This is a genomic window from Fictibacillus sp. NRS-1165, from assembly GCF_050468105.1.
GTDB classification, from domain to species: domain Bacteria; phylum Bacillota; class Bacilli; order Bacillales; family Fictibacillaceae; genus Fictibacillus_C; species Fictibacillus_C terrinigri.
In genome coordinates this window covers 1-57671 of sequence record NZ_JBDPNU010000030.1, presented here as the reverse complement: position 1 = coordinate 57671, position 57671 = coordinate 1, and the positions used below count along the sequence as shown (strand labels likewise).

Here is a 57671-nt window from a genome sequence, read left to right as displayed (position 1 = left end):
TAATCCTGCAGCGAAGGACGACAACACGGCTGCCTCCGCTTGTACGCCTTCTTCTTACTACTCGGCATTTGACTCTTTTTCTGTTTCTGCTTGACATTCGATTCATCCCCTATAATTGATAATAGAGAAAAGAGTGTCTCTCTTCTCTCTATTATGTTATGGAGATCTCTAGTGTTTGCTTGGACATGCCAAAATTAATAGCCCTTCATATAGAATGGCTGGCCTCTCCATACAAACAACCCTTCATAATCATGTATCGCAACTGCCACATCCGTTCTTCGAAGATGATAGAGGTCCAGATCTCCTCTTTCTGTATGAAGCTTCAATCCTTTAATATGCTGGAAAACACAAAAAAGAAGGCGCTGGGGCCTTCTTTTTTGTGTTTCTTATTCGCAATCCTTACCAGTGGTGGGCTTTAGCGTTGCTTCTCAGGATAATGTTGTTCTGAGACATTTCAGTATGTCCATTAACTTGAGATTTTGAACGTTTCGGCCTCGTCCAATTGTGGTGAAACTTACCTGAGTGGGGATCTAAATGATCTTTGTAACTCATTGCTTTTCACCTCATCCGTTAAGAGTGAACCCTAAGAAACAAGGGTGATATTCATTGAATATCCCGATTATTATGCGTGGAACATGGGGAATTTATGTTATTTTTGTCTGCTTTTTTTCATCGAACTGATCCACTGCATCCGCCCTTGTTTCAGGTACATACGCAAGGATAATCATGCCGATAATAAAGAGCAGGATCAGGCTGAACACCCCGCTGCTTGAATTTCCGCTGACCTGAGCGGTCACAGCGACCAATAAGGGACCGAGGATAGAAGCAAACTTGCCAAAAATATTGTAGAAACCGAAAAACTCATTGGCGTTCTTTTTAGGAACAAGCTTCGCAAAATAAGCGCGGCTTAACGCCTGGATACCGCCTTGAGAAGTACCGACGAGCATGGCGAGAATCCAAAAATCGAGCGTTGTTTTTAAAAAATAAGCATAGATGCAGACGATGATATAAACGGCAATTCCCGCGTAAAGCATTTTTTTACCCGTGAACTTTTCCGCAAGTCTGCCATACAGAATGGCAAAAGGTGCAGCCACGACTTGTGTGACAAACAAAATGATGAGCAGGCTCGTTGAACTGATCCCCAGATCTGTTCCATAAGCTGTTGACATGGAAATAATGGTGCCGACCCCATCAATGTAAAAGAAATAAGCGAGCAGAAACAGAAAAAGAGGGCGATACTGTTTGATTTCTTTTAATGTCTTTCCCAGTCGTATAAAGCTGTTCTTAACAGGTGAAGGCTCCTGTTCCACATAATAGATCTGGTGAACGTTTTTAAACATGGGAATCGTAAACACCGCCCACCAGAATGCGGTGATGAGAAAGGCAATCTTACTGGCGGCAGTAGTGGAGAAGGGAAGCCTTTCTTTTTGTGCAAGGATAATAATGGCGATGCTGATCAGGAAAGGAATGGTACTTCCGATATACCCTAACCCAAAGCCGCGGGCTGAAACACGATTCATTCGATCTTCCGTGGTGATGTCGATAAGAAACGCATCGTAGAACACGAGAGCTCCATTAAAGCCGAGAGCTGCCACCGTATATATGATTAAAAGAATGAGCCATTGATCACTTGGAGCTATAACAAGAAGCGCAGTTGAAATGACACCCAGCCCGAAGAAGAACGTAAAAAAATTTTTTTTCATCCCCTGGTAATCTGCGATCGTTCCCAGAATCGGTCCGAGAATGGCCAGGATAAAGGTAGCAATGGCAATCGTGTAGCCCAGGTAAGCAGTAGAATCAGAAGCACTGATTCCTGCCTTCATAGCAGCGGCTTTATAAAAAAGCGGAAACACAGCCGTTGTGATGATAATGGAATATGCTGAGTTAGCCCAATCATAGAATATCCAGCTGCTTTCTTCCTTTGAGAAATGCTTCATCCTCTTATCCCCTTTTATTCCTGTATTTCTTCTTTTCGCCTCTTAATTCTCCTTAGACCGCTAATAATCCTTCAACCACTGTTCCGTCTGTATTTCCTAAATGCAGTCCAAGAAGACGGGCAAATGTCGGCCCTTCGTCAATAAGGCGCATGGACGGAATGGCTTGCTGGATGATTCCTTTGCCTGCAGCAGCAAAGAATGTACAGTAGTTTTCTTTCTCTGGAGAGTAGCCGTGGGAACCCCAGGTGTAGCGCTTTGCCTTCACATCTTCAGCTGTAATTTGATGAAGAAAACCGCCGTACAGCGATTCTTTAAAATAAAAGCCTCTCCGGGCTTCCAGCATAAAATCGCAGCGGGCATCCGCACCTCGGGCTCCGGCTTCATCTCCCGTAAGCACCTGTTCGATCCCGTTGCGCCCGTCGTGTAACAATTCCTGAAGCCATTCTTGAATGAAGTGTTTGGTTTCCCTATCATTTTTGTCTCTAATGTATATATATGCCGAACCGTCACAGCTATGGCAGTAGGCTTTCCAATGGGTTACCTTTCCTCTTCGGTCAACGGTGATCAGTCCTTGTTCTTTGAAGTAGTTATTCGGCTGGATGGCAACGGAGTGATCAAGGGCACTATGGTCACCGAGTGCCACAATCGTCGATTGACTGTAAATACCGATCTCCTTGAGTGCTTTTACCATTCGGCCGAGCCGAGCGTCGTGCCGGCGGAGACCTGCCATCGCTTGTTCGGAAGAAAAGCCGTGATAATGCCGCTGTGTATCCAGGTCAGTGAAATGGACGAGCAATAGATGGGGCTTTTTTGCTTGTATAGTGTGAACGGCGGATTCCAGGACAAAATCATCAAGCTCAGGCTGGTTAAGTCCGTTTCTGATCGAGCCGAAACGCCGGTGTATCTCAAGCTGATAGGCGATACTTCCGTTGAATAAAGAAACAGGAATCTGATGATGCCAAGGGCGGTTGGCGAAAATCTCCGGCATGTTGTAATCTATCTCAGCCTTGGCCGTAACAGGCCATAATAAGGCTCCTGTCCTCATTCCCGCTTTTTTCGCTTCATCATATAGAGTTGTCCCTTTGATGTGGTGCCTATGCCAATGCCAGTCAGGGGACAGGCGGCCAGGCTGAAGATAGGTATTGTTCACTACGCCATGTCTGTGCGGATAGTTTCCGGTCACGATCGTGGCGTGGCATGGATAGGTAACTGACGGATAGATCGATTCTACGTTCTTGCAGTAGGCACCGTTTAGCAGGAGTTCAGAAAAGTGGGGAAGCTCTTTCAGCATCGGGAAGTCCAATGCAGAAAGACAGTCGAATGAGATGACGATTAAATGGTCCGTAAGTCGGTTCATATTTAAGCCTCCAGCGTAAACATTAAGATTTATAGGTAAATCATAACAGATATTTTTAGAATGGTTGTTGATCTTTTTCTAAATTTTTACATGTCCTTAATATTAGGAATAAATTACCATGCTACGGTTAAACCACAGCCTAATAGAGGCATCAGGTGTTAAAAAGGTTAAACTGCTTAAACCGGACGACTGTTTCTTGATGTATTTAAAATTTATCAAAAGAAAAAGAGGGAGAACGGGAGAAGATGAAATTCTTAAACAATGCATACGTGGTTAAAAACGGTTTAGCCTTTTGGTTTGGAGTGTTGCTCCTTTTTCAAGCTTTGCCCGTATCAGCAGAGGATCCTTTGGAAAAAAAAGACCGCGCTGAACATCTTGGGTTGAAATTGTATACTGGTGAATTGCACACCCACACCTCATTAAGTGATGGAATCAAATATCCAAAGGATGCTTATCAGTTCGTAAAAGAACATACCAATCTGGATTTTTATGGAGTTACCGAGCATGATGTGACGTTTGATGTAAGTTCAAACAACGATTATTTACAAAGCTATAAAGATTCATATTCTGCCGAATATAAACAGCTTCATGAGGAATCGAATAAAGCAAACGGCAAGGATCTTGTTGCTCTCCCGGGTGTAGAAGTGACCTGGTATGATGGGGCGGGGCACATGAACCTGTTTAACACCGAATGGTTTCCTCGCACGTACGGCAAGGGAGCTCCAGAGGATTTTGGGATGGGGAACATAAAATATGATCTGCCTACTTTCTACGCCCGGCTTGCAGAGGACCCAAAAGCCATCGCCCAGTTTAACCATCCAGGAACCGACAGTGGCAGCTTTTTTCATTTTGCACACTATAACAAAGATGTCGATAAACAAATCAATTTAATGGAGTACAAGTATTCTGCAAGCTTTCCAACCTATATTGCTGCATTAAATAAGGGGTGGCATATTTCGCCGACTTATGGCGGGGATGAACATACAGGCAATTGGGGTGCCAGTACTCCAAATCTTACAGGCATGTGGGCCAAGGAACCAACGCGGAAGGCGATGTATGAGGCGATGACGAACCGCCGAACCTACAGTTCATTTGATGAAAATTTTGAACTTACATACTCTGCCAACGGGAAAATGATGGGTTCCATCCTTTCGAAAGATACAAAATCGGTCAACATACATATGAATCTTAAAGATCCGGATGAACAGGACACGATTGAAAAAGCAGTGATCTATAAAAAAAATGGAGCGATTGTAAAAGAATATGCTGTTGGCGCCACGGTCTTTAATTTGGATGAATCTTTCCCGGCACATGATGGTGACTATTTCTTTGTGCGGGTGTTTCAAAAAGATAATGATGAGATCATCAGTGCACCGATATGGGTCGGGGAAACAACGGGAGGAACTGATTCATCTCCCCGGATCAAAATGAAGGGGACCCTCCCCGCAAACGCAAAACTAGGCGATGAAATCTCTGTTCCCCATGCAGAAGCACTTGATGACAGTGGTGAAAAGCCAAAAGTAAACGTCGAAGTCTTTGATTCTAAAGGCAAAGTGAAAGTTGAAAACAATACCTTTACAATCGGGGAGTACGGCCAATATTTTGTCAAATACAAAACCACAGATTCAAAAGGCAATACCCGTGTATTGCTAAAGCGAATCACCATCAGTGAAAAGTCTCTTGATGGCGGCAAGCTTCTCAATGAGTTTCAGCCGACAGTCAGCATAGGAGCAAAAGAAAGTGAAGCTGGCGTTACCCTTGTAGCTGATGAAGCACTCCATTCTGCGTTTGTGCAATACAGTCCTGCCAACCTGCCGGCCAAAAAAGCAAGAATTAAAAAAACCAAAGTATCCTATTTTGAATCGGCTTATGGAGACGACATGGATACTGCCAACTACCGCACGTTAGCATCTCATGAAGGCGATCTGGCCGGTCTGAAGCCCGGCACCACGTATAAATATCGCTTCGGTATGACACCACATGGCCCATGGAGCAAGGAATTTTCCTTTGAAACTGCTACTGCGTCAGGGAAAAAAACAATGTATGTGATGGGAGATCTTCAAGTTCCGGATGGTAATCCAAAGAGCTTTCAGCTGTTCAACGACATGCTCGGCGTGCTGACGGAAAAAAGCCCTGGAGGAAGAATGATGATGCAGGTTGGAGATCTCGTCGATTACGGGGGATACCAGTCAAAATGGGATGAGGCTACACGCTATATTTATAAGGATCTTCATTTAATGTCGGCCAATATGGTAGGAAATCATGAAGTGAAGGGCGACCCGGACGGAAGTACGTTTTCCCATTTTTTTAATCTGCCTGAAAACGGAGAAGGCAACTACAAAGAAACCAACTACTCTTTTGATTATGGCGACGCACATATCGCCGTGATCAATTCCATGAATTTTACGGATGAACAGTTAACCTGGCTTGCCAAGGATATGCGTGCTACAGAAAAGAAGTGGAAGATCTTAATGGGTCATTTTCCTTATTATGGCGCCTCTCACAGTGATGATCCTGGGGTAAGCACTGCGCGGGCAAAAATCTCAAAGCTGACCGAGCAGTTGGGAATCAGTCTTTATATTGGAGGACATGATCACGTTTATAAGCGCACGACGGTCCGAACGGGGAAAATGGACAACCGGCAGGAATCGATGGATTTAGGTACCACCTTTGTAACGATGGGATCCTCAGGCCCAAAATTTTATGGCAATGAATCCTACTGGTGGGACCATATCGTCTATGATGACAACGTACAAACAGGCGTGGTTTTAGAAGCCGATCAGCAGAAATTGAAGGTGAAGGCATACAACAATGCAGGGACGGTTATTGATGAGTTTGCCATTGGACAGCCAAAAAACTATTTTGCCTTAACGAGCGTTGATATTAAAGATACTATACTCAAAGGTGCAGGTCTTCTCAATTATCCGGGAGCTCCCGATCAAGTGACGATCGGTGCGGCAAAATATGATGCTTCGGGCACCAAACTTCTTGACCTTCAAACAAAAACGGTAAAGTTGGAGCACCTGGGCAGGGAGCAAATGATCACGTTCAAGCATGGGCTGAAGTTTACGGATCAAAATACGGTGAAGGTTTATGTATGGGATAACTTGAAGGACCGCAACCCTCTCGTTCCGGAGGTGGTGGCCAGAAAAGCAATGGATGGAGCAGGAACGGCACAGAATCCGTATAAAATTGACAGTATCAAAGATTTTGAAAACATCAAGTATTACCCTGATAAACATTTTGCTCTGACAAAAGATATCGAAGGCGGAGGGCAGGTGGTTGAAGCCATCGGTTCCGGCGACGCGCCTTTTACCGGAGTATTTGACGGACAGGGGCACTCCATCAAAGAAGTAAAGGCAGTATCCGATGGCGGCGCTGGCCTGTTCAGAATCAATAACGGCACCATAAAAAACGTGGCTGTATTAAATGCAAAGATTAATGTAGCCTCGAACGACGTGGGGATACTCGCAGACACAAATAATGGAACCATTGATTCCTCTTATACGACGGGTTCCATTACAGGACGAGCCACCGTCGGAGGGATCGCTGGCCATTCAAACGGAATCATACGAAACAGCTACTCCACCGCAAAAGTAAAGGCCGAAAAGAAACAGGCGGGCGGAGTAGCCGGTATCACAAACAGAGGAAGTTTGACAGAAAATAGCTATTCAACAGGCAGTGTAACTGCAGGAGAAGGCAATGCAGGCGGAATAAGCGGTTACGGCTATAACAATACCGTGATAGAGAACAACATAGCGTTAAACCCTTCCGTGATTACGATCAGCTGGGCAAACCGGATTGTTGCTAAAGTGCTGGCGGGGGAACAAGCCACATTAACGAACAATTTTGCCAATAAAAATTTGATCGTAAACAAAGAAGGCGTAGGGACAGAACATGCAGGCAATGAGAAAGGGCTTGGTAAAAGCCAGGAAGAAATAAATGACCCAAAAACGTATCAAGAGGGTCTGGGATGGGACTTCGACCAAACCTGGACGTGGGATGATATGCTGGGCCGTCCGGTTCTGCAAAAGAACAAAGAGAACGCCGTTTCGGAAGGAAGTGGAACAAAGCCCGATCTTCCAAAGAACGAAAGCGGATCGTATGTAATTTCTTTCATAAAGGATCTGGCAGAGATGGATCGGTTTCCGAAAGAGAACTATAGCTTAAGTAAAGATTTAGACTTTGAGGATACAGCTGCAAAACAGCTGGCAGCGGATGTACCGTTCCTTGGTACATTTGATGGGCACGGACATGTGATAAAAAATATGAAAACAACGAAAGGTGCTCTCTTCCATATCAATGCCGGTATCATTAAAAACATCGGGATTATAGATGCCGATGTCAAAGGTGAATCCGGTGCACCGCAAGCAGGAATTCTCGTCAACCTGAATCAGGGGACCATCGATAGAAGTTATACGACAGGCAGCATCATTGGCGGCAATACAATTGGCGGTTTGGCAGGGTATTCGAATGGAGTCATCCAGAACAGTTATTCTCAAGCGAATGTACGAGCTGACGGAAAACAAGCGGGAGGCCTTGTTGGTATTACAAACAGAGGAAGTGTTACAAAAAATGTCTATGCAGCAGGCAACGTAGCCGCAGGAAGCAGCAATGCGGGTGGTCTTAGCGGCTATGGCTACAACGATACGACGATCCAGAACAGCATCGCGTTAAATCCGTCTGTGAATACTCCAGTTTCTGCAAACCGAATCGTCGGCCGGGTATTGGCAGGAGAAAAAGCCACACTCGTGAATAACTTTGCCGATGCAGCCATGTCTGTAAACAAGGAAGGAATACCCACGGAAAGTGGGAACAACGAAAAAGGTCTTGGGAAAAATCAAAATGAGCTGGCTCAAAAGCGAACCTTTGAAGAAGGACTGGGATGGAACTTTGATAAGGTTTGGAAGTGGGATGACACATTAAAAAGGCCGGTTCTCCTTAAATAAAGAATGGTGCCAGGCACTCGAATTACACATGTGTGTAATTCGAGTGCCTGGCACCATTTATGCATTTATTCGACACAAATTAGTGCTTTCTGCAGATGAATGGTCGAATAAACATACTATACTATGAATATATTGAAAATTTAGTTTATTGGAAAAGGGGAGATTGAGGATGAGATGGAAGAAACAGGCGGCGGCATGTCTGATGGGGTTCAGTATCCTTGCAGCACCGGATGCAGCTGGGGCAGCATCACCGGGAAAAGCAATACCACAATGGCAAAACGTAAACGCATTTGAAACACAGAAAGAAAAAGACGGTAGCTTATTCAACAGCGAGAACTACAACTTTATGAAATACTCACAGATCGGCCAGCAGCTTCTCAAGATTCAGAAGCAAAGCCACCGGATGACAGTCACGAAATACGGAAAATCAGCGAATGGCAAAGATATGTATGTGGTTATAATCGCCGACGAAAAATCAAAAGGGCAATTAGGATTTTACAAGAAACTGAGAAAACAAATGTTTAAGAATCCGGAAAAGGCACAGGCTTTTATCGACAAACATCCTGACGTCAAGGTGCCTGTCATGATCAACGGTTCCATCCACGGCACCGAATTTGCCGGCTCAGATGCCGTGCTGCAGCTCATTGAGCGGTTTGCAAAAGGCAATGACCCCGAGACGGCAGGAATCCTAAAGAATCAGATTCTTATTTTTAATGTGGTAGCCAATCCGGATGGCCGGATTTACGCAACCCGTTTTAACGGCAGCGGTATCGATTTAAACCGAGACTTCATTACACAGTCTCAGCCGGAAACTCAAGCGATGGTGTCACTCATCAAAGAGTGGAACCCTATGGTCTTTCTTGATCTTCATGGCTATGTGAAAAACTATGGCGGCCCGGATAGACCAGGTTTAATCGAGCCTTGTACACCTCCTCATAATCCGAACTACGAATATGATCTATTCTCTAAATGGGCAATGAACCAGGCGAAAGCGATGGAATCTGAGATTGTAAGCAACCGTAAAGAGTATAAAAACACGAATACGGCCACATCAAAAGTAGATTACCAGAACATGAAGGGAGCCTACATACCACAGCGTGATGACACGGCAGGCTGGGACGATTATCCGCCGATCTTCACCCCAATGTATGCCATGTACCATGGATCTTACGGCTATACACTTGAGACGCCGACCAATGACTGGGATGGCGTAAAGTGGCATTATGACGCGGTAATGGGTGCCCTTACCTACGCCAGCCAAAATAAATCCGGCATGGTAAAAGATCAGATTGAAGTCTTCAAACGAGGCATCAACTTTGACCATCCGTTCCATAAAAAAGGATTCTTCCCGAAGGCCTATATCCTCCCGTCTGATCCAACAGATGCTTCAGCTACAGAAAAGGCGGTCAGCCACCTTATCAAAAATGATATTGAAGTGAGCCAAACAAAAAAAGCGTTCACATTTAATGGCAAGACCTATCCTGCCGGAACGTATGTCGTGAACATGAGCCAGGCAAAAGCAGGATTGGCTAACACCATGCTCTGGGATGGGGAAGACATCACAGAGGAAACGCCGGTCATGTATGACATTTCAGCATGGAGCCTCCCTGAACTGTGGGGCTTTGATGCCATACAGGTACCGGCCGAAAGCAGCGTTAAATTTTCCTTGCAGGATGTAAAGCGAGCACATAATGAAGGAAAACTAATTGGAAAAGGGCCATACAAAATACCGAACACTTCAGTAAAATCTGTTCAACTTGCCAACCAGCTGATCAACAAAGGGTACCGGGTTAAACGCGGAGCTGACGGCTCTTTTTACATCAAGGAAAAATGGAATCATAACCTTATGCAATACGTTCGGCAGTCCGGTTTGACAATCAAGAGTGAAACGATTCCTTATCGATCGCAAAACATAAAGAAGCTGCACATCACCATTTTAAAAGATGGAGGTATGGGGAAGACACAGTCTCACTCAGGGACAAAGCTTGCCCTGGAGAGGCTGGGCTTCATTGTAAAGGAGCTGTCACCAAGAGACCTCGCAGCAAAAGGCCTTGGGGCTGCGGATGTATTCTTCTATAACGGAACATCCAATTTGATCTCGTACAAAAACAGTAAAGCCAATGAAGAGTTTGGTTTGGAAAACGAAGCCCAATTTCAAACCTTGAAAAAGAATCTCACGGATTTTGTCGAGGGGGGCGGAAAGTACATCGCGATCGGGGCGGGAGCGTCCAGTGCCACAAAAACACTCGGACTGACGAATGTTACGGTCAATAAAGGCAACCCTGACAGCAACGGAATTGTAAACGTAAATTACGGTACGACTGACTTAACAAATGGATATCATCAAACGGATTACGGATTTGTGTACGGACCTGTTTGGTATACCAATACGAACGGTTATGAAACCGCTGCTTCATTCAAAAACGGAGGCGACTTCTTTACGGCCGGTCACTGGAAGAACAGGCAGGCTGCTCAGGGACAGGCTGTGATCATCAAGGACAAGTCTAAGGATGTCACCTTAATGGGATTGGAAGCTGTCTTCAGGGATCATACCGATTACCTATTCCGCCTGCTCTCTAATGCGGTTTACAGCAAATAGAAAAAATAAGCACCTTTTCGGCAAGGTGCTTGTTTTTTTGTTATTGGACTTTTATAGCTATGGCATAATTGGCATCTCCATTTGACAGTTGTTATAGAAAATTTGGATGATGGTGATCCCGAGCTCATTTATGTTGTAAGAAAAGAAGGCCCGCTGTACCGAACAGCTGACCTTCTTTTTATTTTCTATGCATCTTAAATTCCAGGAACAGCTCGTTATAGTATGCCAGGTTCTTTTTGCCCAAGTTTTCATACACCTCGAGCTTTCTGGTCAGTTCAGGCGAAGGATAGAAGCGCTCATCATTCACCGTTCCTTTTGGCATATAGGATAAGGCTTTTTTGTTTGGTGTGGAATAGTTGACGGATTCTGCATTTTTGGCAGCTATTTTTGGATCCAGCATGAAGTTGATAAACTTATGCGCAGCTTTTATGTTCTTCGCTGTTTTTGGGATGACCATGTTATCGAACCACAAGTTGGAGCCCTCTTTTGGAACAGTATACTCCAGGTTTTTGTTTTCACTCATGATTTCTGACGCAACTCCGGACCAAACAAGTCCGATTGAAGCCTCTTCATTTTCAAGCAGAAGCCTGCTCTCGTCCCCCACGATCGCCTTAATGTTAGGAGTCAGCAGATCAAGCTTGCGTTTCGCTTGATGCAAATGATTGTGATTCGTATCATTCAGGGAATATCCGATGCTGTTCAATCCCATACCCATGACTTCACGGGCACCGTCGATCAAAAGAATCTTGTTCCGCAGATCAGAATCCCACAGATCGTTCCAGCTCGTGATTTTCTTTCCTCCAAGCATTTTTGAATTATAGACAATCCCGACGGTGCCCCAGAAATACGGCACTGAATATTTATTGTCTTCATCAAATGGAAGGTCCATGAATCGCTTATCAATGTAATGCAGATTCGGAAGCTTTGAATGATCAAGAGGAATGGAGCAAGCGCTCCTTCCGCATCTTATCGATCATGTACTCAGATGGAATAGCGATATCATACGTCGTTCCACCCTGCTCAATTTTGGTGAGCATCGCTTCATTAGAATCAAAGGTTTCATAAATCACTTTGACACCGGTTTCTTTTTCAAATCGTTTGATCAGCTGGGGATCAATATAATCGCCCCAGTTGTAGATCGTTAATGTGTTGCGCCCTGAATAACCTTCTGAGTTATTCAGCTCATGGACGGTATAAAAGAGAACGGCAGACACAAGAATAATCGCAAAGAAAAAACGGACAAGCTTGCTCATTTGTTAACCCCCCATCCGTTTGGCTTGTTGCGCTGTGAAATAAAGTAGTATACAACGACAAGCACGAGTGTAAACAAGAACAAGAGGGTGGACAGCGCGTTGACATTCAACGAGATTCCGCGGCGAGCCAGCGAGTAGATCTCAACAGAAAGGGTAGTGAAGCCGTTTCCTGTCACAAAGAACGTGACTGCAAAATCATCCATAGAATAGGTCAGCGCCATAAAGAAGCTGGCAAATATTCCTGGTGTAATATAAGGAAGTACAACTTTGGCCAGTACGTTCCATCGGCTTGCTCCAAGGTCTCTGGCAGCATCAATCAAAGTCGGGCTCATTTCGGACAGCTTTGGGAGAACCATTAGGACAACAATCGGAATGCTGAACGCGATATGTGACAGCAGTACGGAAAACATGCCGAGCTTTATTCCCGCCATCGTAAACAAAATAAGGAAGGAGGCACCAATAATAACATCCGGACTGACGATCAGTACGTTGTTCAGGGAGAGCAGTGTGTTCTTCGTCTGCCGTTTTTTCATGCTGTGGATGCCGAGTGCTCCGAATACGCCGATAATCGTTGCAAATAAAGAAGAAAGCAGAGCGATCACCAGCGTATTCATGACGATGATCAGCAAACGTGAATCTTGAAAGAGCTCTTTGTACCAATCCAGTGTAAAACTTTTGAAGCCGTACATCGTACCGCCGCTGTTGAACGAGTAGAATACGAGAAAAAAGATTGGTGCATAAAGGATCAGGAAAATCAACACGAGAAAGATTCGCGACATCGGGTTTATTTTATTATCCATCTATACCCCCCGCTTTCTGTTCCCGGTTACATTCATGATCAGGAACATGATTATAATTAAGAAAACGGCTATCGTCGATCCCATGCCCCAATCACGGGTGACAAGAAAATGCTGCTCGATGGCGGTTCCAAGGGTGATGACCCGGTTTCCAGCGATCAAGCGTGTCAGCATAAATAAGGAGAGTGCAGGAATAAATACGACCTGGCAGCCTGACTTTACACCGTTAATCGTCAACGGGAAGATGACGCGGCGGAACGTTGTCCATTTGGATGCGCCCAAATCATTGGCTGCATCCAATAGGGAAGGATTCATTTCATTTAAAGAGTTAAAAATCGGTAAAATCATGAATGGGATGAAGATATATACTGATACAAAAATAAAACTGAAATCTGTGAACAGGATCTGTTTTGATCCGACACCTATGGCTTCCAGGAAGCTGTTCGCAATCCCCTTTGTTCCGAAGATGCCGAGAAAAGCATAGGCTTTCAAGAGCAGGTTGATCCAGGAAGGGACAATGATCAATAGAAGCCATAACTGCTTATGCTTGGTTTTCGTGAGCAAATAAGCGGTCGGATAGGCAAAGATCAAAGAAATAAACGTAATCAAAAACGCATACCAGAACGAACTGAAGGCCATCTTCATGTAAACCGGCGTAAAAAAGTTCATGTAATTCATGAGCGAGAAATGGCCTTCGATATCAAAGAACGAATAATAAAGAACGAGAAGAAGCGGCGCAATGACGAACAGAACAATCCATAGCGCATAAGGCAAAAGGTATAGATTCTGGGTGATCTTATTGTTCATGGACAACTCCATGGGTATATGCTTCCAGACGCCGGTCGAAATCTGCTTCAGACTCCCCGAAACGAATGACATGGATGGCTTCCGGATCAAAATAAAGTCCGATTTCGTCTCCTACAGCTGCCCTTTTCGTAGAATGGACTAGCCATTCATTGCCGTATATGTCGTAGCAGCTGATCTCATAGTGGACCCCGCGGAACAGCTGAGAATCAACACGTACTTTCAGTTTTCCTCGTTCAAGCGTTGTAATTTCCAAATCTTCTGGACGAATGACAACCTCAACCGGCTCATCCGGATTCAATCCTCGGTCGACACATTCAAACTGTCCGCCGACAAACTCAACAAGATAATCTTTGATCATGCTGCCTTCAACAATATTGGACTCCCCGATAAAATCAGCTACAAACCGATTGATCGGCTCATCATAAATATCAATGGGTGTACCGCTCTGCTGAATCTTTCCCTTGTTAAAACAAAGATTTCATCAGACATCGCCAGAGCTTCCTCCTGGTCATGAGTAACAAAGATAAAGGTAATACCCAAACGCCGCTGCAGTTCACGTAATTCATACTGCATTTCGGTCCTCAGTTTCAAATCAAGGGCTGACAATGGCTCATCGAGCAGGATCACTTCAGGTTCATTGACGATGGCTCTTGCTATGGCTACGCGCTGGCGCTGCCCACCTGACATATCACGGATCTCACGTGTTTCATACCCTTCCAAGTTTACAAAGCTCAGTGCTTCTTTTACTTTTGTTTGGATCTCGGTGTTCTTCATCTTTTTGATACGCAGTCCAAACGCCACATTTTCAAACACATTTAAATGCGGGAATAAAGCATAATCCTGAAAAACCGTGTTCACCTGGCGTTTGTTGGCAGGTACATCATTAATTTTCTTTCCGTTAAAGTAAATGTCACCTTTAGAGGCTTCGGTAAAGCCGGCGATCAAGCGAAGAATGGTCGTTTTTCCGCATCCGGAAGGACCTAGCAATGTATAAAATTTTCCTCGCTCGATTTCAAAGCTGACGTTATCGAGCACTGCCGGGTCATCGTCATATTGCTTTGTCACATTTCTAAATTGAATAATTTCGTTCGTCATGGCAACCCTCAACCCCTCATCTAACTTTTTTCCATATATGGACGCAATTCTGCAAAAATTTACATTTTTATTCTGAACAATATACATGAAAACCGGACAATAATTAACGAAAAATGATCAAATGATAGGTATTAATATGTTCCTATTCTTTGTGTTTTCCGATGTACGCATCTATTCTATGAATATACGGTTTTTTGATCATGAAAACTTCATGATTAAGTTTATCTTAAAAGAGAGGGGGGGATAAAAAGGTGTGACAATCAAAAACAGGAGAGTTGGTGGGAGAAGGGACTCGATCATCGTGATGGAACGGCCAAATGTAGAGTGAAAGCGCTTGTACTAGTATGGAGGAGGAGATCATTGATGGTGTATACCGCAGAAAATAATCGTTATGAGTCTATGAAATATAACAGAAGCGGCCGCTCCGGGCTGCTGCTGCCGGCAATCTCTCTAGGGCTATGGCATAACTTCGGGGGAGTGGACACCTTTGAAAACGGACGGGCGATGCTCAGAAGAGCGTTTGATCTTGGTATTACTCATTTTGACCTGGCTAACAACTATGGCCCGCCCGCAGGCTCTGCTGAAGAAATGTTTGGCAAGATGCTAAAGACTGACTTCGCTCCTTACCGGGATGAAATGATCATATCAAGCAAAGCAGGTTATTATATGTGGCCTGGCCCATACGGGGAATGGGGATCCAAAAAGTATTTGATTGCAAGCCTTGACCAGAGCCTCAAGCGTATGGGGCTGGATTATGTAGATATTTTTTACTCCCACCGTCCAGATCCTAATACACCACTCGAAGAAACGATGGGTGCACTGGATGCGATCGTGCGTCAAGGAAAAGCGCTATACGTCGGGATTTCAAGCTACAGTCCGGAACAAACGGCAGAGGCTATTAAAATCCTGAATGATCTGGGCACCCCGCTCGTAATCCACCAGCCGAGCTATTCCATATTAAACCGTTGGATCGAAGACGGGCTTCAGGATGTTTTAGAGGAAAACGGTGTAGGGACCATTGCATTTTGCCCGCTTGCTCAAGGCTTGTTAACAAACAAATATATAAGCGGTGTTCCGTCTGATTCACGTGCGGCAAAGTCGACAGGAGCGTTGGGAGAGAATGAAATCACTCCGGAAGTCATTGAAAGAGTCCGCAGACTCAATGAAATCGCAGCTGACAGAGGACAGAGCCTGCCGCAAATGGCGCTCTCATGGGTTCTACGGGGCGGCAAGGTCACTTCCGCTTTAATAGGTGCAAGCAGAGTGAGCCAAATTGAAGAAAACATTGCAGCACTGGATAACCTTGATTTCAGTGATCAAGAGCTGCAAAAAATTGATGAAATTTTAACGGTAAACAGCTTTGTGCGATAAATAGATAGTAGTAAAAGCCCTCTCAAATGAGAGGGCTCGTTTTTATTTTTTGCTTTTGTTTTTAAGAGAAGGTGAGGAAGGCAGCTTCCTTACCCATGCGCCAGAAGTATTGGAGAGTGTCCTTCCAGTATTCGCAGATGGTGATGAATTTTTAACAGAAGTAATCGGAATGCTGTTAATATCAATCGTAATCGGCGTAATAACGGGTCTGTCCTATTATTTTTCTTTAGAAACCAAGGGGCGGTCAAAGACAAAAATCGTCATGGCAATATCAGCCTCAATATCGATATCAGAAAAAATGCGGAGGATGGATGCTCCGGCAAGATCTTCAAACTTTCTTCGCACACTCAGATCGGTGTAGATTTTTTTGACTAGACCGGTACGCGCTTCGTGAACCATTTTTTCGCCTTCTTTTGTACCCATCATGAATTTTTCGATATTCGTTAGGTTTCCTTTCATCTCACTAACTGCCCAAGAGCCAACGAAGCATGTGCTGATTTCCCTAGGACCGTTGCCGACGAATTCCTTGCGTATTTCACGGACAAGCATACTGAATTGATGCTCTATATTTTTGGTCATTGCATTTTTCTCCTTTTATCTTTATATCGTTTACCTTTAGGCGTCAGCAGGATATAACTGAAAGCCAGCAGGAGGATGACGATTGAAAGCCAAAAGTTTGCTAACGGGTTTCCGTTGTTGACAATAATGTAACGGACACTGGCCGTAATTCCAATGTATAGGAGATAGCTAAGCGGAAAGTGGTGGCTTTCGCTAAAGTAGGTCACAATCATGGAAATGAAGGCAAAATATAAGAAAAACACGAGTACTTTACCAAGTATATCATGAACATTATGATTTCCTGTGCAGGCGTCGATTAATAAATAGATAAGCTCTCTGAAAAGAAAAAATACCAGGATCCCGCCGAGCAGTACAAGAGAGAGATTTAATAATTTCTGCAATCCTTTGCTGATGGTTTTCCACTTTTCCGGTAAGATGATTTCTAGCATTCTGACCACATTACTCCTTTAATCCTTCCCCGACACCTTTTAAAAGGTTCATTCCGAATCCGATGGCCCGGTTAATGTCAGGGTCCTTCAAAGCTTTCATCAGGTCAAAGACGCCTACCTTTTCATTATTGGCGAGTGCCCTTTCAGCTCTTTGTAGTCCATTCCCGAGGCTGCTCATCAGTTTCTTCGTCATGTCAGGGTTGGTTTCGGACAAAACACCGGCCGCTGCCATCATATTATTAATAGCATTGGTCATCTGGGGGCGGAGCAGCTGTTCAACCGCAATTCCCGCCACCTTTTCCTTCGCTTCAACAAGGCCGTTCACTGCTCCTATAATCCCGCTGTCATGAAGCTGATGAAAAAGCTTGATGAGTTCCTTTATTCCATCTGCACTCTTCGCAAGATCTTCTAAAATCGTATCAATACTTTGTTCCTGCAGTTCTTTTTCCGTATGGGCTGAATGAGAAATTTTCGTAATTGGTTCTGCCATTATCGTCGGCCTCCCACTGGTTTATTAATGTCGGCAATCGGCTCATAGTCCTCTCTCGCCCACTTGCGTTCCACCTGAACACCCGCCTGAGGATTCCGTTCAGCATACCGCGGATTATACATGGGAAGCGGTGCTCTGCCTTTCACATGAACAAGTTCCATTCGCACTTTTGTCTGCTTATAGGCAGGAGTCTGAGTCCTGACGTCACCAACACTTCCGGTCAGCATATTAATAGCATTTTCGTGGCTTACGGAATGCATCGGTACATACAATTCATTGCCTTTGACTCGGTCTGTGACGATACAACGCAATTTAATAAAACCGTATGGTGAAATCAGGCGGACGGAAGAGCCGTCCTGAAGTCCTCTTTCACTGGCAAGCTCGGGCGAAACTTCAACAAACACTTCAGGTAGCTTATACTGGATGCCTTTTGACTTGTTTGTCATATTGCCTTCATGAAAATGTTCAAGCAGACGGCCATTGTTTAAGATCAGATCAAATTCCTTTTCATAATCCACTGGCTTCACATATTCAGCCAGGGAGAAACGTGCTTTGCTGTCAGGGAAATTAAAGCGCTCAGTGTAAAGAAGCGGCTCATCACGACCGTCTTTTTGCACCGGCCAGACAAGGCTGTTCCATCCTTCTAGACGATCATAAGTCACCCCGGAAAAAATAGGGGAAAGACTTGCAATTTCATCCATAATTTCACGGGGATGTGAATAGTTCCAGTCCGTTCCCATCTGCTTAGCGATCTGCTGGATGATCCACCAGTCAGGCTTGGATTCGCCCATGGGTTCAAGTGCCTGATACAAACGCTGAATGCGGCGTTCGGTATTGGTGAATGTGCCATCCTTCTCCAGTGATGGAGAAGCTGGTAGAACCACGTCGGCAAATTGAGCGGTTTTGGTAAAGAAAACGTCCTGTACCACAAAGAATTCCAGTTTGCTCAGCATGTCGTGGACATGATTGGAATTAGAATCCACCCAGGCCATATCTTCTCCCATCAAATACATGGCTTTAAGGTTGCCTTTTTCTACCTCCTGAAGCATTTCAATGTTTGTAAATCCAGCTTCCGGGGAGATGGATACCCCATATGCTTCTTCAAACTTTGCACGTGCAGCATCATCTGTCAGTCTCTGGTTGCCGGGAAGCCATTGGGGCAGGGTTCCCATGTCACAAGAACCTTGTACATTGTTATGTCCCCGCAGCGGATAAGCACCTGCACCCGGACGCCCGAAATTGCCGGTGGCCAGCAGAAGATTGGCGATTGCAGCAGATGTGTGGGATCCGGCGATATTTTGAGTGACACCCATGCCCCAAAGAACACAGGTGCCGTCAGCCTCATGAATCATTTCCGCCGTCTTCACCAGCTGTTCTTTGGAAAGTCCTGTGACTTCCTCTGCATAATCAAGCGTATATTTGTTCAGCAGCTGAAGGTAGTCCTCATAATGGTTAACCCTTCCTCTGATAAATTCTTCATCATGCCATCCCTGGTCGATAATATATTTTGTCACTGCTGCCAGCCAGACGAGGTCAGAGCCTTGTTTCGGATGGAGATAAAGATCGGAGCGTTCGGCCATTTCATGCCTGCGAAGGTCGGAGACAATGAGTTTTTGTCCGAATAATTTCTTCGCCCGTTTGACCCGTGTGGCCAACACGGGATGGCCTTCTGTAGGATTGGCTCCGATTATGATCACAAGACCGGCGCTTGCAATATCCTTGATCGTACCGGAATCACCGCCATAGCCGACTGTTGCAAGCAAACCATCGGTGGCCGGTGATTGGCAATAACGTGAGCAGTTATCGACATTGTTCGTTTCGAATACTTGCCTGGCCAGTTTCTGCATAAGATAGGAATCTTCATTTGTAGTTTTGGACGAACTGACAAAACCTAACGCATTGCCGCCATAAGTATTCTTTATTCGGCTCATCTTTTCTCCGATAAGGGAAAGAGCCTCCTCCCAGGTAGCCGTTACAAACTCATCGCCTTTGCGGATGAGGGGGGTAGTCAGGCGCTGATCGCTGTTCACGAAATCCCAGCCGAATTTTCCTTTGATACAGGTAGAAACACTGTTGACAGGGGCATTTTCAGCAGGTTCAATTTTTAAGATCTGACGGCCTTTTGTCCATACTTCAAATGAACATCCGACTCCGCAGAAGGTACAAACCGTTTTTGTTTTTTTGGTCCGGGTTTCACGCATTGCCGCTTCCACTTCGGAAACAGCAAATATTCCGCTGTAGCCGGGTTCCACTTCTTTGATGAGGTCAACCATCGGATTGAGAAGATCCTTTTTGATCCCGGTCATGAATCCCGCTTCTCCAAGCATTGATTTTTCCATTAACGCATTGCAGGGACAGACGGTCGCGCATTGGCCGCAAGAGACGCAGGAAGATTCATTGATCAGTTTATCGTTATCCCATATGACCCTGGGCATGTTTCTTTCCCAGTCGATAGTCAGCGTTTCATTCACCTGAAGGTCCTGGCATACTTCCACACATTTCCCGCAAAGGATACATTGGTTGGGATCATAGCGGTAGAACGGGTGGGACATATCCACTTCATAGCCTTTTTCGCGGAACGGGCGGGTTTGATGCTCCACTTCCAATAGTTCTGCAGTGTTATGAACCTTGCAGTTTCCATTGTTATTATCACAAACCGTACAGTAGAGAAGGTGATTTTCTAAAATTCGATCCATCGCTTCATTCTGGGCTGTTTTTGCAGAAAGAGATGAGGTGAGGATATTCATGCCTTCCTTTACTTCGGTGGAGCAGGCTCTCATCAGTTTCCCATCGATTTCACACATGCATGTATCACAGGTCTGGATCGGCCCCAGTGTTTCGGAATAGCAGATGTGCGGATGTTCAACTCCCTTTGCCAGAAGATGATCGAGTAACCTTGTCCCTTCTTCTGCCTCGTGCAAATCTCCGTTAATTTTCATCGTAATCTTGTTCGCCATCGTTATCCTTCCTCCTATTTGTAAACATAAAAAAACCCACCATAAAACAACCTGTGCTCCGCTCGCTGCAGCACAAATTCCTTTACAGTGGGTTAATGGCTAAGCATTTGAATACCAGCTATCCATCCCGCTATTACTTTAAATGACAGGCTCTTCAAGCAATTGATCATTACCGAAGAACGATGAACATTTTCTGTTTTTTATTATATCACGTTGAACAAGTGAATCAACTGCAATGTTATTCCAACACAGTTCTTGAAATGTCGCGTATTGTGAAAGTTCAATCGTTGTCATGTAGGGAAGTCCCGGATTTTCCGGATGTGGATCCGGGTTTTTTGGTTGCCCGACGTATCTTATCGGGTATGCACGTTTTCGCAACATCGGGCTCTAATATAAGATACGCATGTATTTCGAAGAGACCCCGCAAGTATTTCACAGAGATCGGCATGTAAATGATGGAGAGCCGCCTGTAAGTCCCATAGATCCGCATGCAAATAAATCTCTGCGTCAACACAATCCCCGCTCAACTTGAAATTCCCCCGGATCTGCATAGATTCGGGGGAATTTTGCTCAATCAAACTTTTTCGCAGAATTTTTCTTCGTAATCATGTAAGCAATGAGTAAAATGACAAACCAGACTGGTGTAATGAATAATGCAATACGGGTATCTGCCGCAAAACCGAGAACGACGATAACAAAAACGAAGAAGAGAAGGACGATCCAGTTAATGACCGGTGAAAGCGGCATTCTAAACGAACTCTTTTTCGCATCTTCAGGATGCAGTTTACGGAAACGGAGGTGGGAAACCAGTATGATTCCCCAAACCCATATGAAACAGATCGTCGCGATGCTTGTCACCAGTGTGAACACTTCTTCTGGCAATAAATAATTAAGCAGGACGCCAAACGATAGGAAGAAGGTCGACACGATCAATGCCCGTGCCGGAACTTGTTTTTTGTTAAGCAAACCAAGCTTTTTAGGCGCTTTTCCTTCGTTAGCCAGTGTATACAGCATACGTCCGGTACTGAACAACCCGCTGTTACAGGACGACATGGCCGAGGTTAAAACAACGAAATTGATGATACCGGATGCCGCCGGGATGCCGATCAGTTTAAAGACCGACACGAACGGGCTGCTGTCAGGGTCGATTTTATCCCATGGATAGATGGACATGAGAACGATCAGTGACCCGATATAAAAGAGCAGAATCCGTGCTGGAATGTTATTGATGGCACTCGGCAGTGTTTTGTCAGGGTCTTGTGCCTCACCGGCCGTTACACCGACAAGCTCAACTCCGGCGAACGCGAAGAGTGCCATCTGAAAGGCCAGAACAAAGCCAGCGGATCCATTGGGGAAAAACCCGCCATGACTCACAAGATTTGATAACGAAGCTTCCGTCCCATGGCTTTCATAGCCCATCACAATCAGGGCGATCCCAATCACAATGAGGGCTAAAATGGTAATGATTTTAATAAGAGCGAACCAGAACTCGATCTCGCCGAACGCTTTGACCGCCGACATGTTTATCAGAAGCAATATGAGTACGGCAGCTAGTGCAGTCAGCCACTGAGGAATGCCTGGAAACCAGTATTTTACGTAGAGTCCGACAGCCGTAATCTCCGCCATCCCTGTTACGATCCAGCAAAACCAATACGTCCAGCCTGTGATAAAACCTGCCCATGGCCCAATGAACGATTCGGCAAAATGAGTGAACGAGCCGGATGTCGGGTTGTACAAGAGCATTTCACCCAAAGCACGCATCATAAAAAAAAGCATGACTCCTATAAGTGCGTAATTCAGCATGATGGCAGGCCCCGCCAGGTGAATCGATTTTCCCGCACCTAAAAAAAGACCCGTCCCAATCGCTCCCCCGATGGCAATCAGCTGGATATGCCGATTTTTCAGTCCCCTCTTCAAATCTTCTTCTTTTTTCAACGCCTGCACCAACCTTTCCGAAAACAAAGATAACGAGTACAAATTTTCCGGCCCAACACTTATTTTTCCCCTAGTATGGCCAAATATAACGAGCCTATTAAAAGTATGTTAAAAAAGGATAGAAAGCGCTTAAAGTAAAGGAGATAGGGTATAAACATTCCGAACCATGGAACATATCTGAAAAATGGCAACTAGGGAGGGTTATGCATGAAAACCATTTTTGGAAGGTTAACACTGGCATTTTTACTTGTTTGTGGAGGATTGGCTGGATGTGGAACAACGGAGAAGACTTCAGGAGGCTCTTCACAAAAAGCAGAGGCAAAGAATGAACCGGCAAAGAGTGCTCAAAAAGAAGAAATCGCATCAAAAGCAGAAAGTGCTCAGAAACAAGAAGCTGTTCCCCAAAAAGCAGCAGCTCCGGTGAACAAACCGAAAAACGTAACCGTCAAGGGAGTATATATGTCTGGGTCATCAGCAGGCAATCATACTAAATTTAATGAAATGGTCAATCTGGTCGATGACACTGAGCTTAACTCCATCGTGATGGATGTTAAAGATGATGAAGGTAAAATTACATACGATTCCAGCGTACCTGAAGTAAACCATTATGGCTCTGATCATCATCCGAAAGTAAGTGACATCTCTCAGCGAATGAAAGTGCTAAAGGGCAAGGATATTTATAGTATCGCGAGAATCGTCACCTTCAAGGATCCTTATATGGCAAACAAGAAAAAGGAATTTGCCATGAAGAAAAAAGACGGCAGCCTATATTACAATGATGGCATACCATGGGTCGACCCATATAAAGAAGAGTATTGGAAGTATGTGACCGCTGTGGCAAAAGATGCTGCAAAGCAAGGATTTGATGAGATTCAATTTGATTATGTCCGTTTCCCGGATAACGGGGAACAGGTCGACCGTGAAGTAAAATTCGCTAACCCGAACAAGAAGTCAAAAGCGCAAAACATTCATGACTTCCTGCTTTACGCCAAAAAGGAACTCAAACCCTATGGAGTCAAAGTATCAGCCGACGTGTTCGGAGTGTCCACGAGCCAAAAAGACGATTCCGGCATTGGCCAGCAGTGGGAGTCGGTCACACCGGCTGTCGATGTGATCAGCCCGATGACGTACCCGTCACATTACGGGCCGGGGGTGTACGGTATACGTGTACCGGATGCCAAACCGTATGAACTCATTAAGAAAGCTCTCACCCCCGCCATAAACCGGGACAAAGTGCTTCAAGAACAAAAGAAACCGGTCGCCGAAATCCGTCCGTGGTATCAAGACTTCACCGCCACCTGGGTCGACGGCCATATCAAATACGGACCACAGCAGATTAAGGATCAGATCCGGGCAGGACAGGAGCTTGGTGTGGATGAGTACATGCTGTGGAATCCGCAGAACAAGTATACGGAAGAGGCATTCAAAAAAGTAAAGTAGTGACCAAATAGACCACTGTTAAAGTGGTCTATTTTTGTTTGGAACGGCACCCATCCTCATCACTATGTCACCAGTTGCCTTTTACACTCATAGAATATAGGCAGGAAAGCAACTGCCAAGGGGCTTAACCGGAGTGATGGATGCCATGTACAGACTTGCTGAAGTAAATCGGGAAATCGCATACCGCAGTTCTACCCTTCTCGATCTCCAGAAACAGGATGGATCATGGAGGTTTTGCTTTGAAAATGCGTTAATGACGGACGCCTACATGATTATCTTATTGCGGACTTTAGGATGGAAAAACGAACAACTGATTCAGCGGCTCGTTCAACGTTTATTGTCCAAGCAGGAAAGGAATGGAGCGTGGAAGGCCTTTCCTGATGAAGAAAAGGGAAATCTGACTGCGACAGCGGAAGCATACACCGCTATTCTCTATTCTGGGCACGTGCCAAAGGAGGCAAGCCGTTTAAAGCAAGCTGCCAGTTTTATCATCAATGAGGGCGGGTTAAAAAAGGTAAGCCTGCTTACAAAGGTCTTTTTTTCTTTTAACGGCCTGTACCCGTGGCCAAAACGTACAGTTGATCCTGCAAGGATCTTTCGAATCATGGATAGAGCTCAATTAAACTTTTATGATTTCAGCAGCTATGCAAGGGCACATTTTGCCCCTGTTTTATTGGGGATGTCTCAGAAGTTCCAACTGCGGTGCAGCAGCACGCCTTGTCTGAATCATTTGTATAAAGAGAAGGAAGATGGTTTTTGGGAAGAGACACAGATTGCCCGCAGAAAGGCTCCATATTCTTATCATACGGCCTTTCTGGAAAACTATATTCTACAGCGTATTGAAGCGGACGGAACCTTGCTGAGCTATGCAAGCACCAGTTTTCTTATGGTATATGGGCTCATCTCAATCGGCTATAGGCAGGATTCTCCCGTTATAAAACAAGCCGTCCATGGCCTGATTTCCTTGCTTTGCTATAACGGAGAGACCTTTCATATCCAAAATTCACCCTCAGCAATATGGGACACCTCTCTGGTAAACTATGCGTTATTGTCTTCAGGAACTGCATCTGGACATCCCAGCCTGATAAAAAGCCTCAGGTTCATCCTGAGGAGCCAGCATTCGAGCTATGGTGACTGGAAATATCATAATCCAGATGGATCTCCGGGTGGATGGGGTTTCAGCGAAGGCAATACCATCCATCCTGATGTGGATGACACACAGGTGGCCCTTCGAACATTAATCCGCTACCAAAAAAGGAACAGGAACGTGAATTACGCCTATAAAAGAGGAAGAGACTGGCTGTTATCCATGCAGAATAAGGATGGTGGATGGGCAGCTTTTGAGAAGAACAACGATAAAAAGTGGCTGCGAAAATTGCCTGTTGAAAGCGCGGCAGATGCCCTTACCGATCCTTCCACCGCTGATCTTACCGGAAGAACCCTCGAATTTTTCGGCAACTATGACGGTTTGCAGCTGCCGTCGCCACGGATTAAAGCAGCTGTGCAATGGTTAAAAAATAATCAGGAAAACGAGGGTTCCTGGTACGGCCGCTGGGGGATCAGTTACATCTACGGTACCTGGGCCAGTGTGACAGGATTGATGGCGGCCGGATCCTCTGAGCTAGACCGCACGATCCGAAAGGCAAAGGGGTGGCTGACCGAAATTCAGCATTCAGATGGCGGCTGGGGGGAATCATGCAGAAGTGATATCGAAAGGAAATACATTTCCCTCCCATACAGCACCATTACCCAGACAGCCTGGGCCCTCGATGCCATGATCGCCGCATGCCCTGCACCAAACCGAACGATAAAAAGGGGCATCGATTATCTCTTAAACCGGGAAAACTATAACGTTCAAAGCCTGACCTACCCGACAGGCGCCGGATTGCCAGGAACTTTTTATATTTATTACCACAGCTACAATCATGTTTGGCCGCTTCTTACACTCTCCCATTACAGGGAAAAATATAGAGGGACAGAATAGGGGATAAACAGGAGTAATCCAGGTTTTAACCCTTATCCTTTCCGCTTGTACAAACGGCACTCAGGAACACCCTATTGAAAATGGGGTGTTCCTGTTTATAAGGATCGATCCGGACTTCAACCAATTATGTAGAATTTATTAGGAAAAATCGGCTAAATCTAATGAATAAACCTGATAAAATTAGGATGTGATTAGAGATGCAATTTCTTTACAGCCAAGATTCACTAACAGTCATTCAGTGGATATTAAGAGCCATCCTTTCTTTTTTCTTTTTGCTGATTGCGGCCAAAATTATGGGGCAGCGTTCGATCTCTCAGTTAAGATTACTTGATTTCATAATGGCTTTATCCATTGGAAACATTATTGCCCACCCATTGTCGGATCAACATCTAGGGATGAAAGGTTCTCTTATTACAATTAGTGTGTTAGTGCTTTTGTATCTTGTATTAATTTTTCTAAGTCTCAAATGGACGAGGTTCACTAAGTTTATCGATCCTTCCCCCTTCACACTAATAAAAAATGGCGAGATCATTTATAAAAGTTTAATCAAAGCAAGAATACCGATTGATATCTTATTATCGGAATTAAGAAAAAAGCAAATTGACGATATTCAAAAAGTAGCATTAGCCTTGTGGGAACCAGATGGTACGATATCGTTTTTTTTAAAATCGCAATATAACGCAGCAACCCCTGAAGATATGAGTATCATGACCACTCCATTCGCTTTTCCTAAAACTCTTATTAAAGATGGGAAAGTTGATTTTAATCAATTAAAGGAGATGGGGAAAAATGAAGATTGGGTCAAAAGACAGATTAAATCACTGCACGGTGTAGAAGTAAAAGATGTTCTTTTAGCTACAACGGATGATACTCAAAAAATCAACGTGTTTTTATATAATAAGTGATACATCCAAAATTCTTTGATCACGGAATGAAATCCATAATATCCGTTAGAGATTCCTCCTCCGTATTTCGATCCCGCCGATTGCTTCCAATGCATGAGCGAACGATTTAACTGAAGACCCTGTTATTTCAATTCCCTGAGCTTGCAGGATTGACTGCTTATTTGTTGCTAAAATTTGCTGCGTAACGCCTATCGCTTGCAAAAACTGGCCGACCGTTTCCAGCCACACTGCTGAAACGACTTTCTCATCCCCTGAGGAGATCCAAACCCCAAGAGCAATAACATCTTCATATTTTAATTTGAGATCTTCGTTTTCCGTAAATTTGTCATCATTTCCTGTGTTCATAGCACATGCACCCCGATCATTGCGGTTGTTTTATACAAATGAAACAAGGGATTACACTTCTCTCAGGTTATAGTATGGTGAGGCCAAGTTTTTGTGAGAACAGGGGCTCTGGGCTTTTGATATTCCTAAAAATTAACACAAGCAAAACAGTTCTCTTTTTCCAATTTATGTTGTAGTATACAAAGGAAGAATATTTCCGACTAGTTTTATTGGATTAAGGGGTGATTTGATGGAGTTCGCTTCTTCTAATACATCAAAAAATGAAGAAAGAAAGCGGGCTGGTGCAGGGAAAAGCATCGGTTCGGTTCAGACTTACTGGGTGGTTTTTGCAGGCTTGTTAACGGTTGTATTGAGCTATGCAAGCATTCAGGCTGGAGGTTTAAAGCAAGGAATGCTCTTGTGGCTCGGCCTTCTGCTTGGATTTACACTCTTTCACGCAAGGTTTGGTTTTACATCTGCATTTAGACGGTTTATGGCAGTTGGGAACGGTGAAGCCATTCGTGCGCATATGCTGATGCTGGCAGTAGCCAGTACGTTGTTTGCAATGATATTTGCGGCTAACGTTACTTTATTCGGCGGAAGTCCGGTAGGAAACGTTTCACCGGTCGGAGTAAGTCTCATTGTGGGGGCTTTTATTTTCGGAATCGGAATGCAGCTCGGAAACGGTTGTGCATCTGGCACATTGTATGCTGTAGGCGGCGGCCGTTCTGGAATGTTTCTCACCTTAATCGCGTTTATTGTCGGCTCTGTTTTTGGAGCTTGGCACTTCGATTTTTGGATGAATCTCCCTGCATTTAAGCCTTTTTCCTTGGCGACAAGCACAGGCCTTGGCTGGTTTGGAGGCTGGTTGATCCAAATGATGATTCTAGGGGGCATCACCTGGATTACATTTAAAGTGGAAAAGAAACGCCGTCCTCCAAAAATGGCTCCGATTCCAGGTGCAAAGGGCTGGGCGCGTGTCGTCCGCGGTTCATGGCCAATTTTAACGGCAGCTGTCTTCTTGGCCGTGCTTAATGCCGCAACTTTGGTTGTTAAGGGAAGTCCGTGGGGGATTACTTCCGCTTTTGCCCTTTGGGGATCGAAGGCTGCCCAGTCAATGGGAGTGGACGTGACCCAGTGGGGTTACTGGGCAGGTGAAAAAGCGGTACCTCTCCATCAATCTGTTTTTATGGATGGAACAAGTGTGATGGACTTTGGCCTTATTGTGGGCGCACTGGCTGCCTCTACACTTGGAGGGGTATTCCTTCTAAAGAAAGTGCCCCTTCGTACAGCAGCCGCGGCGATCATCGGCGGAATGCTCATGGGGTATGGAGCACGCCTTGCTTTTGGATGTAATATTGGCGCATATTTTAGTGGTATTGCTTCCTTTAGCCTGCATGGCTATGTTTGGGCGATTATGGCGATGCTTGGAACCTTTTTCGCTTTGTATATCCGTCCGTTATTCGGATTGTCCGTCCCAAAATCCACCGATAAATTCTGTTCTTAATAAGAAAACGAAGCCGCAAGTTAGTGGCTTCGTTTTTTTTTGAGTTTATCGTTCTATTCGAATGTCATGGGGGTTTTTTGAATTTACCGTCCACTTTGTGTCGATTACCGTCCACTTTTTACAGCTTACATGCGGCTTTTCCCCATTTACATGCCAAACGTAGCACGTTACGTGCGACACACAGCATTGTTTGAAATTTCTTTTAGAATTTGAAAATGTGTGCGCTTTCTTTGAATTAATAAATACTACATACCCTCTTAAAAGTATTTTCACATACCAATTATATTATATTGTTAAAATATGTTGGGTAGGTGGGTTTTTTTTGGATTTTATTTGGTTCTTTTTTATCTTTATATCGATTGCGTTTCCTTTTATTCATTCTATTCATTGTTTACCTTTATTTAAAAAACGAAATTCCGAATCGAAACAGATGATCGAGGAGCAAAAGGGAGTAAGTGTTTTAATACCTTGCTATAATGAAGAAGGAATCATTGAAACTTCAGTCAGCAGTATGAAAACATTATCGTATTCCAAGGCTGAAATTATCTATATTAATGATGGATCGACAGACAAAACGATGTCTTTGCTGCATTCCTTATTAAAACTGACTCCTTGTCTAAAAGCTCATACGAATAAGCTGACTCACAAGGAAGTAAAAATCTGTTACCAGTCTGAGCTCTTTCCGAATATTTTCGTCTTGGACAAATTGAACGGAGGGAAAGCGGACGCACTCAATGCAGGAATAGATTATGCTAGTCAGCCTTTAGTTGTGACCCTCGATGCAGATACAATCTTGACGGACGGAGCATTGCCCGCTGTGAATCAGGCATTTGCAGACGATAGTGTTGTGGCTGCTGGAGGCATGGTACATGTCCTGCAAACAAAAGTTGAGAAACCGATGGATGGTCTATCCTTGCGCGGTGCCAATATGTTGGTACGTGCACAAGCGATGGATTTCTTAAAAGCATTTTACGTAAATAAAGTTTCACTGGCCCGTTTCCGTGCTTTAGCAGTCATCTCAGGTGCGTTTGGTATTTTTACAAAAAAGGCCCTTTTGGATGTAGGCGGATATCGATCAACGGTAGGCGAAGATATTGATATTACATTAAAAATGCATAAGTATATATCCAAAAAGAAAAAAAGGAAGGTTCTTCTCATACCTGACGCAGTTTGTTATACGGAACTGCCTGAGAACTGGAGAGATCTTTTCAAACAGCGGGTGCGTTGGCAAAAGGCATTTGTTGACTGCTTGTTTTACTTCGGTCCATTTTTGTTAAAAACCCTGTTTACCAAGCCTGTTTCCTTCTTTTATTTATTTGAGGGTTTCTTTGCAGGAACTCTTGCCGTTTATATCATGACAGGAGTATTAATTGCTGATAGCATTTCCGGAGAGTTATTTTCATTATCTTTTCTAATGATTTACCTGCTCTATATCCTCGTAATCGGTTTGGTGTATGACATGGTAGCTCTTGGAATGAGTGAGCGATATGGATATGCCTTCCAAGAGGAAGATACGTATCCAATGCTTTTGGTTATTCTCTTTGATATTTTTGTGTATCGATTCATCACGATGTTTGCTGTAATCTTTGGAACGATCGATTACTTCTTCAATAAAAAAAGTTGGAATAAAGTAGCCCGAACAGGACGTCGGTATGAAGTGGATAGTAAAACGGCAGCATAGAAAAGTTATCTTGTGAAAGTGGTTATTCAATGAAAAACTAACCTTGGACAATGATTTCCCTCCTTTTTGGAGGGTTTTTTCTTATTCTGACACAGGAAGAAACTTCCCTTTTTGAAAGACAAGAGTTAGCTGCCATCTCAGGCAGCTTAGTTGGACTGGACAGGCTGCTTCATCCAGGGTTGCGAAGTTAGAGGATAATGGGATTATTGAGGGGTATAGCATTAAAGTCAATCAAGCAAAAATGGGGTATTCTGTTCACGAAATTATACATATTTATACGAAAAGCACGAATCATCAACCTTATTTGTCGTCCATAAAAAACAAGAACAATACGTCATAAACAACTACAAAATCAGTGGAGAAAGTGTTACCTTCTCGAATGCAAATTTCTATCCCATGAAATATTAGATGAATTTTTGACAAGCTTGAGCAATTATGTGGCTATAAAAATAAATAGTGCATCCTAGAAATGGATAATTGTGAATAAATACACTTCAACTAACCGATGCAATAGTTGAAGAATAGTCATTTTCAGGGTTAATACAATGACCACTGAGAAGCGGGGGACAAATAGGAAGGGATTTATGATACAAGAAAAATTGATTTCGGCGACCATTCGGCGACAACTAGGAAGCTTGCTCCAAACTTCATTCTAAAACAAAAATAAAAACCCCTTGTATACCAAGGGGTTTGAAGACATATGTATGGTGGAGACTAGCGGGATCGAACCGCTGACCTTTTGGCTGCCAGCCAAACGCTCTCCCAGCTGAGCTAAGCCCCCACGATGTGTTGCTGACAAGAAAAATTATATAACAGAAGCGGAACGAAAAGCAAGCTTTATTTTAACAATTCTTTCAATGAGATTTTCGAAACGAGATGGGCCTTAATAAGGCTTATTTTATTGGCATAATTTCTCATCAAGTTGGAAAACTAACATGGTAAAATCAAGGAATAAAGGAGGACACATGTATGCAACAGCAGCAACCGAATCAGGGACAAAATCAACAGCAGCCAGTATATCAGCAGCCGCCGAATGTGATCACCGGGAAAGACTTTAACTATTTAACGGACATGCTTTCATGGAATTTGCTTGGGTTTAAGAAGGCGCATTTCGCGGCGGGCCAGTGCCAGGATCAGCAGGTCAGTGCGGCGCTTGAGAGGGCGTGCCACATGCACGAAAAGCATTATCAGCAGATTTTGCAGAAGCTCCAGTCCGGCGGAAGCCAAAATACAAATATGAACCAATAAGGGGGAACGAAGATGAATAACAACCAGAACAAAATTCAAAACCCGGAGTCTCCGGTTCCGAAGACACCTCAGATGAATGACCGGGATTTCCTGAATGATATTCTATCGTATGAAAAGTATATGACCACTTCTTATTCAACAGCGATGAATGAAGCGAGCCATGATGCGTTATACCAGGAGATTCATTCGATTTTCGATGAGACAAAGAACATGCAGCGTGAACTGTATTCGCTCATGTTCCAAAAAGGATGGTACTCGCTAACACTAGAACAGCCGCAGAAGCTGCAGCAGGCGGCCCAGCAGTATGCGGGATACATGTCCCAGTTTCCTCATAATCCGCCCATGCAATAATGCCTTAAAAGCTGTGGAACTTTTTCCTCAGCTTTTTCCTTTATAAGGATTTTTTACCATTCGCTTTGCGGGTAAAATAAACTGGTATAGACAACTAGTCCCATAATCTTAAAAACCTTCTGGGCCTATTGCTTTGTTTTACTAGAAGTCCAAAGGAAACGACAAATTCCTCCAGAAAGATGTATCGTTCATAAAACTAAAGGAGGATAAAATGCTATGAAGAAAAGACTAGTATTTTTTTGTGCGATGGCCTGTATGCTCGTCGTGTCTTCGTTTCTTGGAGCAGTTCCAAAACAAGCAGTTGCTGCAAGCCGGCCCGATCAAAGTGACTTGATCATCTCCAGCAACATACCGCAGGCTATTAAGGAGTTTAACGGTGGTCAAATCCAGCTTCATGCTTTGCATGTAAATAAAAAAGACGGCCATTTTACGGAAACTGAAGCCATGAGATGGTGGTCAACGAATCCGCTGGTTGCCAAAGTAGACCGCAATGGACTTGTAACACTAAAGGGTCATAGCGGCAACACCCATATATTTGTAACAGACGGACGAAGGATCGATCATACACATATCTCCGTAAAAAAACGTAAAGGCAACAAAACTGCGGTAATCCATAAGCAAAATGGAAAAAGGAATAACGTGATCCCAACCGCTGTCAAACACATGACGGTGGAAGAAAAAGTCGGCCAGATACTCATGCCGGACTTTCGTACATTTAATGGTAAGAACGTAACGGAAGTAACACCGGAAATAAAAGCTCTAGTTAAAAAATATCATTTGGGCGGAGTGATCCTCTTCAGAGAAAATGTTGTAACGACGGACCAGACGGCAAAGCTGGTCGCTGACTATCAGGAAGCTGCAGAAAAGAACGGTCTGCTTATCTCCATTGACCAGGAAGGCGGTATCGTGACCCGCTTGCAAAGCGGAACTGATTTTCCAGGCAACATGGCTTTAGGTGCAGCACGCTCACCTGAGTTAGCTGAAAAGGTAGGGAAAGCGATTGGTGAAGAGCTGAACGCGCTTGGGATTAATTTTAACCTGGCACCTTCGCTTGATGTGAATAACAATCAGGACAATCCGGTTATTGGCACTCGTTCCTTTGGAGAAGATCCTCAGCTTGTGTCAGATATGGGGACGGCATACATCAAAGGCTTGCAGTCGACAAACACCGCAGGCGCAGCGAAACATTTCCCGGGGCATGGCGATACAGCGGTTGACTCCCATATTGGACTTCCAGAAGTGCCCTATGACCTTGAACGCTTGAAAAAAGTGGAGCTGTATCCGTTCCAAAAAGCGATGGATGCTGGAGTGGACGCAATCATGACTGCGCATGTCACCTTTCCAAAGGTTGACCCTTCCACGGCTATTTCCAAAAAAGACGGGAGCACCATTGCGATCCCAGCCACACTTTCTCATAAGGTACTGACGGAGCTGATGAGAGACGATATGGGCTTTAAAGGCGTCATTACAACAGATGCGCTGAATATGCAGGCGATTTCTGACCACTTTGGGCCTGTCGACTCTGCCATACGCGCGGTGAAGGCGGGATCGGATATTGTGCTCATGCCTGTAGGCCTGGAAGCAGTGGCCAATGGATTGTATGACGCCGTGAAAAAAGGTGAAATCAGAGAGCAGCGATTGAATGAATCGGTTGAACGCCTACTAACTCTTAAAGTAAAACGATCCATCTTCAAACAAGAGCAGCCGAAAGACGTCAATAAACTCATCGAAAACGCCCAGAAGGTAGTTGGTTCACCAGAACATAAGCAGCTGGAAAAGGAAGCAGCCAATAAATCCATTACTCTACTTAAAAATGATAAAGCTCTTCCGTTAAGTAAAGAGGGGAATGGGCAAGTCGTTGTCATTGGCAACTCCTATGTGGAAGACCTGGCTTCACAGGTGAAACGAGTTTATCCGAACAGTGTCATGATTAAATCGGCAGGACCATCCTTAACTGCTGATCAGCTTCAAACAGTAAAATCGGCGAAAGCTGTAATCGTTGGTACCTACACATCGACCGTAGCCGGACGCGCTCCTGACAGTGCACAAATGAAGCTTGTTAACCAAGTGATCAATGAAAGCAGCTCGCCTGTCATCGGCATTGGCACCCGCAATCCGTATGACATTATCGCCTATCCAAACGCCGATGCCTACATTGCACAGTACAATTTCAAAACGGCGAGCTTTGCCGCAAGTGCAGATACCATTTTTGGCCTAAACAACCCGACAGGAAAACTGCCAGTAACGATCTATAACAGCAACAAGGAAGCACTGTATCCATATGGGCACGGACTATCTTATTAAGGGGTGAAATGAGATGAAAAAATGGTTGAGTGCAGGGATGTTATTTGTTTTGATGATCTCTTTGCTGTCCTCGGCGTTGGCAAAGGATGATAATCATCATAAAAATTCACCGCGGAATTTTAAAACCGGTGTAGAAGTGCTGCTTCAAGACCAACAGGACCTTTTAAAAGGAAAGCGTGTCGGACTCATCACGAATCCGACAGGTGTCGATGGGAAGCTCAACAGTATCGTTGACGCGATGCACAACAACCCGAACTTTGAACTAAAAGCTTTATACGGTCCGGAACATGGGGTTCGGGGAAGTGAGCAGGCCGGCTCCTATGTGGATTTTTACATTGACAAGAAAACAGGGCTTCCGGTATACAGCCTTTATGGGAAAACAAAAAAACCGACACCGGAGATGCTCAATGATATTGATGTACTTGTGTTTGATATTCAGGATGTCGGTACCCGTTTTTACACATACATCTATACGATGGCCTATGCGATGGAAGCAGCAAAAGAAAACAACATTGAGTTTGTGGTGCTTGACCGTCCGAATCCGCTCGGCGGCGAAGCAGTGGAAGGTCCTGTGCTTGAGCCTAAATATGCTACGTTCGTTGGCTTATATCCGATTCCACTTCGCCATGGGATGACGGTCGGTGAACTCGCGATGCTTTTCAACAAGGAGTTCAATATTAACGCTGATCTGAAGGTCGTAAAGATGAAAGGATGGCACCGCTGGAAGACGTATTACGAAACCCCTCTGCAGTGGGTGATGCCTTCACCTAACATGCCTACCGTGGACACCGCATTCGTCTATCCGGGAGCAGGATTGATCGAAGGGACAAATGTATCAGAAGGAAGAGGAACGACGAGGCCGTTCGAAACGATCGGGGCACCGTTCATTGACGGAGACGTCCTGGCCCAAAAATTGAACGAGCTGAAGCTTCCGGGAGTGATGTTCCGGTCAAATTCATTCACGCCAACGTTCTCAAAATTCGCAAATGTACTATCAAACGGTGTTCAAATTCATGTGACCGATTATGGTTCCTATCATTCTGTGGATACAGGGCTCGCGGTTGTAAAAACGATTCATGATCTGTACCCGAACGACTTTCAGTTCAGAGCCGAGAACAGCCAGGGTATTTCGTATTTTGATAACCTGATCGGAAACGGCTGGGTACGGGAAGAAATCGAAAAAGGAACGTCTTTGCGAGAGATCAAAAAGAAGTGGATCCCTGAGCTTGAACAGTTCAAAAAGGTCAGAAAGCACTACCTTCTTTATAAATAAGGTAATAAGACCTATCTTCTGAATAAACTGAATAGTTCGACTGGTATAGACAACTAGTTATAAGCGTGGTACCCTGTGCATAGAGATAATAAGGATGGTGAGTGGAGATGAAACCATTACTGATAACTGGAGGGACTATTTATACAGAGAGTGGTGAGCTGGAAAATGGGTACCTCATTATTAATGGCCAGCAAATAGCAGAGGTGGGTAAAGGAGCTGATGCGTTTAATCGAGAAGATTATGATGTACATGTGCTGCCCGCCAAGTGGTCTGTTGTTCCTGGCATGATTGATCTGCACATTCATGGTGCCGCCGGAGCAGATGTGATGGATGGGACAGTGGAGGCTTTAAAGACGATGGCAGTCACTCTTCCTCAGGAAGGAACAACGAGCTTTCTTGCAACGACGATGACGCAGGGCGAAGATGAGATTGAAAGTGCATTGCAAAACGTCAGGGAGTATATGGGAGAAAACAATCCTCCTGGGGAGGCGGAGATTATCGGCCTTCATTTGGAAGGTCCGTTTATTTCCCCGAAGCGGGCAGGAGCCCAGCCTTTGGACCATATTAAAAACCCGGACGTCGAGCTTTTCCAGAAATGGCAGGAGCTTTCCGGCAATGCTATTAAACTCGTAACCTTGGCACCTGAAGAACCCGGTGGATATGAACTGTCTTCCTATTTAAAAGAAACTGGAGTAGTCGCATCGATTGGCCATTCTGACGCGTTGTATGAGGAAGTTGTGAAGGGCATTGATTCTGGTGTTACACATGCGACTCATCTGTATAACGGGATGAGAGGCCTGCACCACCGGGAACCCGGAGTGGCAGGAGCTGTTCTGCTGCATGATGAGATCACAACTGAAATCATAGTGGACGGCATCCATTCCCGTCCGGAGATGGTCAAGTTCGCTTACCGCAACAAAGGGAGTGAGCGGGTTGTTCTCATTACCGATTCAATGCGGGCGAAGTGTATGGGCAATGGCTTTTATACGCTCGGAGGACAGGGTGTAACGGTCAATGGAAATGAAGCGACACTGGCAGACGGTACGCTGGCCGGCAGCATTTTAAAGATGAAAGATGCCGCCCGGAACATGAGAGAGTTTACCGGATGCTCAACGGAAGACATCATACAGATGACCGCCGTCAACCAGGCGAAGGAGCTCGGTGTTTTTGAACGCAAGGGGAGTTTGTCAGCGGGCAAGGATGCCGATGTTGTCGTGCTGAACGAGGAAAAAGAAGTTATGTATGCCTTCTGCCGTGGAAAACTTTCATATCAGCAGAAGGAGGGCGAAAACCGTGAAAATAATTGAAGTTGCGGATTACAAGGAAATGAGCAGGGTTAGCGCACAGATCATTCTGGAGAAGATCAAGAGCCAGGAACACGTCACACTGGGGCTTGCGACAGGAGGTACACCGCTAGGCACGTACAAGGAGCTCGTTAAGGATCATGAAGAGAACGGAACGAGGTATGACCTTGTTCACACGTACAACCTTGATGAATATGTGGGACTGGCGTCAAGCGATCCGGAGAGTTATCACGCGTACATGTGCGAGCATCTTTTTCACCCGGTCCATATCCCCCTCGATCAAACGAATATTCCGAACGGAGCAGCAGAAGAACTCCCTCAGGAATGTATGCGTTATGACACACTGATCGAGAACATTGGAGGCGTGGATTTGCAGCTGCTCGGTATCGGCCAGAACGGGCACATCGGGTTTAATGAACCGGGAACGCCTTTTTCATCCAAAACCCACATCGTCGACTTAACGCCATCAACACTTGAGGCGAATGCAGAGTATTTTGCCGACCGTTGTAAACAGCCGACACGAGCACTGACGATGGGGATTTCTACTATTCTGCAAAGCAAGGAAATCCTTCTTCTCGCTTCAGGAGAAAAGAAACAGGAGGCCCTGTTCCATCTTTTGCGTGGAGAGGTTATCGAGGCCGTACCGGCATCGGCTTTGAAAATGCATGACCGTGTAACGATTATTGCAGATTCACAAGCACTAAAACTGGTGAACTCGTTAGGGAAGTGAAAACAGACATGATTGATAAGTACTCACCTCTGCCGATCTATTATCAAATTGAAGAAGCGATTAAAGGACGGATTGAAAAAGGGGAACTTCTGGAAGGGGAGATGATTCCTTCTGAACGGGAGTACGCTGAAGCGTATGAAATCAGCAGGATGACCGTCAGGCAGGCTATTACGAACCTTGTCAATGATGGTTACCTGACCCGCCGAAAAGGCAAGGGAACCTTTGTCGCCAACAAAAAGATTGAGCAAAAGCTGGTCGGACTGACGAGCTTCACAGAAGATATGAAGGCAAGAGGCCTTTCACCATCCATTAAACTATTGGATTATAAGCTGAGTGAAGCCCAGGGAAAGACAGCTTCAGGTTTAGGGATTCCCTCTGGAGCAACGGTTATTGAGTTTCAGCGGGTACGGCTGGCGGATCAAATTCCCATGGCTCTCGAAACCACGTTTCTGTCGGCTGACTTAGTCAGGGGGTTGAACGAAAAGATCGTACAAGGGTCGCTCTATCAATACGTAGAGGAAGAGCTTGGCCTGAGCATCGATTATGCGACACAGGAGCTTGAAGCCTCCGTCGCCCGCGAAACAGAAAGCGAGATTCTTGGGATCGCGAAAGGATCACCGGTTTTATTTATTCGAAGATATACCTACCTGACGGACGGGCGTCCATTGGAACTCGTGCAGTCGGTTTACCGAGGGGACCGTTATAAATTCACCATCGATATGCAGCGGGGATGATGTAAGCGTTTTTTTCGAATTTGAGCTCGCTTAGAAGTGATGTTTAGCTCCAACGTCCAATGCTGAAAACGGTGAAGCTTGTTTTTGGCTTAGGTCCTCGATAGATGAAAAATAAGATCTTCTTTTCATCTTTAGTCGCTTCACTCTTACCCTTCAACACATAAGGCGTGTTTGCTGTGTAAGAGTTCCAGCGCTTGTCGGACCTTAACGGAACGCTTACGCTTTTCTTATAAGGGGGATGACCATGAAAAAAGAACAATTAATGGCACAGCAGATTACTGAAAAGCTGGGCGGCGCCGAGAACATTCAAAACTTAACGTACTGTATGACAAGGCTTCGTGTGACGCCGAAGGATGAATCCAAGGTGGATAGAGCGGGAATCAAGGAGATCGATGGTGTCATGGGTGTTGTCGGGGATGAAACCCTGCAGATCATAGTCGGTCCTGGAACAGTCAACCGTGTCGCCGATGAGATGTCCAGAAAAACAGGGCTTCAAGTATCTGCGCTGGACGCCGATGGAGATGATGACCTTGCGAAAACAACGAAGGAAGAGATCAACCGGAAGAACGCTACACCGTTTAAGCTGTTTCTGAGAAAAATCGCCAGCATCTTTATTCCGTTAATCCCGGCTATTGTCGGTTCAGGATTGATCGCCGGCATTACGAATGTTCTGGTCCGAAGCGGTGTGCCTAAGGACGTACCGTTAATGCAGATGCTCGATATGATCGGCTGGGGACTATTTGGTTACCTTGCGATCTTCGTCGGGATCAATACTGCAAAAGAATTTGGCGGAACACCAGCACTTGGAGGCGCTGCCGGAATCATGCTGATCAACCCGGCGCTTGCCAACATCACATTGTTCGGCGAAAAGCTGTTGCCAGGGCGGGGCGGTCTGATCGGTGTCATGCTTGCTGCTGCCTTTATTGCCTGGAGTGAAAAACGAATCCGCCGTTTCGTGCCAGCTGCTGTTGATATTATTGTAACTCCTACTTTAGCTTTACTGGCTACGGGAATTGCGACGCTGTTTGTTCTTCAGCCTGTTGGCGGCTTCATCTCCGATCTCATAACAAAAGGTTTATTAAATCTTCTTGATATTGGTGGAATTTTTGCCGGACTCGTACTTGCAGGCACTTTCCTGCCACTTGTTGTTACCGGTCTGCACCAGGGCTTGACTCCTGTTCATATGGAACTATTAAACTCAATTAAAGTGGATCCCTTGCTTCCAATTCTCGCGATGGGTGGAGCCGGGCAAGTCGGTGCAGCCTTTGCGATCTATTTTAAAACCAAAAATGCCAAGCTTAAGCGAGTCATCAAAGGCGGTTTGCCGGTTGGTATCCTTGGAATCGGGGAGCCATTGATCTTTGGTGTAACTCTTCCGCTCGGTCGTCCGTTTCTTACAGCATGTCTAGGGGCAGCCGTTGGAGGAGCCTTCCAGGCCTTCTTTAAGATTGGTACGGTGGCGATTGGTGTTTCCGGACTTCCGTTGGCATTCTTGATAAAAAACACGAATCAGATCGTTCTTTATATCGTAGGACTTGTGATAGCGTATATTTTCGGCTTCATCTTTACCTGGCTGTTTGGCTACAAAGAGTCAATGGCGAAGAATATTTAATCACTAAAAACTAGGGAGTGGCGGCATGTTAGGAATTTCAGTCTATCTTGGAAACGATCCAGACCAGAACACGCGGTGGATCAAAAAAGCCGGCTCCTGCGGTTTTCAAAAAATCTTCACCTCGCTTCATATACCGGAGGAGGGTGCCTCTCTTTTACGGGAGAGGCTGATCCATCTCGGGGAAGCAGCAGGGAAGGCCGGTATGGCCATCATGGCTGATGCGGGACCACGATCACTGAAAAACATTGGCGTCAGTATGGACTCACTCGGTCAGCTCCGTGAATGGAACATCAATGGCCTCCGTGCCGATTACGGATTCCCGGATCATGAAATCATCGCCTTATCACAGCGATTGAAGGTAGGCATTAACGCACGTACTCTTGATGAAAAAAAGGTAAACACGTGGAACCGCAACGGACTGGTCATTCAAAATGTAGAAGCATGGCATAACTTTTATCCGCGCCAAAACACAGGAATCTCTTCGGCTTTCTTGTTGGAGAAAAATAATTTTTTAAAATCACTGGGCCTGCAAACAGCAGCTTTTGTTCCCGGTGACAAGAAGCTGAGAGGACCTGTATATGAAGGTCTTCCCAGTCTTGAAAAACACCGGAAAGCCGATCCATTCCACGCGGCGGTCGAACTGTCCAGCCTACAGACCGATCATATTTTAATTGGGGATGTGGAAGCCAGTGACGTCACACTCGAGCGCCTCTCTTCATGGAAGGACGGTATTTTGACGTTAAGGGCGGAATGGACAGAAGGAGAGGCTGCTTCTGTTATTCATACGAATCGGCAGGACACTGCCCGTGACGTGATACGCTCGGTGGAATCCAGGTCGTATGCGAATAATGGAAAGAAAGTTACAGCGCAGGATCCGCCATTGCCCCGGCCGGTCGGGACGATCACGATCGATAATGAAAAATACGGGAGATACGCTGGAGAGCTCCAGATTACAAAAACGGATCTGCCTGCAGATGAACGGGTAAATGTCATCGGCCGGGTAAAGGATGAAGATTTGAAGCTGCTTCCTTATATCGGACCGGGACAAAAATTTTTAGTGCAATGAAAGGGATTTTCATGAAAATCAATCATCTAGCAACTGAGAAAAGAAATAAGGCCACATTGGATATTGACGAATGTTCGAGCCTTGAAGTGGTGCAAAAAATCAATAAAGAGGATCAAGTGGTACCGTCAGCAATCCAAAAGGTGCTCCCTGAGATCGCTGCTGTCGTGGACCAGGTCATTGCTGCATTCCGTAAAGGAGGAAGGCTCATCTATACGGGTGCGGGAACTAGCGGAAGGCTCGGGATCCTGGATGCTTCCGAATGTCCTCCGACCTATGGAACGCCGGCAGAGATGGTTATCGGTATTATTGCAGGAGGCGACCGAGCCATTCACACTGCAGTTGAAGGTGCAGAGGATGACAAGGAAGCGGGAAGAAATGATTTGAAGAAACTTGATCTCACCAAGGACGATGTCGTCGTTGCGATTGCAGCCAGCGGAAGGACTCCTTATGCGATTGGTGCACTGGAGTATGCCAATGAGATCGGGGCGGTGAGTGCCGCGCTCGTTTGCTCACCTGATTCTGAAATGAGTGAGGTGGCACAATACACGATTGCTGCGGTCGTTGGTCCGGAGGTGGTCACTGGATCTACACGCATGAAAGCAGGCACTGCGCAAAAACTCGTTCTTAACATGATCAGCACCGCATCCATGATCGGCATCGGAAAGGTATACAGTAATTTGATGGTCGATGTACAGCCGTCCAACAAAAAGCTGGTTCAGCGCGCGAGGAACATCGTTGTGGAAGCGACGGGCTGTTCACCTGAAGAGGCAGAACATGCGCTTTCGGATCATAATGGTTACGCGAAAGGAGCAATTCTGCAGCTGTTGACCGGGCTTTCCCCGAGTGATACAAGAGCACTTTTGGAAACGCATAACGGCATGCTCAAACAGGCGCTCAAAGCAAATGGAAGGGATAACAACTAATCTAAAAATAGGGGGGATCTACAATGTTAGGTTTTTTACAACAGATTGGCCGCGCACTCATGCTGCCAATCGCAGTATTGCCGGCAGCCGGGCTTGTATTAAGACTTGGCGCCCTTTGGCATATTCCGTTCATGGAAAAAGCGGGGAATTCGATTTTTGAAAATCTGGCTATCTTGTTTGCGATCGGTGTGGCGATCGGTTTTTCAAAGGATGGAAATGGGGCAGCAGCACTTGCGGGTGCCATCGGATATTTTGTTTTAACGAGCGGAGCCACCGCCATTGATAAGACTATCAATGTAGGTGTGCTTGGAGGAATCGTTTCGGGGATTGTTGCTGGTCTCCTCTATAACCGTTTCCATAATATTAAGCTTCCGGATTACCTGGGTTTTTTCGCAGGAAAGCGGTTTGTCCCCATAGTCACTGCAGGGGCCATGGTTGTTCTTGCGGGTGTCTTCGGATTTGTCTGGCCGCCTATTCAAGACGGCATTGAAGCCATCGGCCACTGGGTCGTTAACGCAGGTGCTTTCGGTGCTGCTGTTTTCGGATTCTTAAATCGTCTTTTAATTCCGTTGGGCCTTCACCATGTGTTAAACAATTTCCTCTGGTTCGTGTTTGGCGAGTACAAGGATGCCCATGGGGATCTATGGAGGTTCTTTGCGGGAGATCCTTCAGCAGGATTCTATATGTCTGGCTTCTTCCCGATCATGATGTTCGGATTGCCGGCTGCGTGCCTTGCGATGATCATGGCTGCCAAGAAAGAGAAACGAAAAGCGGTTGCCGGGATGCTTGGCGGACTCGCATTTACATCCTTCTTGACGGGGATCACTGAACCGATCGAATTTTCATTTATGTTCTTATCCCCGCTCCTGTATGGAATTCATGCGCTTCTTACTGCGGTTTCCATGGCGGTTGCCGTCATATTAAACATTCATCATGGCTTTACGTTTTCCGCAGGGGCCATTGATTACTTCTTAAACCTGGATATCGCAACACGGCCGTGGCTGCTCATACCGGTCGGGCTTGTCTTTGCAGCCGTTTATTATATCGTCTTCTACGCCTTGATCGTCAGGCTGAATCTTAAAACACCGGGACGTGAAGAGGATGAGGAAAGCATTGTTGAAGATTCAAGTGCTGGAGCAAGTGATGACAAGTACAAAGGGATTGCGGGACGTTATCTTGCTGCCTTAGGCGGTGCAGAGAATATCAATGTTCTGGATAACTGTGTCACAAGACTGCGTTTAAAAGTGAAAGATACAGAAAAAATAAATGAACCGGGCTTGAAGCAGGCTGGCGCAAGAGCTGTAATGAAGCTAAGTTCCACTGATGTTCAGGTGGTAGTCGGAACGGACGTCGAAGCGGTGGCGGAAGCCATGAGAAAGATCATTTCCAATGAAGAACGAGTTTCATAGAAAAGGAAAAGGGCCCTCAACTGAGCTGGGGGTTCTGTTTTACAGCTTGGATTCGAGGAATTGAGCCAAAATGAGATGGAATTGATCCGAACTGGACTGGAATTGAGCGCAACAAAGAATAATTGAGCGAAACACGGCTATAATTGATCCGATTTTAATATTCAGACTTCTTCGCGGCGCGATTTCAACTCCTCATTCTCTACACCCTCATGCGTATCCAAACCACCAAAAAACCGGCCTTCCATCGAAGACCGGTTTTCCTGCTTTTAGTACAGACCTTTACCGCCGAATCCGTACCCATAGCCGTAGCCGCCTAAACCGCCGTAACAGCCATAACCGCCGTAACAAGCGCATCCAACAATAATCAGCAGGATGAATAGGACAACAATTAAACTAAAGTTGTTAAAGAGACCACCAGACATTATCTTCACTCCCGGATTATTTTATTTAAGAGGTTGCCCTCCTCCTCCATACATCATATGAAACCATGCAGGCTGAGAAACCGAGGCATAAGCGGATTTTTAGCGGCGGGGCTATAGTCAGCCTTGTTTTGTGTTGCTGAACGATCCGACAAGGGAATCTTTGTTTCTGTAGTTGGTCAGAAGGGAAATCCCCACTAAAACCACAAATCCAGTAACGATGCCATACATGATCGGGTTTGTGGAAGAAATTCCTTCGATCAGCAGGCCGCCGATGACAACGATGGTGCTGGCAAGAATGGAGTAAAAGCCTGCGTTGGCCGTTGATTTTTTCCAAAATAACATGAGCAGTACAGGTACGAAAATCGCGCCGGAAAGAATCGCATAGGCGACATCAAGAGCGACGAGAACGTCTTGGATCCATACCGCAAACGTAATGGCGAGAAGGCCGGCAGCAAGTGTCGTCACCCGAGAGAGCACCAAAAACTTCTTGTCACTGATATCCTTTATAAAATATTGGCGCAGGATATCATTGGTGATCAGGGTGGACGAAGCGAGCAAAGTGCCGGATGCGGTTGACATGAGCGCTGACATGACACTGGCAAGAACAAGCCCCAGGATTCCCGAAGGCAATATCTTTAAAGCAAGCATGGCAAAGGTATTCTGCGTATTGTCGATGTTCGGCAGGATGATAAAGGCACACATCCCGATGATGCTGCCTGCCAGCGCATAAGCGATGGAATAGAGGCCCGCATACATGGAACCTTTTTTTGCAATGGATGGTGTCCTGGCTGTAAACACGCGCTGCCAGATATCTTGTGAAACCACCATGCCAAGCGTATAAAGTAAAAAGTATTGAAAAATCTGCTGATAGCCGATCGTTGACAGGCTGAGGTGGGACTCCGGCAATTTGGAAAGCAAGTGACCGAAACCGTCAGCCTTTGCAATGCTCATCGGAAGCATGATGGCAAAGATTCCGACCGTCATGACGATGAATTGGATGATGTCAGTGATAGTAACGCTCCACATTCCGCCGAGGATCGTATAGAAAAGGACAATTCCGCCGCCAACAAGCATGGAAGTCGTCAAATTCCAGCCGAGGAGCACGTTAATGATCGTCCCCATTCCGATGACCTGGGTCACCGCGACCATCAGTGTATAAATAGAGGCAACAATCGCTGTGATCAGCCTTGCTTCAGACTTGTATTTCTTACCGAGCAGCTCGCTGATCGTGGTGACTTTATGTTTGGAGATGCGTTTGATAAAAAAGGTGCCTAAAAGGATGATGCCGAGACCGATCATGGTCACAAACCAGATTCCTGAGATTCCAAATTCATAGCCGAGCTTCGCTGTACCTATGGTAGACGCCCCGCCCAGGATAACGGCAGACAAACAGCCGAGGTACATGAAAAGGCCGAGGTTGCGGCCGGCAAGCGCGAATTCCTCTGTCGTTTTGGCTTTCGTCGAACCGATGACGCCTACTGCAATCAATACAGCAAAATAAAGAAAAATAATAACTGTGTCCAAGATACCCATTTCAAAGCCCTCCCTTTATTCATTTTTGAATACTTATTGCTGTGCCTGTTCTATTTTTGTACTTAAACTTGCTTTTTTAAGAGCGATCAATGTGATCATTTCAAACATGACGGCGCTTGCAAGCATAGCGGTGATCTCTCCGCTGTCATAGGCAGGGAGTACTTCAACAAGGTCAAAGCCCACCACATTGAGCCCATCGAGATTACGTACCAGTTCAAGCGCTTCATGGCTCGTCGGACCGGCTGCTTCCGGGGTTCCTGTTCCCGGTGCATAAGCAGGATCAACGAAGTCAATGTCAAATGATACAAAAACTGGCCTGTCACCTGCACGATCATGGATTTTTCGGACGACTTCATCAAATCCTAGCTTTCTGACATCTCTCATCGTCAATACTTCAAAGCCGAGATCCCTTGCGTCCTGGATGTCCTCCTTGCCGTAAAGAGGTCCTCTCATGCCGACCTGGATGGAATGGCCGACGTCTATCAGGCCTTCTTCTACCGCTCTTCGAAAAGGCGTACCATGAGTGTACTTCTCGCCAAAATAGTGATCCCATGTATCACTGTGGGAATCAAAGTGAACGAGCGCTACTGGTCCGTATTGCTTAGCGAATGCTCTCAGGCTGCCGAGCGAGATGGAGTGGTCGCCGCCCATGATGACAGGAGTGACGCCTGAAGACAGCAAAGGTGATAAAAACTCCTCCATGTTGCAGTAGGTTTGATGAATGTTTCCAGGTACCACGTCGATGTCTCCATAATCCACACCGCTGCAATGATCAAAAATGTTAATTTCCTGTTCAGGATTGTACGGGCGGAGCAGGGTTGAAAAGTTGCGGATGTGCTGAGGTCCGTTCCTTTGACCTGTACGATTGGAAGCGCCGGTATCAAAAGGCACACCCACCACTGCGAAGTCCACATCCTCTGTTGTTTGAACGTGCTCCAGCCGCATAAATGTTTTCACACCGCAAAAGCGGGGAGAGGCCGAAGAATCTTTTGGTTTATACATAAATGTTGTCTCCTTTCAGGTGTTATACATTTTGTAGTTTGCGTCCTGGAAGCCGTTCAGCTTCGTATTCTGCAATGGCCTCCTCCAATACAGCAATGCCCTCATCGATCTGATTCTGGCTGACAGTCAGCGGAGGAATCATCCGGATGACTTCACCTTCGTTGCCGCAAAGATAGAACAGTACTCCTTTTTCCAGACACTTGTTGAGGATGGAGATGACACCTTCACCATTCGGGCCGCCATTTGGGGGATCCAAAATTTCAATGCCGATCATCAGGCCAATGGAGCGGATGCTCCCGACGATCGCGTGCCTTCCTTTCAGTCCAAGAAGCTTTTCACGGGCATAGGCCCCCATTTTGTTTGAGTTTTCTACCAGCTTTTCCTCTTTCAAAACTTCAAGTGTAGCCAGTCCCGCAGAACAGGCGATCGGGTTGCCGCCGAATGTGGTCCCGTGGCTTCCGAGCGGCCATTGCTTCATCAGCTCTTTGGATGCGACCGTAGCACTTAATGGCAGCCCTGAAGCGATGCCCTTTGCGATTGCCATGATATCCGGTGTTACCCCAAAGGTTTGGGCGGCGAACCATTCACCCGTGCGTCCGAAGCCGGTCTGCACTTCGTCAAAGATTAATAGAATTCCGTGCAAACTGCAGATTTCACGCATTTTTTTCAGCCAGGCCGCAGGAGGCACGATATATCCTCCTTCACCTAAAACAGGTTCGACAATCATACAGGCCACTTCTTCGGGTGTAACCTGATGCTTGAAAAGTGACGTTAAGTCTTTCTCGAGCTTGTCGGCTGCATATCGGCCCGGGTCCATACCTTTCGGACATCCTTCTGTTGAAGCATAAGGAACCTGGTACGTCAGTCCGTTCGGCTGCAAATACTTCCGGTACTTGGCCTTGGATGTGGTGACGCTTAGAGCTCCCATGCTTCGTCCATGAAAGCAGCCGGTGAAAGAGATCACATAAGGCCTGCGCGTCACATGCTTGGCAAGCTTGATCGCCCCTTCAATGGCTTCGGTTCCGCTGTTGGCGAAGAAGAAGCAATCCAATCCGGCAGGAAGGACCGTACGAAGTTCCTTGGCCAGTTTAAGGATTGATTCATACATGATGACCCCAGAGGGACCATGCATCAGTTCATCTGCCGCCTTTTTAATGGCCTCGACTACTTTCGGATGGCGATGACCGGTATTAGCGGTAGCGATGCCTGAAGTGAAATCCAAGTAAGTTTTTCCATCAAGGCCGTAGTAATAGCAGCCCTCCTCTTTTACGACAGGAAGATTTGGGTGATCCTTGGCCATCGTCGGAGCCAGCAGATCGGAAAGCTCGTTCATCAGGGTGTTCAGTTGTTGTGGCACAATCACGTACCTCCTTATGTGTTAGATTCTAAGGGGACATTTGCAGTCTTATTTTTCTTATCTTGCAAGAATTGTGCCAACTGTGTTCAATGGATGTCATACTTCTGCATTTTTCGTACGACAGAGGGCTGGCTGATCCCGAGAGCCTCTGCCATCTGAACGGTAGTCTTATAGTCTCTTCGCGCTTTTTGCACCATTTGTTTTTCTACATCCTCCAGCACTTCTTTCAAAGGCTTGCCGAGGTGGGAGGGCGGAGCGGAGATGGAATGAGAGGCCTTTATGGTATCCGGAAGGTGTTCTGTCGTTATGAGAGTGGAGGGAGAAATAACGACAAGGCGTTCTATGAGATTGATAAGTTCGCGGATATTTCCTTTCCAGTCATATTGGAGGAAATGATGAAGAACTGCTTCATCTAGCCGTTTTTCCCGTTTGTATTTCTCCTGAAAAACATCGAGTACATAGTGAATCAAAGGGATGATGTCTTCGGGTCTTTTCCTGAGCGGCGGAATGGTTAAGGGAACAACATTCAGCCGGAAATACAGGTCTTCACGAAATGTTCTTTCGTGAATGGCATGGAGAAGATCTTTATTGGTAGCAGAGATCAGGCGGAAGTCCACAGAGATGGGCTTGGTTCCTCCTACTCTGTAAAACTGTTTTTCTTGTATGCACTTCAATACCTTTACTTGATGAGCAAGAGGAAGTTCGCCGATTTCATCTAAAAATAGAGTCCCCCCGTCTGCGAGTTCGGCAAGCCCCATTTTGCCTTTTCGGTTTGCTCCCGTGAATGCACCTGCCTCATACCCGAAGAACTCTGCCTCAAATAAGGTCTCTGGGATTGCTCCACAGTTCACTTCAATAAACGGCCCCTTGTTTCGGCCGCTCTTGTTATGGATAAATTTTGCGATCAATGATTTGCCTACTCCAGACTCTCCAAGCAAAAGAACGTTCACATCCACTTCGGCTACTTGAAAGGAAGTGGTCAGGACATTTTTCATCTCTGTGCTGTTGGCAATGATGCCGCCGTCATAAAGCTGCCGGCTGCGCAATAAATCCAGCTCGCTCTTTACCCGTTCCATTTCATCTTCCATCGTTTGCAGAAACTTCTTCAGCTCCAGCAGTTCTGTCACATCATGGGAATAGCTGACCACTCTATAGATGTCTCCGTTCTCATTGAATACAGGAATGCCGGTCACAAGCAGTTTCTTTCCTGTGTTTGTCGTTTGGACGAAGGTGATCTTCTTCTTTTCTTTCAGCACCATCGGGGTGGCTATTGGCGTAAACATTCCATCTGCTGCCAGATCATAGACTGATTTGCCAAGGAGGCTTTCCGAGGAGACGCCGTATACTTTCCCAGTCGCCTCGCTCACTTTTAGAATAGTTCCATTGAGGTTGGTTACGAGAATATCATCTTGAAGGGAGTGAAGGATCGCTTCGTTTTCATTCCAAGGGTGAGAAATCATATTTGATCATCCTTTTTTATTCGTTTATGAATAATTATTTATTTCTGAATATTATAACGGATGAAACAAAGCCTGCCAACCAGAGGTTTTTCATGATGGTATAGGCAATAATCAGCACCACTGACATACAATAAAAAATATGAATAGAGAATGGAACAAAATCAGGGGAATATCATTCCAATACCTTCAAAAATTAACTAAAATAGAAAGTAAAAAGCAGGCGCTGCAGGCAAGAAGAATGGGATGGAGTGAAGATGATGGATTATATTGTGTATGATCTGGAAATGACGAACCGGTTATCGGAAATTATTGAAATCGGTGCCGTACGGCTGCGTATGATGAATGGGGAACTAGCAGTGACAGACCACTTTCAATCCTTTGTTCAGCCTAAGATGGATAGTTTAAATACGAGGATTACCAACCTGACAGGGATCACAAAAAAAGATTTGATGAATGCCCAGCCGTTTACGACGGTCATCAAGGATTTTAAGGATTGGATCGGCGAAGGAGAGTATTATCTTTGTTCCTGGGGACCGGAAGACAAATGGGCACTGATTACGGATGCCACGTTCCACAACACTCCTATTGATTGGATCATCAATCATAATGACCTTCAGTTCTTGTTCAGTATCCTCCATGACAGTGAGAAAGGCTTCCGTTATGGATTGACACGTGCCTTGAACAAACTTCAGATCTCTCTGGAAGGTTCGCAGCACAGGGCACTGGATGATGCCATGAATACAGCGAAGATTTTTGTTTCCATCCATAAAGAGATCAAGCTTGAGAAAAATCCGAATTCGTTTTTGGAGTCAAAAATTTTCGAACCGGAAAAGCTGGTCTATCAGTCCAAGGACGAGGAGGAAGACGGGACACAATCTCCCTTTGCCTCACTGTCTAAATTATTTGGATAAAACAATAGGGTTCTGGGAATTATATTTATAAAACTTTGGTCATCAACATATTCCATCCTTATAGGACAATTTGTTGATAAAAACGACAAGATGCGACATGGTCAATAGGATAAATGGTCTGGTAATCCAGAAAAAGTAAGATATGTCGTCATTTGACGAATTGTTTTTCTAGGAAAATGACCTCATATCTTTAATAATAAAGTAGAGGGGGTGATAAAGTTGGAATCCACATATTTTATAACGAACAAAAATAACCAACTTTTAGAGCTTATTAATACGATAGATTATATGGCGAGTGAAGCCACAGTTGATGAGTTGGACTGTATTGTGAAACTTAAGGAAGAATTAATCGCAAAAGACGGCATCAATGTATCACCGGATCAATATAACAGTATCATCTCCATACTTTTGAAATTTGTGCCAACTTACATAAAAGATGTTTGTTAACCTGCTGAGATGCTGCAGGTCGTTATAAGAGATAAAAAAGAAGGGCCGGCAATGGATGCCGGCCCTTCTTTTTTTGTGATTTATTTTATAATGCACAATCTAGAACGCCCTGGCAAAAAAAGCGATAACGGCAATGGCTCCTATAATGATGAGAATCGTGCGGATCATGTTTCTTTCCTCCTATAGGTTGTTCATTATAAATCCAACTACGACGATGATTCCGATGATCAATAAGATGGTGCGTATCACTTCTTTTATCTCCTTTATTTCTGCTTTTTATCTTTTTCTTTCTGCGATTCAGTATCAACGGATTTCCGTTGTTCGATTGCGCCTTGTTCGAACATGTCCTTCACATTTTCCTTTGTTTCTTTCTTTCCGTTTTCTTTTGATTGTTTGTTGTCCACTTTTTATCCCTCCTAATACATTAACTAAGGTACCCTGTCACACCTTTTATAAACATCAGGGCTGCATAACGATGGTGAATCCCTGAAATTAATTTTTTTCAAAAAAGTGGATAACAATCTTTTAAGAAAGGGAAGATTGTAAGGGTCAGGGCTTATAGCGACCGTGGAATAATAGGTGGAAAACTCGGTTTTTGTCGAATTATGGTATAATGGTTACTGTTGAAAATTTCTGATGATTAGGCGGTGTTTTTGATGAAAAACAACCAAGAGAAGTCCGCATCCTTTGTCCCCTACGTTCCCTCATCACGTTCATTGCCGGAACTTACTGTGGTTGCGATCGTTTTTGGTATTATTTTGGCTGTTGTTTTCGGAGCAGCCAATGCATATTTGGGACTTAAAGTAGGACTGACCGTTTCAGCTTCCATCCCTGCAGCGGTTATATCCATGGGAGTACTTAGAGGCATTTTTCGAAGAGACTCCATCCTTGAAAACAATATAGTACAAACCATGACAACTGCGGGGGAAGCCATTGGTGCTGGCGCCGTCTTTACGTTGCCGGCATTCTTCCTGCTTGATATTGATCTTTCACAGACGGTTATCATTTTTATCGTACTGACCGGAGGCCTATTGGGAGTTTTTATGATGGTTCCCTTGAGGCAGATGCTGATCGTGAAAGAACATGGAAATCTTCCTTATCCTGAAGGAACAGCCTGTGCTGAGGTTCTAAAATCAGGGGAAAAGGGAGGCGCCAACGCTAAAACGGTAGCTATCGGCTTTCTTTTTGGAGGTCTTGTAAAAGTACTGGGCGATGGCTTCATGCTGTTCAAAACCGAAATTGAAACACAAGTGGGCAAATTTAAAAATGCCGTAGTGGGTATGGACATTTTTCCGGCTCTTCTCGGTGTGGGCTACATTATCGGCCCCCGTATCGCTGGACAAATGCTGGCAGGAGGTTTGCTTGCCTGGATCGTATTAATTCCTGCCATATCATTTTTTGGCGCGGACAGCACAACCGCCATTTTCCCTGCCCATGATCCGATCGGAAAACTTGATGCATGGGGCATTTGGGACAGCTATATTAAATACATTGGTGCCGGGGCCGTTGCGGTTGCCGGGCTGATTACACTCCTTAAAACGCTGCCGACATTGATTTCCACAGCGGCCCAAACGATGAAGGGCTTTTCCGGTGGAGCGGCAAGCAGCGGGATCGAGCGTACTGATAAAGATATGCCTTTCCGATACGTCATTTTAGGTATTATCGCATTGGTGATCATCATTGGTGCCGCTCCTATAACGAACGTTGGCTTTATCGGGGCGATCGCCATCGCCGTTTTCGGATTCTTGTTCGTGGCTGTCGCTTCAAGGATCGTCGGTATCGTCGGAAGTTCTTCCTCACCGGTTTCAGGTATGACGATAGCTACTTTATTAATCGTAACGCTTGTTTATAAAGTCACCGGCCTTCACGGTATGGAGGGAATGAAGGCTGCCTTAACTGTTGCGGCTATCGTGTGTACAGCTCTTGCTGTTGCAGGCGATATCTCACAGGATTTGAAAACAGGGCATCTTGTCGGAGGTACGCCTTGGAAACAGCAAGTGGCCATGATGATCGGCGTTGTGGCTTCCGGTCTAGTCATCGGCATTATCTTGATTGTTCTAGATCAATCCTATGGGATGGGTTCACAGCAGCTTCCTGCTCCTAAAGCAGCCATCATGAAAGTGCTGGTTCAGGGGATCTTTGGCGGTGATTTACCATGGAACCTTATCTTTATCGGTGCCGCTATCGCGGTCGTCATTGAATTCTTAGGACTTAATTCATTGGTAGTCGCGGTAGGCCTGTATCTTCCAGTCCATATTTCGGCACCTGTGATGTTCGGAGGAGCGGTAAGATGGCTTGTGGATTCCCGTGCGAAATCCAAGGAAGAACGCTTGGCGAGGTCTGATAAAGGCGTACTGTTCGCCTCCGGTCTCATCGCGGGAGAATCTTTGCTCGGGGTGTTAATCGCTGTTCTTATTTTCTTTAAAATCGATATTCCAGCAACACCATTGACGGACAACCGATTGATCCCATTTGTGATTTTCCTGTCTGTCTGCTGGCTTCTGTATTGGGTGTCATCCAGAGCGAAAGTGGATAAAACAGAATGATGGGAGTTTTCCTATCACGTAAAAAAACAAAGAAAAACCTGTTAATCATGATTCCAAAGTTTAAACGAGGCATTCATACGGAGACCCGGGAGGAAGGAAAGGTGTACCTGATGATTCCCCGGACCAATCCAATAGAAAGGTTTTCCATCCGTTTTTTAAAGCAGCCCTCTTTTCTTTCGGTCAAGCTTGATGCGCTGGGTGCGTTTGTAGCAGCGCGAATCGACGGCACAAATAAGATTGAGGAAATCGCTGCCGGACTGGAGAGTACGTTTGGGGAAGAAGCCGCTCCTGTCGTTCCAAGGCTCGCTAAATTTATAGAAATGCTTGAAATAAACGATTGGATCATATGGGAAGACGAGAAGTAATTTATTTTGTTATCCCATATATGCCGTGTCTCATATCCTCTTGCTTTCATTCATATAAATGAGAAAAAGAAGAGGAGTGAGGAAATGGGATCCTTTTTGATTGTACTAGTGCCGGTCTTTTTCGTGTGCGGAGGCGCCGCGCTGCTCATCAGTTCTCTCGTAAAATCGGATACCGGGCAGTACGATATTGAAAATTTGTGGGAAGACCGGGAGTATTCATCTGATGACTATAATTTGAAGTAGAGGGAACTCCTTGGTAAGAGGGGTTTTTTCTCTTATGATCGATGAAAAACTTGAAAAGATGCGGGATTGCTGTTTTAATGGATTAGCAAAAGGGAACTCAGTAAGATAGCTGAGCGAATGTTTTTATACAGCTTCACGGTTATCAGATAGAGGAGGATTTTTTTGGGGAACCGAAAAAAGGTGATTTATGCCCTGACTGCTATCGTAGCAGCCATGGCAGTGGTTTTTATTTTTTACTCTGTAAAAAGCCCTGAGAAGCATGAGGGAAGTGAACAAAAAAAATCACCGAACACACATCTTAAACAGCCTAGACCAAAACAGATTAGAATTGTTGCGCTTGGTGACTCACTGACTTATGGAAGAGGAGATCCGAAGCGTAAAGGGTATATCGGCTTGGTCAGACAGGGGATGCAGAGGGAGTTAAAGCGTCCGGTCGTGCTGAATAACTATGGAATCAGCGGACAGCGTTCTGATCAGCTGTACAAGCAATTGAGCAATGGAATGGTATCGAGATCCGTGCGCCAGGCGAACTACATCTTCTTGTTTATCGGAACCAATGATTACAGGAAAACGGCTGGCTGGAACTTCAGGAATATTAATCAGAAGGAGATGGCAATCGGACAGAAGGTACTGTATCAAAACCTGGAGAAGATTACTGCCGAGCTCCGAAGCCAGAACAAAAGAGCGCATATTTATATTCTCGGATTGTATAATCCTTATACGGAAAACTTCTATGATGAGGTATCTGCCCGCGTCATTAAACGATGGAACGCGTCGATTCAGCAGGTCAGTGCAGAGACACCGAATTCCACTTACATTTCCACCTATGAACTATTCGCAGGCATTCAAAAGCGTGAATATTTCTCCGATCAGATACATCCTAATCCTAAAGGGTATTACAGGATCGCTCAACGGGTGCTCGGTGAACTTAAACTGAGGTAGTATTCAATTCATGCAAAAACCCCGGACAGGTTTGACCCGTCCGGGGTTTTGTTTCGCTAGCAAGAGCAAAGTGATGAGCGTCTTTTTAATATGTATCACATACTGTTGCTGCAAGCGAGGCTGTGCACTAAAATATTCGCATCTTGACTGGAAGTAATTAACGCTTGATTTCGTTCTCGAGTTTGCCGTTCATATCAATCATGAAGCCGATTTCACGTCCAAGGAGCTGGCTTAGTTCCTTGGCTTTCTTGTCGCTTTCATTCTTAATCTGTTCTATAGTCAACTCACCTTTTAATCGGGAAGATCCTACAATAATACTTAAGTCTCCTTTTTCAAAAAAAACAATTCTCATCGTTCTGCCTCCTATTTAGGAATTTCTGTCTATTCCTTATATATTTCGCCCTAATTAAAAAAGCTGTCGGGGTAAATCTATGAATTAATTGAGCAGTATGACTCTAGTCTACCCCTTATTAGCTGCAAAGATTAATAAGAATCATAAATTAACGTAAAAATTTACCTTTCCCTCCAAAAAAGATGGTATTATGATACATAGGAATTCTTCTGTCAGGAGGAAATATCGTGGATGAATTTTTGCAACTGATCGTATTGGTGAGCAAGCTCTTATGGGCAAAGGCTGCAGCTGGTTCTTTTGCACTGGGCGTGCTCATCGAAGTCTTGTTTCAAAATTTTTGGGTGCAATTTACAGCAGCGGTTCTCCTCGGAATGTTCGCGGTGAAAATGATTGAGCTTGCGATTCGATACTATTATTATCATAATTTTGTTCATAGAAAATTAAAAAACAGTCTCGGTTCGCCGGCGGATTTAGACCTTTTTCTGCAAACCTCGATGAAGCGGGAAATTTCCAGGGGACTGCTTCCGAACTTAAAGCATTTGCGCAGCCGATTGATTCAGATGCGGTCTACGGAACTGCGGCTGTTTCATACGTACTTGAGAACGAATACGAGAACAATGAAGAATGGAAAACCAGTCGGGTATGCCATCGGGATTCTGATCGGAATGTTTACCAGCTTTGCCATGGATATTCTTCATCTTGAAGGACTTTCGTTTTCACAGGAGAGTACAGTAAAAACCGTTTTGCTTCTGCTCGTATGGTTTGTGATTGCCCATTTGTGGATGAATAAACGAATTCGGGCCTTTGCTCAGTTGGACGGTATTGTTTTAACCTGTTTAAATGAAAAGCTTCACGATCCATTTGAACCGGATGAAGATCCGTCGGATGATCCGTATTTTGAAGAAAAAATATTGAAAGAGCATTCCTGAGAGGATGCTCTTTTATTTTGACACGTAGATGTTGTCCTTTATCCAAAACCGGTAAGGATACCGGGCAGCCTCTCCGGCATAGTCCACGTTGATGCGTGGGCCTGATAGTATATGTTCTTCAGTTATCGTCGTATCGCCTTTAATGTAAAGGTGCTTCGCATTGAGTTTAAGTCCGTAATCATTTAAAGTGATCCCCAACGCTTTACAAAGCTTTCCCGGACCGTTCGTGAGTTTTTTCAATTGTCCAGGCTTCCAGTCCCCATCATCTAACACTGGAATTTCGAATGAGCGGCGGCGCATCATTAAAGGGATGCCTTCTTTCGGTTCGAGTGCACGTATTAGTATGGCTTCCGGCTTATGGAGAGGGCCGGAAACGATATTAAAACAGGTGTGCATCCCGTAAATAAAGTAGACATAGACATAACCTGGCTCTGCATACATGATTTCGGTCCTTGGCGTTCGTCTGCCTCCAAATGAATGGGCAGCCATGTCTTCAGGCCCTAAATAGGCTTCTGTTTCTACAATGATGCCGGATGCAATCCCTTCGTCCGTTTCGTGAACCAGCTCCATTCCAAGCAAAGATTTAGCCAGTTCCAGGGTAGGGAGTTCAAAAAACTTCTCGTTCATAACCATCCTCCAATACAACTTACAAATTGATCTCTTTTTACTATTCCCTTATCTTTCATGGAAACGTGTCGGATGAACAGGATTATAATTGTCAGAATTTCGGGTATGTTTCAAGGAGGAAGTTAGAGAATAAGGGAGAATTCTATAGTGTAAAGACGGGAGGCGTTAAAGATGGATGGAAAAGTAAAGAAAACGGGCATCTATGAAAACCTTTCGAAACGACGCTATGAATACTGGTATGTAAGTAAATCAGGATTGAAGACAATGGTATCTTGGCTGTGCTGGAGTGCACCTCCGTCCGTAATAGAGGAATGGAGCAATTCGCAGGCCGAATAATGAAGTTCCCTTCACTTTGAAGGGACTTTTTTGTATCCTGCATGGAATGTAAAAGGAAAAACCTGGACAGAACTGTGTATAAAAACGAAAGGAAGCCTGTTCAATGATGAATGTTCCACAAGGACAATTGCGCCGGGCGGTAGAAAAAAGAAAACAGTTTCTTATCCAGAAGTTGCTGCATCATGGTTTTATTCTGCCGGAACACCGGCTCCTGCAGGAGTTTACATTATCTGAATTGGAAAGAGAATGGAGATCCGTGCAAGGAAAGGACAGCAACGTAAGTATGTAAACTCATTGGAAATTACCATATTTTAAGCACGGCGTTCCTCCCTTTATCCCTTTATAATAGATAGAGGGAGGGATTTTATGAATCATCTGAGCGTTGATGACAAACTGCTATTGGCCGATCTGGCGCTGTCTCAAAAGTATGCGAAAGAACTTGTACAGTCCGAATTAATGGAAATCGAACTCGGCTTAAGGGAAGCAGAAAATGACCGGGTAAAGAAACTGAACGACTTGCTTGTGATTTTACATAAAACAGGATATTAAATAAAAAATAACCCCAAGAACTGAACTGCACCCCAATTGTTAGACACAACTAACAATTGGAGGTGCAGTTTTTTGTGACTAAATATTCTTTAGACACTCAATGAGCCGCCATTCAGGCTTATTTAAATGGATCTTACAAAGATACGGCAAAACGTTATGGAGTAGACAGTACTCACTTATTACTATTGGGCAAAGCGAATGAATCGTCCTGACAAATACAGTAACGCAAAAGAAACCATCCAAAAGATCTTCTACGAGCATCAGGGACGATATGGCTATCGTCGTATTACCTTGGTATTGC

Annotated in this window: 50 protein-coding genes, 1 tRNA gene and 4 pseudogenes (1 of these 55 running past the window's edge); 31 read left to right on the top strand and 24 right to left on the bottom strand. The window is 45.1% G+C overall.

Annotated features, from left to right (window positions below):
* The 5 genes from ABHN01_RS15110 to ABHN01_RS15090 all read right to left on the bottom strand — a co-directional run.
* A protein-coding gene (locus ABHN01_RS15110) for a hypothetical protein (RefSeq protein WP_429876228.1) crosses the window boundary here: on the bottom strand, nt 1–97 show its 5' portion. Its footprint begins 38 nt before the window's first position; only the first 97 of its 135 coding nucleotides appear in the window; the start codon lies at nt 95–97; the stop codon falls past the left edge of the window.
* A 97-nt stretch (nt 98–194) separates the two neighbouring features.
* Nucleotides 195–326 carry a hypothetical protein gene (locus tag ABHN01_RS15105; protein ID WP_429876227.1) on the bottom strand — a complete coding sequence of 44 codons (132 nt, stop codon included), beginning with the start codon at nt 324–326 and terminating at the stop codon, nt 195–197.
* A 73-nt stretch (nt 327–399) separates the two neighbouring features.
* Complete coding sequence (locus ABHN01_RS15100) at nt 400–552, bottom strand: YpzG family protein (protein ID WP_082316169.1); 153 nt, start codon at nt 550–552, stop codon at nt 400–402.
* Between the two features lie 92 nt (nt 553–644).
* A complete protein-coding gene (locus tag ABHN01_RS15095) occupies nt 645–1937 on the bottom strand; it encodes an MFS transporter (RefSeq protein ID WP_429876226.1) in 1293 nt (430 codons plus the stop codon).
* Nucleotides 1938–1989: 52 nt separating this feature from the next.
* A complete protein-coding gene (locus ABHN01_RS15090) occupies nt 1990–3294 on the bottom strand; it encodes an alkaline phosphatase family protein (protein WP_429876225.1) in 1305 nt (434 codons plus the stop codon).
* 245 nt (nt 3295–3539) lie between these two features.
* Here ABHN01_RS15090 and ABHN01_RS15085 point away from each other — a divergent pair, with 245 nt between their 5' ends.
* The gene (locus ABHN01_RS15085) at nt 3540–8243 is read left to right on the top strand and encodes a CehA/McbA family metallohydrolase (RefSeq protein WP_429876224.1); all 4704 of its coding nucleotides are present in this window, start codon (nt 3540–3542) and stop codon (nt 8241–8243) included.
* 169 nt (nt 8244–8412) lie between these two features.
* Entirely contained in the window at nt 8413–10842 is a 2430-nt protein-coding gene (locus tag ABHN01_RS15080) for a M14 family zinc carboxypeptidase (RefSeq protein WP_429876223.1), read from the top strand.
* Nucleotides 10843–11020: 178 nt separating this feature from the next.
* On the opposite strand, the pseudogene ABHN01_RS15075 reads toward ABHN01_RS15080, so the two are convergent.
* The 4 genes and pseudogenes from ABHN01_RS15075 to ABHN01_RS15060 all read right to left on the bottom strand — a co-directional run bounded on the left by ABHN01_RS15075 (nt 11021) and on the right by ABHN01_RS15060 (nt 14794).
* Nucleotides 11021–12095 (bottom strand): annotated as a pseudogene (locus tag ABHN01_RS15075) (ABC transporter substrate-binding protein).
* Nucleotides 12092–12895, bottom strand: coding sequence for an ABC transporter permease (locus ABHN01_RS15070; RefSeq protein WP_429876222.1), 804 nt, complete (start codon nt 12893–12895; stop codon nt 12092–12094). Before ABHN01_RS15070 ends, ABHN01_RS15075 begins: the two are co-directional and overlap by 4 nt.
* On the bottom strand, nt 12896–13699 hold the full coding sequence (locus ABHN01_RS15065; protein ID WP_429876221.1) for an ABC transporter permease: 804 nt from the start codon (nt 13697–13699) through the stop codon (nt 12896–12898).
* Nucleotides 13689–14794 (bottom strand): annotated as a pseudogene (locus tag ABHN01_RS15060) (ABC transporter ATP-binding protein). The gene ABHN01_RS15065 and the pseudogene ABHN01_RS15060 overlap by 11 nt, the downstream one beginning before the upstream one ends.
* Before the next feature lie 363 nt (nt 14795–15157).
* Between ABHN01_RS15060 and mgrA the strand changes: the two are divergent.
* Nucleotides 15158–16165, top strand: a complete 1008-nt coding sequence (gene mgrA, locus ABHN01_RS15055) for an L-glyceraldehyde 3-phosphate reductase (protein ID WP_429876230.1) — start codon at nt 15158–15160, stop codon at nt 16163–16165.
* Nucleotides 16166–16381: 216 nt separating this feature from the next.
* On the opposite strand, the gene ABHN01_RS15050 is transcribed toward mgrA, so the two are convergent.
* From ABHN01_RS15050 to ABHN01_RS15030, 5 genes are all read right to left on the bottom strand, one after another.
* Nucleotides 16382–16744, bottom strand: a complete 363-nt coding sequence (locus ABHN01_RS15050; RefSeq protein ID WP_429876220.1) for a DUF2294 domain-containing protein — start codon at nt 16742–16744, stop codon at nt 16382–16384.
* Complete coding sequence (locus tag ABHN01_RS15045) at nt 16741–17172, bottom strand: phosphate-starvation-inducible protein PsiE (RefSeq protein ID WP_429876219.1); 432 nt, start codon at nt 17170–17172, stop codon at nt 16741–16743. The genes ABHN01_RS15050 and ABHN01_RS15045 overlap by 4 nt, the downstream gene beginning before the upstream one ends.
* 10 nt (nt 17173–17182) lie before the next feature.
* Nucleotides 17183–17662, bottom strand: a complete 480-nt coding sequence (locus tag ABHN01_RS15040; RefSeq protein ID WP_429876218.1) for a DUF1641 domain-containing protein — start codon at nt 17660–17662, stop codon at nt 17183–17185.
* The gene (gene fdhF, locus ABHN01_RS15035) at nt 17662–20619 is read right to left on the bottom strand and encodes a formate dehydrogenase subunit alpha (RefSeq protein ID WP_429876217.1); all 2958 of its coding nucleotides are present in this window, start codon (nt 20617–20619) and stop codon (nt 17662–17664) included. Before fdhF ends, ABHN01_RS15040 begins: the two co-directional genes overlap by 1 nt.
* Before the next feature lie 570 nt (nt 20620–21189).
* Nucleotides 21190–22554 carry an amino acid permease gene (locus ABHN01_RS15030; RefSeq protein ID WP_429876216.1) on the bottom strand — a complete coding sequence of 455 codons (1365 nt, stop codon included), beginning with the start codon at nt 22552–22554 and terminating at the stop codon, nt 21190–21192.
* A gap of 207 nt (nt 22555–22761) precedes the next feature.
* Here ABHN01_RS15030 and ABHN01_RS15025 point away from each other — a divergent pair, with 207 nt between their 5' ends.
* From ABHN01_RS15025 to ABHN01_RS15015, 3 genes are all read left to right on the top strand, one after another.
* On the top strand, nt 22762–23994 hold the full coding sequence (locus tag ABHN01_RS15025; RefSeq protein ID WP_429876215.1) for a putative glycoside hydrolase: 1233 nt from the start codon (nt 22762–22764) through the stop codon (nt 23992–23994).
* A gap of 136 nt (nt 23995–24130) precedes the next feature.
* The gene (locus tag ABHN01_RS15020; protein WP_429876229.1) at nt 24131–25978 is read left to right on the top strand and encodes a terpene cyclase/mutase family protein; all 1848 of its coding nucleotides are present in this window, start codon (nt 24131–24133) and stop codon (nt 25976–25978) included.
* A gap of 197 nt (nt 25979–26175) precedes the next feature.
* Nucleotides 26176–26883 (top strand): DUF421 domain-containing protein, encoded by a 708-nt coding sequence (locus ABHN01_RS15015; protein ID WP_429876214.1) that lies wholly within the window; start codon nt 26176–26178, stop codon nt 26881–26883.
* A 45-nt stretch (nt 26884–26928) separates the two neighbouring features.
* Here ABHN01_RS15015 and ABHN01_RS15010 read toward each other — a convergent pair whose 3' ends face one another.
* The gene (locus ABHN01_RS15010; RefSeq protein WP_429876213.1) at nt 26929–27228 is read right to left on the bottom strand and encodes a hypothetical protein; all 300 of its coding nucleotides are present in this window, start codon (nt 27226–27228) and stop codon (nt 26929–26931) included.
* A gap of 229 nt (nt 27229–27457) precedes the next feature.
* On the opposite strand from ABHN01_RS15010, the gene ABHN01_RS15005 reads away from it, so the two are divergent.
* The 3 genes and pseudogenes from ABHN01_RS15005 to ABHN01_RS14995 form a co-directional block, all read left to right on the top strand.
* The gene (locus ABHN01_RS15005; RefSeq protein ID WP_429876212.1) at nt 27458–28714 is read left to right on the top strand and encodes a YeeE/YedE family protein; all 1257 of its coding nucleotides are present in this window, start codon (nt 27458–27460) and stop codon (nt 28712–28714) included.
* A 322-nt stretch (nt 28715–29036) separates the two neighbouring features.
* Nucleotides 29037–30395, top strand: coding sequence for a glycosyltransferase family 2 protein (locus ABHN01_RS15000; RefSeq protein ID WP_429876211.1), 1359 nt, complete (start codon nt 29037–29039; stop codon nt 30393–30395).
* A 154-nt stretch (nt 30396–30549) separates the two neighbouring features.
* A pseudogene (locus tag ABHN01_RS14995) lies at nt 30550–30862 on the top strand (Lrp/AsnC family transcriptional regulator); the annotation flags it as partial.
* A gap of 238 nt (nt 30863–31100) precedes the next feature.
* Here the strand turns inward: ABHN01_RS14995 and ABHN01_RS14990 are convergent.
* Nucleotides 31101–31176 (bottom strand) — tRNA-Ala (locus ABHN01_RS14990).
* A gap of 188 nt (nt 31177–31364) precedes the next feature.
* Here ABHN01_RS14990 and ABHN01_RS14985 point away from each other — a divergent pair.
* The 11 genes from ABHN01_RS14985 to nagE all read left to right on the top strand — a co-directional run bounded on the left by ABHN01_RS14985 (nt 31365) and on the right by nagE (nt 43349).
* Nucleotides 31365–31643, top strand: a complete 279-nt coding sequence (locus ABHN01_RS14985) for a hypothetical protein (RefSeq protein WP_290398591.1) — start codon at nt 31365–31367, stop codon at nt 31641–31643.
* 12 nt (nt 31644–31655) lie between these two features.
* Complete coding sequence (locus tag ABHN01_RS14980; RefSeq protein WP_429876210.1) at nt 31656–31994, top strand: spore coat protein; 339 nt, start codon at nt 31656–31658, stop codon at nt 31992–31994.
* Between the two features lie 216 nt (nt 31995–32210).
* The gene (locus ABHN01_RS14975) at nt 32211–34298 is read left to right on the top strand and encodes a glycoside hydrolase family 3 protein (RefSeq protein ID WP_429876209.1); all 2088 of its coding nucleotides are present in this window, start codon (nt 32211–32213) and stop codon (nt 34296–34298) included.
* Between the two features lie 13 nt (nt 34299–34311).
* Entirely contained in the window at nt 34312–35571 is a 1260-nt protein-coding gene (locus tag ABHN01_RS14970) for an exo-beta-N-acetylmuramidase NamZ family protein (RefSeq protein WP_429876208.1), read from the top strand.
* Between the two features lie 107 nt (nt 35572–35678).
* Nucleotides 35679–36878 carry an N-acetylglucosamine-6-phosphate deacetylase gene (gene nagA, locus ABHN01_RS14965; RefSeq protein WP_429876207.1) on the top strand — a complete coding sequence of 400 codons (1200 nt, stop codon included), beginning with the start codon at nt 35679–35681 and terminating at the stop codon, nt 36876–36878.
* Nucleotides 36865–37605 (top strand): glucosamine-6-phosphate deaminase, encoded by a 741-nt coding sequence (nagB, locus tag ABHN01_RS14960; protein ID WP_429876206.1) that lies wholly within the window; start codon nt 36865–36867, stop codon nt 37603–37605. The genes nagA and nagB overlap by 14 nt, the downstream gene beginning before the upstream one ends.
* 8 nt (nt 37606–37613) lie before the next feature.
* Nucleotides 37614–38339, top strand: coding sequence for a GntR family transcriptional regulator (locus tag ABHN01_RS14955; RefSeq protein WP_429876205.1), 726 nt, complete (start codon nt 37614–37616; stop codon nt 38337–38339).
* Nucleotides 38340–38583: 244 nt separating this feature from the next.
* The gene (locus ABHN01_RS14950; protein ID WP_429876204.1) at nt 38584–39951 is read left to right on the top strand and encodes a PTS transporter subunit EIIC; all 1368 of its coding nucleotides are present in this window, start codon (nt 38584–38586) and stop codon (nt 39949–39951) included.
* 25 nt (nt 39952–39976) lie between these two features.
* Nucleotides 39977–41017: a DUF871 domain-containing protein gene (locus ABHN01_RS14945; protein WP_429876203.1), complete on the top strand. Its 1041-nt coding sequence runs from the start codon at nt 39977–39979 to the stop codon at nt 41015–41017.
* An 11-nt stretch (nt 41018–41028) separates the two neighbouring features.
* Nucleotides 41029–41940 carry an N-acetylmuramic acid 6-phosphate etherase gene (gene murQ, locus ABHN01_RS14940; protein WP_429876202.1) on the top strand — a complete coding sequence of 304 codons (912 nt, stop codon included), beginning with the start codon at nt 41029–41031 and terminating at the stop codon, nt 41938–41940.
* A gap of 23 nt (nt 41941–41963) precedes the next feature.
* Nucleotides 41964–43349, top strand: a complete 1386-nt coding sequence (gene nagE, locus ABHN01_RS14935; RefSeq protein WP_429876201.1) for an N-acetylglucosamine-specific PTS transporter subunit IIBC — start codon at nt 41964–41966, stop codon at nt 43347–43349.
* A gap of 266 nt (nt 43350–43615) precedes the next feature.
* On the opposite strand, the gene ABHN01_RS14930 is transcribed toward nagE, so the two are convergent.
* The 5 genes from ABHN01_RS14930 to ABHN01_RS14910 form a co-directional block, all read right to left on the bottom strand.
* Nucleotides 43616–43771, bottom strand: a complete 156-nt coding sequence (locus tag ABHN01_RS14930; protein ID WP_290398602.1) for a YjcZ family sporulation protein — start codon at nt 43769–43771, stop codon at nt 43616–43618.
* A 117-nt stretch (nt 43772–43888) separates the two neighbouring features.
* Entirely contained in the window at nt 43889–45304 is a 1416-nt protein-coding gene (locus ABHN01_RS14925) for a sodium:solute symporter (protein WP_429876200.1), read from the bottom strand.
* Nucleotides 45305–45337: 33 nt separating this feature from the next.
* Nucleotides 45338–46306: an agmatinase gene (gene speB, locus ABHN01_RS14920; RefSeq protein WP_429876199.1), complete on the bottom strand. Its 969-nt coding sequence runs from the start codon at nt 46304–46306 to the stop codon at nt 45338–45340.
* Between the two features lie 22 nt (nt 46307–46328).
* The gene (locus ABHN01_RS14915) at nt 46329–47663 is read right to left on the bottom strand and encodes an aspartate aminotransferase family protein (protein ID WP_429876198.1); all 1335 of its coding nucleotides are present in this window, start codon (nt 47661–47663) and stop codon (nt 46329–46331) included.
* 86 nt (nt 47664–47749) lie between these two features.
* Complete coding sequence (locus tag ABHN01_RS14910) at nt 47750–49123, bottom strand: sigma-54 interaction domain-containing protein (RefSeq protein WP_429876197.1); 1374 nt, start codon at nt 49121–49123, stop codon at nt 47750–47752.
* Nucleotides 49124–49380: 257 nt separating this feature from the next.
* Here ABHN01_RS14910 and ABHN01_RS14905 point away from each other — a divergent pair, with 257 nt between their 5' ends.
* Complete coding sequence (locus ABHN01_RS14905) at nt 49381–50034, top strand: exonuclease domain-containing protein (protein ID WP_429876196.1); 654 nt, start codon at nt 49381–49383, stop codon at nt 50032–50034.
* A gap of 219 nt (nt 50035–50253) precedes the next feature.
* Complete coding sequence (locus ABHN01_RS14900; RefSeq protein ID WP_429876195.1) at nt 50254–50481, top strand: hypothetical protein; 228 nt, start codon at nt 50254–50256, stop codon at nt 50479–50481.
* Nucleotides 50482–50744: 263 nt separating this feature from the next.
* On the opposite strand, the gene ABHN01_RS14895 is transcribed toward ABHN01_RS14900, so the two are convergent.
* Complete coding sequence (locus ABHN01_RS14895) at nt 50745–50885, bottom strand: hypothetical protein (protein WP_429876194.1); 141 nt, start codon at nt 50883–50885, stop codon at nt 50745–50747.
* Between the two features lie 252 nt (nt 50886–51137).
* Between ABHN01_RS14895 and ABHN01_RS14890 the strand changes: the two genes are divergently transcribed.
* The 4 genes from ABHN01_RS14890 to ABHN01_RS14875 all read left to right on the top strand — a co-directional run bounded on the left by ABHN01_RS14890 (nt 51138) and on the right by ABHN01_RS14875 (nt 54577).
* Entirely contained in the window at nt 51138–53027 is a 1890-nt protein-coding gene (locus tag ABHN01_RS14890; protein WP_429876193.1) for an OPT family oligopeptide transporter, read from the top strand.
* Entirely contained in the window at nt 53024–53392 is a 369-nt protein-coding gene (locus tag ABHN01_RS14885; RefSeq protein ID WP_429876192.1) for a PqqD family protein, read from the top strand. The genes ABHN01_RS14890 and ABHN01_RS14885 overlap by 4 nt, the downstream gene beginning before the upstream one ends.
* Nucleotides 53393–53476: 84 nt before the next feature.
* The gene (locus tag ABHN01_RS14880; protein ID WP_290398612.1) at nt 53477–53635 is read left to right on the top strand and encodes a hypothetical protein; all 159 of its coding nucleotides are present in this window, start codon (nt 53477–53479) and stop codon (nt 53633–53635) included.
* 162 nt (nt 53636–53797) lie between these two features.
* Complete coding sequence (locus tag ABHN01_RS14875; RefSeq protein WP_429876191.1) at nt 53798–54577, top strand: GDSL-type esterase/lipase family protein; 780 nt, start codon at nt 53798–53800, stop codon at nt 54575–54577.
* Between the two features lie 157 nt (nt 54578–54734).
* On the opposite strand, the gene ABHN01_RS14870 is transcribed toward ABHN01_RS14875, so the two are convergent.
* Nucleotides 54735–54929: a hypothetical protein gene (locus tag ABHN01_RS14870; protein ID WP_429876190.1), complete on the bottom strand. Its 195-nt coding sequence runs from the start codon at nt 54927–54929 to the stop codon at nt 54735–54737.
* Nucleotides 54930–55156: 227 nt separating this feature from the next.
* On the opposite strand from ABHN01_RS14870, the gene ABHN01_RS14865 reads away from it, so the two are divergent.
* On the top strand, nt 55157–55858 hold the full coding sequence (locus tag ABHN01_RS14865) for a hypothetical protein (RefSeq protein WP_429876189.1): 702 nt from the start codon (nt 55157–55159) through the stop codon (nt 55856–55858).
* 12 nt (nt 55859–55870) lie between these two features.
* Here ABHN01_RS14865 and ABHN01_RS14860 read toward each other — a convergent pair whose 3' ends face one another.
* Nucleotides 55871–56491 carry a DNA-3-methyladenine glycosylase gene (locus ABHN01_RS14860; RefSeq protein ID WP_429876188.1) on the bottom strand — a complete coding sequence of 207 codons (621 nt, stop codon included), beginning with the start codon at nt 56489–56491 and terminating at the stop codon, nt 55871–55873.
* 165 nt (nt 56492–56656) lie between these two features.
* Between ABHN01_RS14860 and ABHN01_RS14855 the strand changes: the two genes are divergently transcribed.
* The 4 genes and pseudogenes from ABHN01_RS14855 to ABHN01_RS14840 form a co-directional block, all read left to right on the top strand.
* On the top strand, nt 56657–56821 hold the full coding sequence (locus tag ABHN01_RS14855; protein WP_429876187.1) for a hypothetical protein: 165 nt from the start codon (nt 56657–56659) through the stop codon (nt 56819–56821).
* Nucleotides 56822–56924: 103 nt separating this feature from the next.
* Complete coding sequence (locus ABHN01_RS14850; protein WP_290398618.1) at nt 56925–57110, top strand: Fur-regulated basic protein FbpA; 186 nt, start codon at nt 56925–56927, stop codon at nt 57108–57110.
* Between the two features lie 77 nt (nt 57111–57187).
* Nucleotides 57188–57370: an antirepressor AbbA gene (abbA, locus tag ABHN01_RS14845; protein WP_429876186.1), complete on the top strand. Its 183-nt coding sequence runs from the start codon at nt 57188–57190 to the stop codon at nt 57368–57370.
* 174 nt (nt 57371–57544) lie between these two features.
* A pseudogene (locus ABHN01_RS14840) lies at nt 57545–57671 on the top strand (IS3 family transposase); the annotation flags it as partial.

Coding starts and splice junctions, on each gene's coding strand:
- ABHN01_RS15090 (WP_429876225.1), bottom strand. CDS start 3,294: ATGAACCGACTTACGGACCATTTAATCGTCATCTCATTCGACTGTCTT.
- ABHN01_RS14905 (WP_429876196.1), top strand. CDS start 49,381: ATGGATTATATTGTGTATGATCTGGAAATGACGAACCGGTTATCGGAA.
- ABHN01_RS14955 (WP_429876205.1), top strand. CDS start 37,614: ATGATTGATAAGTACTCACCTCTGCCGATCTATTATCAAATTGAAGAA.
- ABHN01_RS14975 (WP_429876209.1), top strand. CDS start 32,211: ATGAAGAAAAGACTAGTATTTTTTTGTGCGATGGCCTGTATGCTCGTC.
- ABHN01_RS14880 (WP_290398612.1), top strand. CDS start 53,477: ATGGGATCCTTTTTGATTGTACTAGTGCCGGTCTTTTTCGTGTGCGGA.
- ABHN01_RS15050 (WP_429876220.1), bottom strand. CDS start 16,744: ATGACCAAAAATATAGAGCATCAATTCAGTATGCTTGTCCGTGAAATA.
- ABHN01_RS15005 (WP_429876212.1), top strand. CDS start 27,458: ATGGAGTTCGCTTCTTCTAATACATCAAAAAATGAAGAAAGAAAGCGG.
- ABHN01_RS14850 (WP_290398618.1), top strand. CDS start 56,925: ATGATGAATGTTCCACAAGGACAATTGCGCCGGGCGGTAGAAAAAAGA.
- ABHN01_RS15100 (WP_082316169.1), bottom strand. CDS start 552: ATGAGTTACAAAGATCATTTAGATCCCCACTCAGGTAAGTTTCACCAC.
- ABHN01_RS14910 (WP_429876197.1), bottom strand. CDS start 49,123: ATGATTTCTCACCCTTGGAATGAAAACGAAGCGATCCTTCACTCCCTT.
- abbA (WP_429876186.1), top strand. CDS start 57,188: ATGAATCATCTGAGCGTTGATGACAAACTGCTATTGGCCGATCTGGCG.
- ABHN01_RS14925 (WP_429876200.1), bottom strand. CDS start 45,304: ATGGGTATCTTGGACACAGTTATTATTTTTCTTTATTTTGCTGTATTG.
- speB (WP_429876199.1), bottom strand. CDS start 46,306: ATGTATAAACCAAAAGATTCTTCGGCCTCTCCCCGCTTTTGCGGTGTG.
- nagE (WP_429876201.1), top strand. CDS start 41,964: ATGTTAGGTTTTTTACAACAGATTGGCCGCGCACTCATGCTGCCAATC.
- ABHN01_RS14860 (WP_429876188.1), bottom strand. CDS start 56,491: ATGGTTATGAACGAGAAGTTTTTTGAACTCCCTACCCTGGAACTGGCT.
- ABHN01_RS14985 (WP_290398591.1), top strand. CDS start 31,365: ATGCAACAGCAGCAACCGAATCAGGGACAAAATCAACAGCAGCCAGTA.
- ABHN01_RS15010 (WP_429876213.1), bottom strand. CDS start 27,228: ATGAACACAGGAAATGATGACAAATTTACGGAAAACGAAGATCTCAAA.
- ABHN01_RS15020 (WP_429876229.1), top strand. CDS start 24,131: ATGGATGCCATGTACAGACTTGCTGAAGTAAATCGGGAAATCGCATAC.
- ABHN01_RS14870 (WP_429876190.1), bottom strand. CDS start 54,929: ATGAGAATTGTTTTTTTTGAAAAAGGAGACTTAAGTATTATTGTAGGA.
- ABHN01_RS14855 (WP_429876187.1), top strand. CDS start 56,657: ATGGATGGAAAAGTAAAGAAAACGGGCATCTATGAAAACCTTTCGAAA.
- ABHN01_RS15040 (WP_429876218.1), bottom strand. CDS start 17,662: ATGGCAGAACCAATTACGAAAATTTCTCATTCAGCCCATACGGAAAAA.
- ABHN01_RS15045 (WP_429876219.1), bottom strand. CDS start 17,172: ATGCTAGAAATCATCTTACCGGAAAAGTGGAAAACCATCAGCAAAGGA.
- murQ (WP_429876202.1), top strand. CDS start 41,029: ATGAAAATCAATCATCTAGCAACTGAGAAAAGAAATAAGGCCACATTG.
- ABHN01_RS15095 (WP_429876226.1), bottom strand. CDS start 1,937: ATGAAGCATTTCTCAAAGGAAGAAAGCAGCTGGATATTCTATGATTGG.
- ABHN01_RS15015 (WP_429876214.1), top strand. CDS start 26,176: ATGCAATTTCTTTACAGCCAAGATTCACTAACAGTCATTCAGTGGATA.
- ABHN01_RS14885 (WP_429876192.1), top strand. CDS start 53,024: ATGATGGGAGTTTTCCTATCACGTAAAAAAACAAAGAAAAACCTGTTA.
- mgrA (WP_429876230.1), top strand. CDS start 15,158: ATGGTGTATACCGCAGAAAATAATCGTTATGAGTCTATGAAATATAAC.
- fdhF (WP_429876217.1), bottom strand. CDS start 20,619: ATGGCGAACAAGATTACGATGAAAATTAACGGAGATTTGCACGAGGCA.
- nagA (WP_429876207.1), top strand. CDS start 35,679: ATGAAACCATTACTGATAACTGGAGGGACTATTTATACAGAGAGTGGT.
- ABHN01_RS14890 (WP_429876193.1), top strand. CDS start 51,138: ATGAAAAACAACCAAGAGAAGTCCGCATCCTTTGTCCCCTACGTTCCC.
- ABHN01_RS15025 (WP_429876215.1), top strand. CDS start 22,762: ATGAAAACCATTTTTGGAAGGTTAACACTGGCATTTTTACTTGTTTGT.
- ABHN01_RS15065 (WP_429876221.1), bottom strand. CDS start 13,699: ATGAACAATAAGATCACCCAGAATCTATACCTTTTGCCTTATGCGCTA.
- ABHN01_RS15070 (WP_429876222.1), bottom strand. CDS start 12,895: ATGGATAATAAAATAAACCCGATGTCGCGAATCTTTCTCGTGTTGATT.
- ABHN01_RS14945 (WP_429876203.1), top strand. CDS start 39,977: ATGTTAGGAATTTCAGTCTATCTTGGAAACGATCCAGACCAGAACACG.
- ABHN01_RS14970 (WP_429876208.1), top strand. CDS start 34,312: ATGAAAAAATGGTTGAGTGCAGGGATGTTATTTGTTTTGATGATCTCT.
- ABHN01_RS14980 (WP_429876210.1), top strand. CDS start 31,656: ATGAATAACAACCAGAACAAAATTCAAAACCCGGAGTCTCCGGTTCCG.
- ABHN01_RS15085 (WP_429876224.1), top strand. CDS start 3,540: ATGAAATTCTTAAACAATGCATACGTGGTTAAAAACGGTTTAGCCTTT.
- ABHN01_RS15080 (WP_429876223.1), top strand. CDS start 8,413: ATGAGATGGAAGAAACAGGCGGCGGCATGTCTGATGGGGTTCAGTATC.
- ABHN01_RS14950 (WP_429876204.1), top strand. CDS start 38,584: ATGAAAAAAGAACAATTAATGGCACAGCAGATTACTGAAAAGCTGGGC.
- ABHN01_RS14930 (WP_290398602.1), bottom strand. CDS start 43,771: ATGTCTGGTGGTCTCTTTAACAACTTTAGTTTAATTGTTGTCCTATTC.